This window comes from Acinetobacter sp. NigerLNRRAM0016 (genome assembly GCF_054112845.1).
In genome coordinates, this window is sequence record NZ_JBSYVT010000006.1 from 1 (window position 1) to 57,671 (window position 57,671).

The following is a 57,671-nucleotide window of genomic DNA, read 5'->3' on the forward strand; positions in this document are numbered from 1 at the left end:
GAATAGTTGTTATGCGAATTGACTATAAAGCCAGAGATGAGTTTCTGAAACCCAAAACATGTATCAAATTATCATTCCTTGTAGTTTGATGTGTTAAGACTATAGCGTGAAAGCTTAAGAATTGTGAATGATTGAAAAATATTGAGTTTTTTCTTTAATTTTAAGCATCAAGGCGCACCTTCTTGGCATATGATAGAACAAGTACAGAATGACAATGAGAACGAGATGATGATGTTAATTTGGGGATTTATTTTGCTGTTGGCGGTTGCTGTGATTTTTCTGGTGTGGTTTCAGTTTAAGCAACAGGGAGAAGGTAGTAATCAGGATGTTGAGTATCAGCAGCATCTAGAACAAAAAGTTGCGCATCTTGAAGAAAATTTAAAGAAAACACTGGAAATCATGCAAGATCTTGCCAAGAAAATGCATGTGCAGCAGGAAGCCATTGATAAAACTGTGAAAAGAACGCATCAATTGGAATTGCAGAATGCGGAATTGGTCAGCTTGCTCAGCAAGTCGGTTGGGCAAACGGATCGTCCGTTTTAACCTTTTGCGCCAAATTTTAAATTAGGATTTGGCGCAGTACCGCTGCACTGAGCATGCTAATGATTACTGTTGAGAGTAACGGTAGTCTTGATGCTGCTAATAATGTGATACCAATTGCGATTAAGTCTGCTGGATGATCCTTAACAAAATAAGGCGCAATCACTGAAATAAGTACACAACCTGGCACGACTTCTAAGATTTTTCTGTGCTTATTGGACAAGGTTTTATTCTTTAATAAGACATAGCCCAATAAGCGAGTTAGATAGGTGGTGATTGCGACCAAAAGAATTGCAATCAAAGTGCTGCTATGAATCATTCGTCATCTCCAATGAGGAAAAATGCAGAAACAATTCCTGTGAGCGCACCCAAAGGTACATGCCAGCCCGCAGGCAAGTATAAATAAGCAAGCGCAGCGACCACCAAGCTTACTAACCAAGGACGTGCCGCAGCAAATCCTGTCCACATCCCGCGTAATAGCACCAAAATAATGGCGGGAAAAGCCATATCAAAACCATAGGGACGAATATCGCCCAAGACGGGACCCAGCACAGAACCGAAGGTCGTAACAGAGACCCACATGATATATAAGGCTAAACAGACCCCTGCATAATAAGGCATGTTGAAGGCATGTCTTAAACCAACTTGATGAATCCGCTTTTGTGCATTGGATAATCCTAATGCCCAACTTTCATCACAGAGGAAAAATAGTGCAGGGTACACTTGGCGGTCGGGCAAGTGTCTTAAGTATGGCACCAGACTCGCTCCCATCAATAGATGCCGACTATTGATTAAAAAGGTAATAAACATGAGCAGAAGGAACTGCGGTGGATTGGTCCACATTTCCAAAATGGCAAATTCTGAGCCGCCTGCAAAGTTCAATCCAGTTAACAGCGAAACTTCGACAATAGAAAAACCTTTTTGAGAGGCTTGAGTCCCGAGTACCAATGCCAGAGGGACAAAACCCAGCAGCATGGGGAGTGTGGTTTTAATGCCACGCAAAAATTCAGCTTGATCCTGACTTTTCAAGATCAATGAAAGTGTAGAGCTGCTTTTTAATGTGGACATGGGAGATACCTCACAAAGTGGGTAGTCATTGTAAAAACTTTGTGCTGATATTTGACGCTAAAATAAGCAATATTTGCAGTAGAATGGGCATAAAATTGCTCTAAAATTAAAATAAAGAGTATTTAATGCTAAGAGGCTGAGTATGGATAAAATTGATAGACGAATCTTGCAGACGTTACAACAAGATGGAAAGCTGGCGAACAATGAATTGGCTCAGCGTGTTGGACTATCGGCGTCGCCGTGTTTACGTCGTGTAAAACAGCTTGAAGAAACTGGCATTATTGAAAAGTATGTGGCTTTGGTGAATCCGCAGAAAGTTAATTTAGGGCTGACTGTTTTTGCACGCATTTGGCTAAAAGGGCAAGATGCGAAAACGGTCAATCACTTTATAGATTCCGTCAGGGAGATTCCTGAAATTGTGGAATGCCAACTGATGGCAGGGGATTGTGACTTCTTTTTAAGGATTGTGGTGACTGATCTGGATGCTTATCGTAAATTTCAAATTCAGCATTTAAATAAAATTACCGGCATTCAGAATGTAAAAACTGAAATTCCCTTACAGAGTATTAAGCAGACAACTGAACTACCTTTATAAAAGCACGTGGTGGCTGAAAAGATAAATTATTGATAACAATCTTTAACTTAGTACGATAAATCACAGCAATAAAATTGTGGCAAGATTGGGATTAAATGTAAAAATCTCAGTGCATGGTGTGAACTATCGTGCTAAACTAGGAGAAATCGGGTGTGCTCCCGATTTTTTTATGCGGATTACTTCCGCGCTGACAAGAATTTAGGTTTACAACATGCCCATTTCAGAGACATGGTTATTACCTGATGGTGTAGCTGATGTATTACCAGAGCAAGCGCAAGTAATTGAAAACTTGCGCCGTGACGCCTTGGATTTCCTCGCATCTCGAGGTTATCAATTGGTGTACACGCCGTTTATTGAATACATAGAATCCCTTTCTTCTTTATCCGAATCGAATCACGATTTAGACCTTGCGACATTTAAAGTCATCGACCAGTTATCAGGTCGTTTACTCGGGGTGCGTGCGGATATGACGCCACAAGTGGCACGTATTGATGCACATGTTCATCCTGTAGATGGTGTGGCACGTTATTGCTATGCAGGTACCGTACTGCATACCAAGCCGCAAGGCTTTAATACCACGCGCGCGCCATTACAATTGGGTGCGGAGTTGTTCGGTTCGGACAGTATTGATGCTGACGTCGAAATGGTCGATGTGATGCTCGGTCTGATTGAGAAAGCTGGATTGGTAGACGGGATCCATCTGGATTTAGGGCATGTCGGTTTGTTCCGTAGCTTGGTGAAGCGTGCGGCACTGAATAAAAATACTGAACGTGAACTATCAGATCTCTATCAACGTAAAGCATTGCCTGAACTGGCTGAATTTACGCAAGATTTGAACTTCGGTGCCGACTTCTATGCATTGGGTCGTTATGCAAGTGACTTAGATGCCTTGCAAACACACCTCAGTGCAGAAATTCTGGCAGATGAAGCATTCAAACATGCTTTAGATGAGTTAAAAACCACACAGTCTGCGATTCAGGCACGTTGGCCAAGCTTATTTATTGGTGTTGATGTCGTTGAATTACGTTCATACCACTATCACACAGGTTTAATGTACGCCGTTTATGCACCGAACCGTGCTGCCTCTTTAGCGCAGGGTGGTCGTTATGACGGTATTGGCGAGCATTTTGGTCGTGCGCGTCCTGCGACAGGTTTTAGTTGTGACTTATATGCATTAAGTGCAGGTCAGTTTAAAGCTGCCTCTGTAGTTGTTGCACCTAAGGGCACAAATGCTGACTTACTCCAAGCGATTGCTGCCGTTCGAGCACAAGGCTTAAGTGTAATTCAGTTATTGGGTAATGATGATTTAAACTCTATTCCAAATGCGACACATCAACTTGTTGATGTTGCTGGTGAGTGGCAAGTTAAACAAATTTAATCACTGCGAGTGGTGTTCATGTCACTACTCGGAGTTTTAATTTTAACAGCATGATGTAATGAGGCTATTATGGGCAAGAATGTTGTGGTACTTGGTACCCAATGGGGCGACGAAGGTAAAGGTAAGATCGTCGACCTGCTCACAGATCAAGCGGCTGCGGTAGTACGTTATCAAGGCGGACATAACGCAGGTCATACTCTCGTGGTTGGTGGTAAGAAAACTGTATTACACCTCATTCCATCTGGTATTTTACGTGAAAACGTACTTTGCTTAATTGGTAACGGTGTTGTGCTTTCTCCAGAAGCGTTAATCAAAGAGATGACTATTCTTGAAGAGCAAGGCGTACCTGTTAAAGAGCGTTTACGTATTTCTCCAAACTGTCCATTGATTCTTCCGAACCATATTGCACTTGACCAAGCACGTGAGAAAAAGCGTGGCAATGCAAAAATTGGTACAACAGGTCGTGGTATCGGTCCTGCGTATGAAGACAAAGTTGCGCGTCGTGCAGTACGTGTTGCGGACTTGGTTCGTGGTGGCGAAGCGTTAAAAGCACAATTGGCTGAAGTGTTGGATTACCATAACTTCCAGTTGACTCAATACTACGGTGTTGAAGCGGTTAAGTTAGAAGACGTACTTGCACTTTGCGACCAATGGCGTGAAGTGATTGCTCCGTTAGTGGTTGATGTAACAACTGAATTGCACAACTACCGTAAAAACGGTGACAACATCATGTTTGAAGGTGCTCAAGGTTCTTTACTTGACGTTGACCATGGTACATATCCGTTTGTAACATCTTCAAACACGACTGCGGGTGGTGTAAGCTCAGGTTCAGGTTTGGGTCCATTACATTTAGATTATGTTTTGGGTATTACTAAAGCGTATACAACACGTGTTGGTGCTGGTCCTTTCCCAACTGAATTGCATTACGATGCAGCGACAGATACAGGTGATGCAATTGGTCGTCATTTAGGCACTGTGGGTCACGAATTTGGTGCGTCTACAGGTCGTCAGCGCCGTTGTGGTTGGTTCGATGCAGAAATTTTACGTCGCTCTGTTGATGTAAACTCACTTTCTGGTATTTGCTTAACTAAACTTGACGTTTTAGATGGTTTAGAAGAAGTAAAAATCTGTGTAGGTTACGAAAATACAGATTCAGGTTGTGTCGGTTCTTCTGATGCGCTTGCATATGAAAACTTAAAGCCGATCTATGAAACCATGCCAGGTTGGACAGAGTCTACTGTTGGTGCGACAAGTGTAGAGCAACTCCCAGAAGCTGCGATGAACTACATCAAGCGTATTGAGCAGTTAATTGAGTGCCCAATTGATATTATTTCAACGGGTCCAGATCGTGCAGAAACTATCGTATTACGTCATCCATTTGATGCTTAATCGATATATGTGCTAAAAAAGCCTCGCAATAGCGGGGCTTTTTTACGTATTTGCATCGCTAAACTGGATATAAATGAAATCCAGACTAAAGTTGCATTTGCTTGTACGCTTTTTCAAAATAGCCTTGTTACAATAACTTAACAGTAAATCTGGATTTTGGCAGGATGCAAAAAAATATTTCAAGCACCATTTTACATTCATTGATTTTTGCTATGGGTGGTGCACCTACAATTGCCATTCTTATTATTCAGGCTCAAACCCAAGACCCGAATATTGTATTTTCCGCTTTCGTAGGGCTTAGTGTCATTCTTGCCTGTATTTTAGTGCCTATAATTTTGATTCAGAACGCCTATTTATGGTTGAAGCGCAATGATGAGAAATTAGAAGAAAAAATTAAACCTGTTGGTCAAGTTTATATGGTGTTGAATATTCTGTGTTTGATTTATTGGTTAAGTTACCAGTTTATGCACTAGGTCAATTACATAAATACTATGTTTATGAAGCTGTTATTCATTCAAAGCTCCACATTGATTGCATATAATGCGCATATATTGATGTGATCCAAGAATGGTGGAGATTAAAATAATGAAGAACAAACTGATGTTAAGTTTGTGTGTGGCAGGAGCTGTCACTATTTCTGGTTGTACCACAGTTGCTGACATGGCAGGTGCAGATACGGCATCTTTGAATGTTGCGGCAACTCAAGGTTTTAATAAAACCGTTCAGGAAGCTCGTGGGAACAATACGCTTGATACGTCTTCTTCGACCTATAAACGCATTTATGCTGTCTTTAATCGCTTGAAACCCTATGCGGATCAAATGAACCAGACGGGGACTAAGTTTGATTGGCAGTTGGCGGTATTGAAATCTGATCAAGTCAATGCCTATGTAGCACCTGGTGGTAAAGTGGTGTTCTATACGGGTATTGTCAACAAGCTTAATCTAACCGATGCTGAAATTGCAGCCGTGATGGGACATGAGATGATCCATGCTTTAGAAGAGCATGCAAAAAACAAAATTGGTGCGCAAGCTCTAACTGATTTGGCTTTAGGTATTGGTTTAAGCTACGCAGGTGATAGCGTCGGACAGATGGGTGCAGCCGCTGCACAATTGGGTACACAAGTTGGCGTTGGCTTACCATATTCACGTAGTCTAGAAAGCCGTGCTGACCAAGGTGGTTTACTACTGATGGCAAAAGCAGGCTATAACCCACAAGCTGCTATTACGCTGTGGGAAAAAATGAATAAGTTGGATGGTGCAGGTGGCTCATCATTCCTGTCTACGCATCCATCGAACAGTCAGCGTATTGAAGCTATGCGTAAAAACTTACCTGCAGCACAAGCAGTGTATAACAAGCGTTAATCATTTTGTTTGAATCGAAAAAAGGATGCTGCGGCATCCTTTTTTATTTTATTTAGACCTTAATAATCTGTAGTCGTGAATACGCTGTTTAATCTGTATAGATTACTGAGCATATCTTAGGGTGCAGGATTCGGTTGCTGACGGTGAATCGCTTCTATGCCTTGAAGCACTTCGGTTGATAGTGTGAGGTCAAAAGCTTCAATATTCTCTTTCAGTTGATCGAGATTGGTCGACCCAATGATGGTACTGGTCACGAAAAACTGTTGCTTAATATAGGCGAGTGCCATTTGAGTCAGGCTTAAGCCATGTTGCTCTGCCAGTTGCGCATATTGTTCAGTTGCCCATTCACTTTCAGGGTTGCTGTAACGACTAAAACGCGAGAATAAGGTAATACGAGCATTGGCAGGACGTGCGCCGTGACGGAATTTACCCGTTAGGTAACCAAAGGCAAGGGGTGAATAAGCCAGTAGCCCGACGCCTTCATATTTTGCGATTTCAGCCATGCCAATTTCATAACTGCGATTGAGTAAGTTATACGGGTTCTGAACACTGACAATTTTATCTATACCTAATTGTTCTGCAAGTTGTAAAAACTTCATGGTTCCCCATGGTGTTTCGTTGGATAGTCCAATATGGCGGATGCGTCCTTTTTCAACCTCCTCAGCAAGTGCGACTAAGGTTTCCGCCAGAGCGGTCACGGGTTTTTCATCTAAGGCTTCGTTATTGCCATAGCCAAGTTTGCCAAAGAAATTGGTATTCCGTTGTGGCCAATGTAATTGATAAAGATCAATATAATCTGTTTGCAAGCGTTTAAGAGAATCATCGAGGGCTGAGGAGATTTCAGCAGCGGTAAAGCGGGTTTGTCCATCCCGAATGTGACTGCCTCCCTGAGAAGGACCAGCAATCTTGGAGGCAATAAATAATTGATCACGACCGCCATGTTGTGCAATCCAGTTACCAATAATGCTTTCCGTGCGACCTTGAGTTTCAGGCTTAGGTGGGACAGGGTACATTTCTGCGGTATCCCAAAAGTTGAGACCGCGTTCCAAGGCATAATTTAATTGATCAAAGGCTTCTTGCTGCGTGTTTTGTTCGCCAAAAGTCATGGTGCCTAAGCAAATTTCTGGAACGAGAATACCGCTGTTACCTAATGGTTTGAATTGCATAACATCTATCCTGAAACTAATAATGGATTCAGGCTATCGTAAATATGCTGCTTTGTTAACGAATAGTTGTGTATAGTTTTGTGAAAAAAATGAATTATTTAGCATAAAAAAAGCAAATCGAAAGATTTGCTTTTTTTTAGAATGCGAGTTGAAGATTTATTCTTCGTCATCCTCATAGTCATCCTCAGTATTTGACTGTTCCAAAGAAGCATCAAAAATAAGAATGGCTTTACCATCAGTTTGAATCATGCCTTGATCTTCAAGTGTTTTCAGTACACGACCAACCATTTCACGTGAGCAACCCACGATACGACCAATTTCTTGACGGGTGATACGGATTTGACGACCGTTTGGTAGAATCATTGCTTCAGGTTGAGCAGAAAGATCAATCAAGCAGCGTGCAATACGACCAGACACATCAATGAAAGCAAGGTCAGTCACTTTGCGTGTCGTATTTTTTAAACGACGAACCAGTTGTGCAAATACTGCGTAGCTTAAGTCTGGGTATTGTTTGCTTAATTCACGGAAGTTTTCGTAGGTTACTTCAGCGATTTCACAAACGTCACGTGTGCGAACTTCGGCAGTACGTTGAGGGTTTGCTTCAAACAGACCCATTTCCCCAAAGAAGTCGCCTGGATTTAAATATGCCACTACAATTTCACGCTCATCATCTTCACGTAAAATAATAGAAACTGACCCTTTTAAAATCAAATAAAGTGATTTTGATTCTGTACCCGCATCGACAATAGTTGTACGTTTTGGGTAACGGTTTATATATGCTCGTTTTAATAGTGCCTTCACTGATTCAGGTAATTGACCTGGCGATAGCGCATCAGTACTCAGCTGTGAAAAGTTTGAAGTCATGCTTTTGGTTTCCGAAAATGGATAAATAATAGATCGCACAAGACCTAAAATGAACTTGTCACACAGAAGAGGTGAAATTCCTTATCAACTCAAATTATGTTAGTGTACAGGTACACGGTAAATTTATAGCTTTTTTTAGGTAGTTGCAATGCAAACAAGTGTACATTGGCTAGAGAATGTTGCTTTTGAAGCGAAATCAGAAAGTGGCCATAGTGTAGTGATGGATGGTTCCCCAGAGTATGGTGGTGAAAACCGTGGACCACGTCCCATGGAACTTATATTAATGGGACTTGGTGGGTGTGCATCCTTCGATATTGTGACAATTTTAAAGAAATCTCGTCAAGATGTGACAAATGTTGTCTGTCAGCTCAAAGCTGATCGTGCTGATAGCATTCCAGCAGTGTTCACTAAAATCCACCTACACTTCGTGGTAACGGGTAAAGCTGTGAAAGAAAAACAGGTTGCAAAAGCGGTTGAACTGTCTGCAGAGAAGTATTGTTCAGCAAGCAAAATGCTGTCTGATGGTGGTGTCGAAATCACTCATGATTTTGAAATTATCGAAGCTGAATAAGCGTGAAAAAAAGGCTGGTAATGAACCAGCCTTTTTTGTATTTAGGACTCAAATTTTATTATGGTTTTATCGACTGTAAATGGAAGAAAAACTGCTTGAATTATGATTTGAAACGAGTGAACCAATCATTCTGTGAGACGGCTAGAAAAAATTACATCAACACTCTTGAAAATAAAAATAGCCAGACCAATATTATAACTGAGATATCACATATTTATTAATTTAAGATATTGAAAAATATGTGAAAAATAATTTGAAATCGAAAAATAAGTTCCCATATATCTTACAAGTTAAAAATTTGTTGTGAGGAATAACAAGAATGCGTTTTGAGAAATTTACAAACCGCCTGCAGCAAGCGCTCTCCGATGCACAATCTTTGGCAATGGGTAAAGATCATACCTCTATTGAGCCAATTCATGTGCTTTCTACTCTACTGGAAGAGGCTTCCAATATCAGTCTGCTGCAACAGGCAGGTGCCAATTTACGTGATTTGCAGAACAAATTGCAGCAGGCATTGAAAGATGCGCCGACTTTGGCGAATCCGACAGGAGATATCAATCTCAGCCCAGAAGCGGTTAAAGCGCTGAATCTGGCAGATAGCTATGCACAAAAAGCTGGAGATGAGTTTCTTTCTACGGATTGGGTGCTGTTAGCGCTTGCTGAAGTTGGGGCAACCAAGTCTTTATTAAATAGCGTAGGTGTCACTAACGACAGTTTACGTAAAGTAATTGATAAAATTCGAGGGGATGAGAAGGTCATGAGTAATAATCATGAAGATCAACGTGATTCACTGAATAAATATACGATAGACCTGACTGAGCGTGCCTTGGCGGGCAAGCTTGACCCTGTGATTGGGCGTGATGATGAAATCCGCCGCACAATTCAAGTACTCTCACGTCGTACCAAAAATAACCCTGTGTTGATTGGTGAACCCGGGGTGGGTAAAACCGCGATTGTTGAAGGCTTGGCACAACGAATCGTGAATGGTGAAGTGCCTGAAAGCTTAAAAGGCAAACGTGTCCTATCTTTAGATTTGGGTTCATTGCTTGCAGGTGCGAAATATCGCGGTGAATTTGAAGAGCGCCTAAAAGCGGTGCTGAAAGATTTAGCCAAACATGAAGGCGAAATCATTCTGTTCATTGATGAGCTGCATACGCTAGTAGGTGCAGGTAAGGGCGATGGCGCGATGGATGCTGGCAATATGCTTAAACCTGCTCTCGCACGTGGTGAATTACGTTGTGTGGGTGCAACGACTCTAGACGAATATCGTCAATACATTGAGAAAGATGCAGCCTTAGAACGCCGTTTTCAAAAAGTGTTGGTGGATGAACCGAGTGTAGAAGATACCATTGCCATTCTACGTGGACTCAAAGAGAAGTATGCAACTCACCATGGCGTACAAATTCTGGATTCGGCGATTATTGCGGCTGCGAAAATGTCGCATCGTTACATCACCGATCGTCAATTGCCAGACAAAGCGATTGATCTGATTGATGAAGCGGCATCGCGCATTAAAATGGAGTTGGATTCGAAACCTGAAGCACTGGATAAGCTAGATCGTCGCTTGATTCAGTTGAAGATGCAGCTTGAAGCGGTCAAGAAAGATGAAGATGCAGGGGCTAAAGGCGAGATCAAACATCTAGAAGAGCAGATTGCAACGGTTGAGAAAGAATATAACGATCTTGAGGAAATCTGGCGTGCCGATAAAGCTTTGGTCGAAGGCAACAAAGATATTCAAGTGAAGCTGGATCAAGCGCGGATTGCTTTAGAAAAAGCACAGCGTGAAGGTGATTTGGCTGAAGCTGGGCGTTTGCAATATGGCGTGATTCCAGAATTGCAAAAGCAATTGGAACGTATTGAAGTTGCCGAAGAAAATGAAGCACCAAAACTATTGCGTAACAAAGTCACAGACAATGAAATTGCAGAAGTGGTTAGTGCGGCTACAGGCATTCCAGTAGCGAAAATGCTGCAAGGCGAGCGTGAAAAACTGTTGCAGATGGAAGATTTCTTGCATAACCGTGTGGTTGGACAAGATGAAGCTGTTGTGGCGGTGTCGAATGCTGTGCGTCGTTCACGTGCAGGACTGTCAGATCCAAATCGTCCAAGTGGTTCATTCTTGTTCCTTGGTCCAACAGGTGTGGGTAAAACTGAATTGACCAAAGCCTTGGCAAATTTCCTGTTCGACAGTGATGACGCCATGATTCGTATCGATATGAGTGAATTCATGGAGAAACACTCTGTGAGTCGTTTGGTTGGTGCACCTCCGGGTTATGTAGGTTATGAAGAAGGCGGCGTGTTGACTGAAGCTGTACGCCGTAAACCGTATAGTGTGGTGCTGTTCGATGAAGTTGAGAAGGCACATCCAGACGTATTCAATATCTTGCTACAAGTCTTGGATGATGGTCGTCTGACCGATTCACAAGGTCGCGTGGTGGACTTTAAAAATACCGTGATTGTTATGACGTCCAACCTTGGTTCACAAGATGTGCGTGAATTGGGTGAGGGAGCGACGGAGGATGAAGTTCGTGCAGTGGTGATGAGTGCTGTATCGCAACACTTCCGCCCAGAGTTCATTAACCGTATCGATGAGTTGGTGATTTTCCATTCATTGAAGAAAGCCCAAATTCGTGGCATTGCCGATATTCAATTGGATCGTTTACGCAGTCGTTTGGTTGAGCGTGATTTGAGCTTGTCTGTAGAAGATACTGCATTTGATTTATTGATTGATGCTGGTTTTGACCCAATTTATGGTGCGCGTCCTTTAAAACGTGCCATTCAACAACAGGTCGAAAACCCATTAGCACAAAAAATCCTTGCAGGTGAATTCCAGCCAGGCGATACCATTTTAATCAAAGCGGATCAGGGTCATCTGGTCTTTGATAAAATGAAATTGAGTTAAGACCTTCTTCCTAAAAAAACCAGCTTCGGCTGGTTTTTTATGTGACAAGCTTGGGAATGAAACTTATATTCTGAGTCAGAAAGTGACAGAAATAAGCTAAATGTTGTGATATGAATCACTCATAAGCTAATTATATGTAAAACAATTATCATTATTTTTGCTTTTTGATTATACTGCATGCACATAATAAGCACACAATATGAGTCATATAAATGTCAAAAATAAAATGGGGTGTTGGAGGGGTTGTTGCGGTTGCCACATTGGCTGTTGGTGGAAATATATATGCAGATAAAAGTCTGCAAACTTATTATCAACAAGAAGCGAAACAACCCAGCAAAAATCTAAGCTTGAACTATCAAAACTTTCAGATGGGCGCTTTGCAAGGCAGTGCCGACTGGACAGCAGAGCTGATTCTTGATCCATGCAAGCCGAAAGATGTGATTAAACTGGCTGGGCGCGACCATATTCAGCGCAGTTGGAATGGCTATCAAATTCAATCGGACATTAAAATTGTTCAAACAGATAGTGCATTCAAACCTTTGTTGAATCAACCTTTAAAGCTCCAAACTCGCGTCAATTGGTTGGGAGCAATGAAATCGACCCTGACCACGCCAGAAATTGTGCGTAACGAAGAAAAAATGCAGACGCGTTTAGACCCTGTAACTTTAGAATATCGAACCAAGTCAGTGGACGATCAGCTTCAGGTGCAGGATTTAACCTTAAAAATTCCAAACTTAACGGTAACAGATGCGGAAACACATTTCCAAATGACAGGCTTAACCTTGGAAACCAATCAAGGTTTAAGTGGCAATTATCTGGAAGCTGGAAAAACCAAAATCCATATGGATTTGCTGAAAATGTCGGATCGTAGTTTGAATAATCCGATGAGTGCAGAGTTAAAGAATTACCGTATTGAAGCTGAAAGTGACTTGACAGAACGGGTGTTGAATACCAAGTTTTCGATTCAAGCGGATGAAATGAAAGTGCCATATTCACCCGTTATGCAAAACATTCAGTTCAATTTCAATTTACAGGATGTGAATCGTGCCAAACTTCAAGCCTTCTTTGATGTTGTGGAAAAGAGTGAAAATAGTTGTTTAGCGAAGGAGAAATTGCTGGAAGATCTTGAACCTGCCTTACTTGCAGTCATCAATGAAGGATTTAAATTTGAGTCCAAGGATAATCAGCTTAAAGTCGGTACAGGTGAAGCAAAAGCCAGTATGACGGGTCGTTTTATGCCTAGTCATCAAAAAACTTTAAAAAGCATGGTGAGTATGGTGCCGAGTTTGGTGGAATATAAAGCCGACATGCAGTTTGATAAAAACATGGTTGCATCCATCATGAAGAGTTTGCCGGGTCAGAAGCAGCAGTCGATGTCTGATCAAGAGTTGGAAAGTATATTAAGCAGTATGCAACAGTCAGGTCAGCTGAAACGTGATGGGGATGTGATGAAAATGTCGATGGAATATAAATATGGTGACAAGAAATTTCTCACGGAATAAACGTTCTAATTGATATTCATATTATAAAAAAGACCGCAGAAGCGGCCTTTTTTATGTCTGAATTAAATAGGGTGGTGTTGAATTTTCCACGCGCGGTGAATTTTTTGATTACGCTTGAAGTCTGGCCCAATGGTTTCTTGGGTGATTTCTTGCACATCAAACATCGCTTCAATTTCTTCATCCAGCTCGAAACCACGGTAGTTGTTCGAGAAGTATAAAGTACCTTCAGTGGTCAAACGGTTCATCGCACGTTTTAATAGAGAAACATGGTCACGTTGTACATCGAAAGTGCCGTAGAACTTTTTAGAGTTCGAGAAGGTTGGTGGATCAATGAAAATCAGGTCATATTGCTCATGGCCTTCTTTTAGCCATTCAAAACAGTCGCTGGCAAAGAATTGATGCTGTTCATCGGCATGATCAACCGTTAAACCATTCAAGACGAAGTTTTCTTTAGACCAGTTCAGGTAAGTGTTGGACAAATCCACACTGGTGGTACTTGCCGCGCCACCTAAAGCCGCATGTAAGCTTGCTGTTGAGGTGTAGCTGTACAAGTTTAAGAAATGTTTACCGCGTGCTTCTTTGGCAATACGCAAACGAATTTGACGGTGATCGAGGAACAGACCAGTATCCAAATAGTCGGTCATATTCACCAAAATTTTGGCTTGACCTTCTTGTACGATAAAACGTTTTGAAGCTGTACTTTGTTTGGTGTACTGATTCTTGCCTTCTTGACGTGCACGGGTCTTAATAAAGATTGCATCACGCCCCAGACCCGTTACAGCACGAATCGCAGCTAAAGCCAAGTTAAAACGCTTTTTGGCTTTTTCTGGATCAATGCTTTTTGGTGGTGCGTATTCTTGCACGTGCAGACGATCACCATATAAGTCAACGGCTACATTAAAATCAGGTAAGTCGGCATCATACAAACGTAAACAGAAAACGCCTTCTTTGACTGCCCATTTTTTCAGGGTCTGCATGTTTTTCTGCAAACGATTGGTAAAATCTTCTGCACCTTCAATCGGTTCAAATTGCAGGGGTTGCCACGTTTCAAGGAAGGGCTTCACCACGGTAGCAGGTTTGATCTTGCCTAAGCGGATGTAGATTGGCAATTTACCGTTCATCAAACGCATGGTTTGCGGATCACTAAACGCCATGACGTCGGCTTGTTCAACCGCTGCAGCGATGACTGCTGCAGTTTGATTTGGGAAGTTCTTTTGTAAGAGCGCAGACAAACCCAAATACAAGGCACGGTTAGAGGCTTTATCACCTAAACGCTCACCATAAGGTGGGTTGGTGACAATAAAGGCGGTTTTGTTGCCGACTTCAAAGTCAGGCCAGTCAGAAAGCGTACGTTCTTCAATCTGAATTTGGTCAAGCAGGCTTTCAAAACCCGCAGCCATAATATTTTGTTTGGTTGCTTTGACTGCTTCCCAATCCGCATCAAAGGCATAAAACTTCGGTAGCGGCTGAGCCAATGCTTGTTGATGACGTTCAGCGGCTTCGGCTTTAATTGACATCCACAATTCATTGTTGTGACCATTCCAGCCATTGAAACCAAAACGACGCACCAAACCAGGGGCACGATCGGTCAGCAACATGAGTGATTCAATAATGAAAGTACCCGAACCACACATTGGGTCCAAGATAATGTCTGGACGTAATTGTTGCAGGTTGGCTTTTTGCAAAATTGCAGCTGCAAGGTTTTCTTTGATTGGGGCATCGGTCATATAACGACGATAACCACGTTTATGTAAAGAATCGCCAGATAAGTCTAAGCAGTAAGTGTGCTCCGTTTTACCCGCAAGCACGTACAGGGTAATTTCAGGTTGCTTGGTATCGATACTTGGACGACGACCCACCGCTTCCATGAACGAGTCCACCACACCATCTTTGACACGTAAGGTTGCGAATTGGCTGTTCACCATAATTTCACGTTCAACGTGTAAACGAATGGCAAATGTACTTTGTGGTGCAAAAATAAGTGACCAGTCAAAGCTGATTGCACCTTCATACAGTTCTTCTGCAACATCACGTGCATCATGACTGCGTTCAAGTTCATGGGTATGAATAGGCAGCAGAACACGTGAAGCCAAACGTGACCACATGCAAATACGATAGGCCTGTTCTAGTGTGCCTTTAAAAACTAAACGCCCTGGAAAGCGTTCAATTTGTTGGATGCCTAGACCTTGTAATTCTTCTTGGAGTAAGGTTTCTAGCCCATCTGCACATGTGACCCAATAGTTGCTTAAACGTGAAGAGCTATTCATAAATTAGATAGACCAAGATTTAAAAAAATACTTCGCAAAGTTTAACTGATTTTGGCTTTGAAAGCTTTTTTAATTGCGAGTTTGCATATGCAGATCATAAAAAAATATACTTTTAACTACATGGTTCTCAGAAACTGGTATGTATTTTGCTAACTCAACAGCATTAAATGGCGATGTGCGTTGAAGCTCCACTTCGTTTGCACAATTTGCGTAAATCATTATTCGTATTAAATTCAATAAAACTGGGGGATCGAAAGAGATGTCTAATCACGGATTTGTTGCTCATCCTGAGGCTTTTTCTGCTGCAACTTTGATTTATACACGTTTGCGCCGTGTCTCTGGGCGTGTCATTGATGCGATGTACCTTGCTGAAAATAAGGCCTATGCCCGACATGTCGTGGATTTGGCTTTGGCCACTGGAGATGCCGAGTTGGTTCGTCAGGCGGAACGTTTACGCAGTTTTATGGATTTAGATGCAGTAATTGAACCCGAGGTGGTGGCGGAAACCGTAGTTGAACCGACTCGTTATCGTGAAGATGAAGTGACCGAAGAAGAAATTTATCGTGCGCAGGTACACCATCACTATATTGGTGCATTGCGCTAAATCTTGTTGCAGATTGGTTGACTTATCACTTTATTTAAACCAATCATCCTAAATCTCAAATTTATGGTGATTGGTAGACTTCGCATTGAATGATAAATTTTGTTTAAATTATCTTATTGAAATAACGCATAGGAAAATAAGAAATCATTTTAAATATCGTCCTATTTTCTTTTGAGTGCCGAAAACTTCAACTGCCAAATCTGGGGAATCTCTGTATAATACGTTAACTTAACGTATAAGGAATCTCTCATGCACTTGGCGGCATTGCATACTCCGAGTCAGATTCAACTCAATAAAGATGGAAATTTAAAGCATTTCCTGACCATCGAAGGGCTATCGAAAGCCACACTCACGAAAATATTGGACACTGCGCAGTCCTTTTTTAATGACCAAAATCAGCTGATTACCAACAATCTGTTGGAAGGTCGTACGGTTATGAATTTGTTCTTTGAAAATTCGACCCGTACCCGTACCACTTTTGAAGCGGCTGCAAAGCGTTTATCTGCAAATGTACTGAATATTGATATTGCACGTTCAAGTACCTCGAAGGGTGAAACCCTCCGTGACACGCTGTGGAATTTAGAAGCAATGGCGGCGGATATCTTTGTCGTACGTCATTCATCTTCAGGCGCAGCGCATTTTATTGCGCAGACAGTTTGCCCACATGTCGCAATCATCAATGCGGGAGATGGGCGTCATGCACATCCAACGCAAGCGATGCTGGATATGTTGACTATTCGCCGTGAAACCAAGAAACCCTTTGAAGAACTGAGTGTCGCTATCATTGGTGATATTAAACATTCACGTGTTGCGCGTTCAGATGTTGCTGCTTTGCAAACTTTAGGGTGCCAAGATATTCGTGTGATTGCACCGAATACTTTATTGCCCCATGGTTTTGAAGAATATGGTGCAGGCGTGCGTCTATTTAACAAAATGGATGAAGGCGTAAAAGACTGCGATGTGATTATCACACTACGTATTCAAAATGAACGTATTGATTCTCCAGCACTGTCTTCGCAATCAGAATTCTACAAAATGTTTGGTTTAAATAAAGAGCGTTTAGCTTTAGCCAAACCTGACTGTATCGTGATGCATCCAGGTCCAATGAACCGAGGGGTCGAAATTGATTCCAGCATTGCGGATGGTCCACAATCGGTGATTTTAAATCAGGTGACCAATGGTATTGCAGTACGTATGGCTGTTCTGGCCTTATCAATGCAAGGTCAATTACAAGAACAAGGTCTATTAGAAGCGATTGCGGGATAAGGGAAAGTCATGAGTATTGTAAAAATTGAAAATGTCCGTGTCTTAGATCCAATTCAGCAAACAGATTCGGTGCAAACAGTTTATTTAGAACAGGGTAAATTGGTTGCTGCCACAGATGCGGTAGAAACGACACTGGATGGTCAGGGTAAATGGTTAATGCCGACCATGGTCGATTTGTGTGCACGCTTACGTGAACCGGGTCAGCAGCAGCATGGTACGTTGAAGTCAGAAGGTGAGGCTGCACGTGAGAATGGTATTTTGCACGTATTTACCCCACCAGATTCAAAACCAATTGTGCAAGACAATGGCGCTTTAATCCACGGTCTAGTCGAAAAGGCGATGTTGGATGGTGGTATTTATCTACAAGTCATTGGTGCGCAAACTCAAGGTCTAAAAGGGCAACAACCTGCGAACATGGCAGGCTTGAAAAAAGGCGGTTGTACCGCTGTTTCAAATGCCAATGCGCCTTTTGCCAATGATGATGTGGTGATTCGTACTTTGGAATATGCAGCAGGTTTGGGTCTTACAGTGGTGTTCTATGCTGAAGAACCGCAAATTGCCAAAGATGGCTGTGTGCACGAAGGTTTCATTGCATCCCGTCAAGGTTTGCCAATGATTCCAGCTTTGGCTGAAACGGTAGCGATTGCTAAATATTTACTCATGATTGAAGCAACGGGCGTCAATGCGCACTTTAGCTTGTTGTCATGTGGGTCTTCGGTTGAACTGATTAAGATTGCCAAAGAGAAAGGTTTGCCTGTAACGGCAGATGTGGCAATGCATCAATTGCACTTAACCGATAGTCTGATTGATGGTTTTAATGCTTTGGCACATGTGCGTCCACCGCTTCGTTCTGAAAAGGACCAAGAGCGTTTACGCCAAGGGGTGAAAGATGGTGTGATTGATGCGATCTGTACCCATCATGAACCATTGAGCAGCTCGGCTAAAATGGCACCATTTGCTGAAACTGAGCCAGGTTTCACCGCATTTGATACCTATGTATCTTTAGGGGTGCAGTTGGTCAAAGAAGGTCTATTTACACCATTAGAGTGGGTAGAAAAAGTGACTTTAGCGCCTGCCAAAGTGGCGAATATGCAAGATCGTTGGGTACAAGAAGCAGGTTGGGTCTTAGTTGATCCTGAGCTTGAATGGACGTTGACCAAGGAAAGCATTTTGTCCCAAGGTAAAAATACACCGTTAATTAATCAGACGTTGACAGGGAAAGTATTACAAACTTTTCATGCTTAATTTTTGACAGAAAAAAGCCAGCAAATGCTGGCTTTTTTTATGACTTGCTTTTCAGTAATGATGAAAGAGGTTCTGAAAATACAATAATTTACACTGTTTAAAAAATGAGCATATACACTATTTCAATAATGCTTCAAAAGAATAAGAGGGCAGAAAATGCTGACAAATATTATTGAATTACTGCAGCAACAAGTAACACCCATGGTTTTACAGTCGGAGACTGAACATTTACTTGAAAAGAAACATGCGCTAGATAATTTTTATCCAATTCTGTTAAGTTTGTTGAAAGACAAGCCTGAGTATATTTCAGAGTTACAAAACCATTTAAACCCGCGCTTAACTGATATTTTTACCTCACATACCTCGCTTAAAGAAAAATTTATTGAAGCGATTGGGGCAACAGCGCCACCATCAGAAATAGAAGAAACTCTGAATCATGCCATTGCACCGACCATAGGGGTACTGGAAACACAAGCAGGATCAAGTAATCAGCATAGCATTGAGCATTTTTTACAGCAGCATGCCACCGATATTGCAGTAGCTTTACCTTTGTGGGCGAAACCCTTATTGGCGGCATTAGGGGTGAATACCTTAGTTGGACAAACCGTACATCAAAGTCCAAGTTCGACTTCTTATATTGGGGCTAAGAAATCTACGCGTTGGTGGGTGCCAGTATTATTTATCGTGATACTGGGGTTAATTTGTGCATTGCTATTCAAAATGTGCAGTCGTGAAGAACAGCCGAGTACGGTAGCGAATACCAGTGTTTCGAGCATACCTGCTAAATTTCAGCTGACAACGGGGCAAGATGGCTTACTTGTGACCTGTCAAATTTTGACTGCAAATAAATCCTATATTGATATTTTGCAAAACGAAGTGAAGCAGATATTTGCTCATCCTTTGGGGTGTGGGGCTGATGATAATATTAATTTACATACGGCATTTATTGATCAGGATGCCATTCCGAGTGTATTGAAAATCATAAAAGGTGCTCCAAATGTATCCATCACGTGGATGGGGGATCAATTGTCTATTCAGGCTGAAAGTAATGTGGTTGCGAATGATTTTGCTCAGAAAATACAACCTTTAGTACCGAATATGCACATTGTGACCCAGCAACCATTAGATGTGAGCAAGGTAGTGGATACCAGTGTCAGTGATGCCGAAAAAGCGCTTTCCAGCTTGAATCCAGAGCATATCAAAGCATTGGATGTCGCAACGGCACTGAATTTACAGATTATTAATTTTGAACCCTATTCGAGTGACATTCCTGAAATCAATAAGTCTATTCTGGATCAGGCAGCGGCATTGATTAAACGCGCTCCGCAAGTAGAACTGGTGATTGAGGGGCATACAGATAATGTCGGTACAGCCCAAGAAAATAAAGAGCTTTCAGTAAAAAGAGCACAAGCGGTGATGGCGTATTTGGTTAAACAAGGGGTTGATCCTGCCAAATTACAGGCTGTAGGTCTCGGAGCAGAGCAACCGATTGCCGAAAATGGGACACCTGAAGGTCAATTTAAAAACCGCCGTATTGAGTTTAAAGTGCTGAATACTGAAACTGGTAAAGTCCGTCAAGTGAATGAGGAAGGGATCAATTCTGGCAGCGGATATTAAATCGCTGATTTGGCATTAAACTTAGACAATGATTCGAGACAAGGGCTTTACTGTGATGCAGTAAAGCCCTTTTGTTATTTCAGCTTGAAAACATGTTGAAGCCATGAAAACTTTAGAGTTATGTCTAGACAAATTTGGGAAGTGTGCAGGTATTGGCTTAAAATAGAATGGATGAACAGCAACAATAAACTTAGACGAGCATATAGATGAGAAGATCGATTCATAAAGAGAAGCATAATTTAGAAAAAACAGGTTGGTTGCGTGCTGCGGTATTGGGGGCAAATGATGGCATTATCTCTGTCACCAGTCTGGTGATTGGGGTGGTTGCCAGTGGCGCAGGGCAGCAGACGATTTTTATTACATGCCTAGCGGGTTTAATTTCTGGTGCAATTTCAATGGCTGCGGGGGAATATATCTCGGTCAAGTCTCAGTCTGATATTGAAGAGGCCGATTTGGCACTGGAACGCCGAGAACTGGAAATTAATCCAGAACAGGAATTAAAAGAGTTAACCCAAATCTATATTCATCGAGGATTGGATGAACAGTTGGCACATGAAGTTGCAGTTCAATTAACAGCACATGATTCTTTGGCTGCACATGCACGTGATGAAATCGGTATTAATGAAATGACGGTTGCCAAGCCTATACAGGCAGCCTTGTCATCTGCCTTGTCGTTTTCAGTAGGTGCGGTGATTCCTTTGTTGGCCGTACTATTTGCTCCCGCACACTATCTCGCAAATTCAATTGTGATTGTTTCAATTTTTGCATTATTAGGACTTGGCGCACTGGCAAGCTATACCGCAGGCTCGCCAGTCTGGAAAGGGGCGCTCAGAGTCTTATTCTGGGGTTGTTTTGCAATGTTAATTACCAGTGCAATTGGTTCTTTATTCGATGTAAATGTGGCTTAAGACTCAAGTCTAAAGCCCTTCATGACTTTCCGATGAAATGCAGTTGAAGCGCTTAAATTTTATTTTCCATTTGATAAAAATGTGATAATTATAACGTAATGTATCTGATAGTTTGGATACATAGAGGTTTCAGGACAGAAACTGGTAAGCGACAAAAAAATTAAACAAGGAGTTTAAGATGCTTCAATTACTCAGAAAGTTACTTTGTTTCCACATTTATGAATATGAGCAAATGCAGGAAATAGGTGAACATCTGGAATGCAGGAAATGCGGGGATAATAAAGCGACGTAGTTGTTGAATTGTTCTAGCTAAATCCGAAGTGAGTCAATCATTTCGGATTTTGTACATTTAGCATCTGTGAAAAACGATGAGTTTATTTTTCATCAAGTTGGTTATCTGATTCGCTAAAGCCGTTACAATGATTTCACCCTGTTTTTATCAATTCAAAATGTCTAAAGATTTTAAAAAAGAAACTTATATTGTGGATGATCGGCTTGCGGATACACTGACATGGCTGTGTCAGCATCAAGATTGCTATGAACGTTTTGAGTATGATGCCATCGCGGAGCAATTAACGGTTTATCATGCCAATGGTGCGGATATTATTCGAAAAGGGGATTATCTGAATGCTCAATACGGCATTTTGATTACCGCTCATAATTTTGCGGGTTAAGCTGCTGATTGATTCAGTGAATATAAAAATCTTAAATTAAATACAAATAAAAAAGCCAATTCATAGAACTGGCTTTTTTATTGCGCTTAAGAACTAGAAGTTCTATTAGCCTGCCATTGCATCTACTGAAAGTTCAGCAACAGTCGGTTTTGCTTTTTCAGCAACTAAACCTAATTTATTGAAGAGTTTTTTGTCGCGACCTTCACCTGCGTTTGGAGTCGTCAGCAATTTCTCACCTGAGAACAGCGAGTTTGCACCAGCCATGAACGCGAGTGCTTGGTCTGAATCAGAAAGAGACTCACGACCCGCAGAAAGGCGAATATAGCTTTCAGGCATAATGATACGCGCAACCGCGATGGTACGAATCCACTCAGTGACTTCTAGTTTTTCAACATCTGCCAAAGGTGTACCTTCAATTGGAACGAGCATGTTGATTGGCACAGACTCAGGGTGAATTGGTAAGGTTGCAAGTTCAAGCAATAGACCAATACGATCCGCGGTGTCTTCACCAAGACCAACAATACCGCCACTACATACTTTCATGCCTGCACCGCGTACATACTCGAGTGTATTTAAGCGATCATCAAAAGTACGCGTACTGATGATGTTTGAATAGTATTCGCGTGAAGTATCGAGGTTGTGGTTGTAGTAATCTAGACCAGCATCTTTTAAACGTTCAGCTTGAGACTGGTTTAACATACCCAAGGTCATGCAAGTTTCTAAGCCTAAAGCTTTTACTTCACGAACCATTTCAAGAACATAAGGCATATCGCGCTCATGCGGGTTACGCCATGCAGCGCCCATACAAAAACGAGATGAACCAGATTCTAATGCTTCTTTTGCTTCGCTAATCACTTTTTCTACGGCAATGCGTTTTTCTGCTTCTAGCTTTGAATCGTAGCGTGCAGACTGAGAGCAGTATTTGCAATCTTCAGGGCATTTACCTGTTTTAATAGATAATAACGTGCTGACTTGAATGGTATTGGCATCGAAATGCTCACGATGAACTTTTTGAGCTTGGAAAACCAAGTCTAAAAAAGGTTGTTCATATAAAGCTTGAATTTCTTCACGCGTCCAATCATTACGTACAGTCATTCTAGGAAGTCCATCATCTGTATTCTTTATTGGCTTTAATAATACAGATTTCGTGCCAAAACCAAAGGCAAAAAAAACCAAAACTTATGGTATCTGACGATTAATTTTGGTGGAAAGAATGAGTGATTAGATATAAGACTTAGTCACAAAGTCAGCTATTTTTACTGAATATTCCATGCAAAGTTTTTAATTGCAGCAATAAATATTGTGGCAAACACGCAACTATCCTTTTTATAAAACAATAACTTTGCAAAGATCTGTAAAAGCTCGCACTATAAATTCACAATAGAATCTTGATTTTAAACTGTTTGAGATTTAATCAGCTGCTCTTGAATTGCCCAGTCGATATGGACTTGCACAATATCATCATGCAAGTGACGCGTTTCATGCAAAGTTTGTAGAATTAAGCTAGAAAATGGGGCATTTCCTAAGCCAATTGCGATATTTCGCATAAAGCTTTGATAGCCTGTGCGCCGTATTGGGCTGCCTTCGGTGTTGGCTAAAAATGTTGCCTCATCCCAGTGCCATAAATCGAGTAAAGTGACTCGATCTAGGTCATGGCGTGGGTTGAAATCTTCAATACTGGCTTTTTGCGCAAAACTGTTCCAAGGGCAGATCAGTTGGCAGTCATCACAGCCAAACACCCGATTGCCAATCCCGCGTCTCAGTTCTTCAGGAATAATGCCTTTGTATTCAATGGTCAAATAAGCAATACATTTACGCGCATCAAGCATATAGGGTTCGACAATGGCCTGCGTCGGGCAAATATCGATACAGGCTGTACAAGAACCACAATGCTTGGTGGTCGGTTCATCAAAGGGTAAATCGAGCGAAGTAAATAATTCCCCTAAGACAAAGAATGACCCTGATTTTTTATGAATCAATAAGGTATGTTTACCTGTCCAGCCCATGCCTGCATTTTCAGCCAAAGACTTCTCGAAAATGGGGGCTGAATCGGCAAAAGGGCGGGATTCAAAATCACCTACACGTTCCCGAATACGTGTTGCCAAAGTTTTAAGACGTCCACGCATGATTTTGTGATAGTCACGTCCCCGTGCATAACGGGCAATAATTGCGGCATTGGGTTCATTGGGAACATAGCGCGGCTTTGGTGTTTCTACCAAATAGTTCATCCGTACACAGATAATGCTGCGTGTCCCTGGAACCAGTAGGGTCGGATCGGCACGCTTGTCCAAGTTTTCCTCAAGATAGGTCATATCTGCATGATAACCGCGTTTTAAATATTCTTTAAAACGTTCTAATTCTGCTTGAGCATCTGGTTTGGCAATGACACAATCAGCAAAACCCAAGTCTAAAGCCTGAGCTTTGATCCATGCTTTGAGTTCTTGAGGATCAAGCTGTTGCAGTGAGATTTTTGAGGAAGAAGAGGTCGAAGCCATAAACCAATAATAGGGGAAAACATGCAACGTTCAGTTTACCATAGCAGTGAAATTCAAGCATGGGAGCAACGTTGGTTTGCTCAGCAAAATTCATCATTGGGCTTAATGCAGCAAGCAGCTTGGACAATTGTGCAACAGGTGTTACCGCAATTCGAACAAAAGCAGATTAAAAAAATAGCAGTGTGGTGTGGTCAAGGCAATAATGCAGGCGATGGTTATTTCATTGCAGGCTATTTAAAGCAGGTAGGTTTGGACGTCACTGTTTTCACCACAGAACGTGGTCCTTCTGCTGATTTACAGCAGGCATACTTATTTGCGCAGTCGCAGCATGTTTCTTTTATTTCACTTGAAGTGCTTATTACACAGTCAGAATTACAACAACAATTAGCGCAATTTGAATGCCATATTGATGCCTTATTTGGCATAGGTTTGAATCGTGAATTAAATCAGTATTGGCAAAGCATTATTCAACTGTTTAACGTTCAAACGGGATTAAAAATTGCAGTTGATATTCCAAGCGGTTTACAGGCAAATACGGGTCGGGCTTTGCCTTGTGCCATTCAAGCAGATCACACATTTACTTTACTGGGCTATAAAGCAGGCTTATTTACTGGTCAAGGCAAGGAATATGTGGGGCAACTACATTTACTCAGCCTTATCCCACGTGATGAAAAATTACATCCCGTCGCTCAATTATCACCAAAGCGTATTATGTTGCCTCAACGACAAGCTTTTGGGCATAAAGGCAGTTATGGGCATGTTCTGGTGGTCGGTGGTCATGCCGATATGGGCGGTGCTGTGATGATGGCAGCAGAAGCTGCCTTTCATGCAGGTGCAGGCAAAGTCAGTGTGGTCTGTCATGCCAAGCATCATCAGGCAATTTTGTCGCGCGCACCAAATATTATGGTGAGTGATATTAATGCTTTCGATAAAGAAGGCATTCAACAGCTACTTTCACATATTGATGCTGTTTGTTTTGGCATGGGACTTGGGCGGGATGAGTGGGCTGCACAGATCTTTCAGTTGTGGTTCGAGTTACTCAATCAAAATGCACATTTAGAAGTGGTCTTAGATGCAGATGGTCTCTGGTTTTTGGCGAAAAACAAGCAAAAACTGAATGGGCATATTTATGCAACGCCGCATTCGGGTGAAGCAGCGACGTTATTGGGCTGTACGGCAGCGGAAATTGAACAAGATCGGATTGCTACGATACATCGCCTCAAAGAGACCTTTGCTGGGCAATGGGTGCTGAAAGGAGCTGGCAGTTTAATCTTAGAGGATGAGCTGTATATTTGTACCCAAGGTAATGCAGGCATGGGCACAGGAGGCATGGGAGATGTGCTTGCAGGCATGGTAGCGAGTTTAAAGGCGCAATTCCATGAAGATATTACCTTACATGAAATTGTAACTTTGCACGCCCAAGCGGGTGATCTGTTAGCACAGCAAGGTATGCGTGGTTTACAGGCACATGCGATGGGTGAGGCGATCTATCAAGTGGTAAATGGAAAGCAGCGATGAACAAGAGCTATAAACTCACCATTTCAGGCAAAGTACAGGGTGTGGGCTACCGTCGCTGGTTTCAGCGTCAAGCTCTACAATTGCAAGTTCAAGGCTGGGTCAGAAATTTAACCACAGGGGAAGTAGAAGCCCTAGTTATCTCAGACATTGAAACACTTGGATTAATAGTTGAACGTGCTTATCAGGGACCACCGCTTTCACAGGTAAGCGAAGTGGTCTGGATTGAAGTGGAAAGCATTACGTCAGCGAATGATTTTCAGATCCTGAAGTAAATTAATGTTAGACCACTCACTTTGATCTTCTTAAGTTATCGTCTACGGCTGCTGGAGCGACTGCGTCCGCGCGCCATGCCTCCTAGCGCATTCAGTACAGCCAATTTACTCATACTGCCTGACGCATGTGCATGACAAATGGCAGCGGCCAGTGCATCGGCAGCATCGGCTTGTGGGGTTACACTGAGATTAAGTAGTTTGACCACCATCATTTGGACTTGTTCTTTATCCGCCGCACCATATCCCACAACGGATTGTTTGATCTGACGAGCCGTATACTCTGCGACTTGCAGGTCTAAATTCACCAAAGCGGCAATGGCGGCACCACGTGCTTGTCCGAGTTTAAGTGCAGAGTCAGGGTTTTGTGCCATAAAGACTTGTTCAACCGCAGCTTCAGTCGGTCCGTGGAATTTTACAATGCGCTCAACCCCCGCAAAGATACGTTTCAAACGCTCAGGCATATCCTGACTTTCGGTGCGAATCGTGCCAGCATCCACAAAGCGTAATTTTTGACCATCTTTTTCTATAATTCCGTAGCCAGTGAGGCGTGAACCGGGGTCAATCCCAATGATTAGTGACATAACTTCGCTTAATAAAAGTTGAAAGATTGATGCAGTTTTGCACGTGATGTTGGAATTATATGTTTATCAGCACAATGAAGAACAGCTATTTCGTTTTAATCATGGATACAGCTGACTATTCGCCTATATTTTTCTCAATCACATCTTCTTGGATTTTATTTTTAAAAGGAATTGATGATCATGATGCAGATAAAACCCGTGAATTGAATCATTCACGGGCTGTAAAACCATTTAGAATTTCCACTGTAAAGCCAACGAAGCATTTAAAGGATCGCCGGGCTGAATCCAAAGTTCGTTATAACTTGCAACGTAGTAGGTTTTGTCTAGTAGGTTATTGATATTCAGTTGATAACGTAATTGTTCCGATGGCGCGTAATAGGCGTTTAAATTTACTAAAGTGTACTCAGGGAGATTAAATCCATTGTCGGTACTGTGCCCGCTACGTTTTCCGACATAAATCGCAGTTACGCCAAGCCCCATTTTGTTTGCATTTGCCAATACCCATTCGTAATTGCCACTGATCGAACCACTGTGTTTTGGCACATTACTTAGGCGAGCACCTTTGCTTAGAGTTTGGTCTTTTTCAACCTGAGCATCGGTATAGCTATAATTGGCACGTAAGGAAAATTGATCATTCAGTTGAGACGCTAAATCAATCTCAATGCCTTTGCTTGAAACTTCACCTGCAGTAACCTGATAGTTGCTGTCTGTAGGATCTGTCGTCAATACATTCTCTTTGAGCATTTTAAACAGGGCAACACTCAATACACTTTGTGGGTGAATCTGATATTTGCTTCCAATTTCATAACTTTTGCCTTTTTCAGGATCGAAGACTTTACCATAACGATCCATACCACTATTGAGTGCGAAGGAATGTCCATAATTTGCATACCATGACCAGACATCATTGATGCGATAATTTAAACCCAAGCGTGGGCTAGTCTGGTTGAAGTCTTTTTTACTGGTGGTATGGGTTAATTTGTTCTGAAAATCTTGTGTGACATGGTCAAAGCGAGCACCCATCAGCACACTCCATTGATCATTCAGAAAAATCTGATTCTGAAGATTCAATGCAAAATAACCTTGTTTTTCCTCGGTATTAATGAATAAGGGAAGAGCAGGGAGATATTGTCCATATACAGGGGTGTAGATGTCGATCGTATTTGGAACGCTGCTACTGTGATTACGACGAAGTTGAAGTTGCCGATAATCTAAACGTCCAACTTCAGAGCTCACGAGAATCTCATGTTTTGCCCAGTCTTGCAGCACAGTGCCGAGAAATTCTGTTTGAAATAAAGCATCATCACTTTTATTGTCACGATAACGACGCTGACGTTCTAAGGTTTGAGCATCACTTTGAATTTTATGAGGCTCACTGGAAAAACCTTTTAACTGAGCATCTTTAAAACTCAGGGCATTGGTCATTTTCCAAGAGTCATTCAATTCGTGTGCGAGACGAAACTGATAGAAATAGTCTTTTTGAATATGGTCTCCATCGTCAGGTTCTCCCGTAAATGTTTCTGGATTCATAACGAACTGTTTTTGATAACTGCTCACACCGCGGTCAAAAGTGCCACGCTGCTGGGTAAATTCACTGTCAAAATCGAATTGGGTTTGATCCGATATTTTCCAAGTCAATTGTGGTGAGAAAAACCAGCGACTACTGCTGACATGGTCACGAAAACTTTGATTGTCTTCATGTGCAATTGCAATTCGATATGCAAATTCGTTATTCACTGGCGCAGTATGTTCAAAACTCGCACGATATTTTTCTAGGCTATTGGCGCGTAGATTCACTTCACTTTGGTTTTCCCATTTGGGCTGTTTAGTGTTGATATTTAATAGTCCACCCGCTTCACCACGCCCATAAAGTGCTGCCATAGGTCCTTTTAAAAAGTCAAGTGATTCAATATTCACCATATCGCGTGGGGCACTTAAGCCGCGATTGACGCTCAGTCCATTGCGGATGATTTGTGCACCGATATTTGGATCGGTACTAAAGCCGCGGAAGGAATAGTTGTCCCAAAAGCCACCCCCATAATTGGTTTGATGATAGACACCGCTCACTTGAGCTAATGCATCATCAATACGTTGCACATCTTGTTGCTGAATTTGTGCTTTAGATACGAGACTCCGATTGAAAGGCACATCAAGAATATCGTGGGAAAATTTGGTTAACGCCGTAGTTTGTTTCTGGCTTTCAGATTCTGATTCGGCTTGTAGTTGAATAGTCTTGAGTAATTCAGGGGTTGCTTCTGCCCAAGTCAGGGGGGCGAGGAGAGACAAGCCAAGGCTAGAATACAAGATGTAAAAAGGATGATTCATGCGTATAAAACAGTATTAATGTAATGTTATAACATTTTATATTTTTGTGATTGGAATGCTAGTGTAATTTTCATTTGAAATTTAAATAATAAAAATGAGTAATTCTAATAGTTTATTTAAGTGCATTATGTATTTTGAAGAGTGATCTTCCTGCTGTGATATTGGAAAAAATAGCGTATCAATACGATAAACAAGGTATGTTTCATAAAAAGTGAGTATGAAATAGGGGCAATAGGTTTAGATTGTTTATACAATTTTTTGAGTCAGCACTTTAAAAAATCAAAAAAGCCCTTATAGATATTCTTAGTCATCAAAAAATGAAGTCTTATAAGCTTTGGGATGATGACCTTTATTTTTATTTTAGAGATTTGATTAGTTTTCATGAAATTATTTCTGATTGTTCTTGCTGGCTTAATTCTGGAAGTATTCGTCTGGATCGGCGTAGGTGATCTCGTCGGCAGTATGTGGTACGTGTTTTTCTGGTTTGTCGCTGCGTTCTTTATCGGACTAAATATTGTACGTAAATATTCGGCTGGTATTATGCCGCAAATGCAACAAATGCAAACTGGACAAATGAGTGGCGACCCAGCTTTTACGGGGAACTTACCGAAGATCTTTGCAGGTTTTCTATTGTTAATTCCTGGTTTAATTAGTGATGTACTGGCTGTATTACTGCTTATTCCTGCAGTACAAACCGCATTACAAGCAGCGTTCATGAAAACCATGATGAAACGTCAGCAAGCCATGATGGATAAAATGATGGGTGGCATGATGGGAGATATGAATGGTGGCATGGGCGGAGCACAAGGACAAAACCCTTTTGCGGATTTGATGCGCCAAATGCAAGACATGCAAAATCAGCAGACTGGCGGTCAATATCGTGATTCTAGCGTAATTGATGGTGAAGCACGTGAAGTGACACCAGAAGCAAAGAAAATTGAAATGAAAGATATTAATAAATAATCAAATTCATTCAAGCAATCATTAAACCGAAGCATCGTCGAAGATCCTTCGGTTTTTTTATATGTGATAAATACAGTAAAAAATTGAACAAGCGTTATAATCAGGCACTCATGCAATTTAACTGCTTTATAACAATATGTCTTTACTTCTTACCATCTGCGCTTTGCACTTTGTTGCTCAATTGACCCCTGGTCCCGATGTACTACTGATTGCCAAAAGTTCGGCTTCCACAACACGTTTAAATACCTTGAAAATCATTCTTGGCATTTCCGCGGGGATTGTGGTTTGGGTGGTCCTCACCTTGTTAGGCTTTACCGTGCTGATTGAACAGTTCCCGTGGATTCAGCAAGTTTTGATGCTGATAGGGGGATTTTTTCTTGCCCGTATGGGATGGGGAATGCTGAAGGAAGGTCTCAACACTGCGCAGAGTCCTCAGTTGGAGGGAACATTGAGCATGTCAGAAGGGAAGCAGAAGTATTTTCTTTTGGGCTTATTCACCAATTTATCCAATCCAAAGACGCTGATTTATTTTAGTAGCGTATTTTCTTTGGCTTTGGGTTCATCTGCGAATGCCAATTTAAAATCCCAATTGGCTGTCATTATTCCGATTCAAACTTTTTTGGTGTTTAGTCTCTTCATGTTCATCATGTCGACACCAAAAATCAAAGCCTTATATCAACGTGCAGGACACTATATCGACATATTATCAGGCGCATTGTTTCTGGTGTTTGCCATTTGGCTATGGTTCGACGCTATTCAGATGTTTTAGGAGTCACGTCATCTGATGTTGCAAGTGGAGCTGAAGCAGTATTGTCGGTTTCAGTCTTTTTTGCAACATCGGCATAACTGTTTGGTTTGAGCGTTGTTTCGGTGTTTTCGGAACCCTGAAATTTACGACTGCGGTTTGCACGCTCGCGGAGTCCTCCTTTTTTGATGAGTTGTACCATTGATAAGTCCTCAAATGAATTTGCCTGTAGTTTACTCGAATAATTGGCATAGTGACATTTACTCTAAGCTTATAAACCTCGTTACATCTTCAAAATCATCACGTTTAAATAAAAGGAAAAGTAAAACAGAAAGCTAGAGACAGCTTTATCAAATTTGAACGTTACAGTCGACTTTTCTGCATGACATTGCTTGTACATTTACAAATAGTCACATAACATGAAGGAAGATTACATTTCCTTATGCCAGGGAATGTGAAAATAAAAACAACGACTACAGTCAAATAGGAGAATACCTATGCTGTACCAATACCATTGCGCTTGCTGCGACTTAGTGGTCGATTCAGATGTGAAAGAGTGTCCGAATTGCGGCTCCCATAATATTCGTAGTCCATTTGGGTTCTGGATCTTTTGTATCGCGACCTGCTTAGCCGTGGTGATTGTATTTAAAGTTGTACAAGTTTACCTGCATGATCAAGGAGGAACCCCAGTCCAGCCAACCTTATTGGAAACTTTACATCTAAGTAATGATAAGTCCCGATAATACCAAGGCTTATATTCTAAATTGGCGCATAATTGGGTTATGAAAGCAGTGTAGGACCTGAAATAGTTTGCTGAGAATATTGGCAATAGCAAATCATTCGAGGCGTGTTTTATATATGGTCATGTTTACTGACGCATTTTCAATGATGTTGAATCAATAGATGCTTTTAGCTTCTCGGGTCTCAGGATTTTCAAAATCACACCTGCTTCTGGATGAATATATTCCGAAAGTGAAGCCAATTCTCGTGCTATTTCCTTGGAAAAAGGCTAGTACATGGAATACTCATTTGTCATAAAGTCGGGATAGGGAAATATTCTTGTTTTTTTATTTTGTATTGCTCGGTTGAGTAGAACACAAATAAAAAGGAGATCAATTTAGATCTCCTTTTTTATCATTTACCCGTTTTGTCTGGGGTCATCAGTACCTGATTAATATATAGCTGAATCAAACGATCACGGGAACCAATCGATTTTTGGTAATGGGTCGAATTCAGCAGTAAGCACGCGCCGTAAGTAACCGTCCAAACATAAGATTGATAGTCACGGATCGACATCGCACTGTTGCTTTCTTTTAAATATTTTTCAGTAATTTCTTTAATACTTAAAATGCGGGCTTCACGAATTTTATAAAGCTCTTCAAATAAGTTATTGAGTTTACGTTCATTGTTGGTCAGACGCTCTTCAATCACATGCAACAAAATCGTACGGTTCGAATTGAGCATGTTGTAGAGCATGTATTCAGAAACGTAAGTATGAATGTCGGTATTGAATTTATGAGAAATATCAAGCAAGCGTTGTTCGTTTAGAATGATGAGCTCTAAATACAGTTGATTTTTACTGTCGAAATGCTTGTAAATCGTGCCTTTCGCAATATCTAGCTCTGATGCAAGCTCTTCGAGAGTAATATCTTGATTATTATCAAGTAATAGCTTCTCGGCCATTGCTAAGATTTTTTCTTTACGTAAAAGAAAATTTTGTTGGCGTTCTGAATTCATGCATATGTTCCGTATAAGATCACTATAAAAGAACTTGTGAGAAGACTATAGCAATTTTTTCTTTAACAGAATTAAACTATTGTAGAAGATGTGCCGATAAAAACAACAAATAATCCAATTTAATCATCAGTAAAACAAGATTGCTAAAGCCTTGGGAGAGATATCTAAATTTCGATACCCATCTATAACTCGGTCAAAATAATGATTTTAAAAGGCTTTGTAAAGTTAAAGTAATGCCCAAATTGCAAGCAATTATGATAACTCTCCAGTGATTTATGCAACGTATGAACAAATAGGATGATCAGTCTTTGAACCAAGACACTTGATATAGAAAATGACAAATTACGTGATTAATCTTGAATAGCATTCTCAGGTTTCATCCAGATCGTTAAATCTAAATAAATGGTATGTGCGATTTCATATTGAATTCTTTTTTAATGCCTTGAAGCTACATCGTGGTGATTTGAATAAATAGAAAAAATCAAGCTTTATAACGAAAACCATAAGGACACGAGAAATGTCTGCTATGCACAAATCCTGCATTTTAGATGTCATACAATGACTGTCCCAAGAAGGCTGGGATGATGTAAAGACTAGATGCGACAGTATTTATCTGTTTGTAAATAGCCTAAGCTATTTATGCTTACTGGTTTAATAATATTGCATTTGTATATAACCAAATGCTGTTTAAGAATGAAATTCTTTGTCTGGCTAGATACTCCCGAAGGATTGCTCATGCCTGATCTGGTGTATCTAGCTTGAATTTTAAAGTAACGGTTTGAAGCAAAAGAATAAGTTTAGATAGAACTTAAACTCACAAGGAGAAAGTGAATGATTGTCATCGCGACGGATATCCCCGCTATTGAGAATATTGTATGGGATGCATTTAAAAAATATGCACCACCAGATAGTTATTGCGGCATGGATGATATCAGGGCACAGGATGCAACTACAGCAGCGTGCTGGTTTCCGAATGTAGATAAATTATTGGATTTACCTAATTTGGAATTAGTGCATTCCATGGCAGCAGGGGTTGAGCATTTGAACATTCAGGCACTGGATGGCAAATATAAAGTCTGCCGTATTGTCGACAGTAGCCACAAGTCAGCCATGCTGAACTATTTGCTTTGGGGGATTTTGTATTTCCAACGCTATTTCGATCGTTATTTGAAAAAAAATCAACAGATGATTTGGCAACAACTTCCGCAGCGACCTTCATCAGAATTCTGTGTGGGCATTATGGGGCTAGGGGAACTGGGTCATCATATTGCACTAAAACTCCGCGATATGGGTTATCCCGTGGTGGGGTGGTCGAATTCAGCCAAGAATTTAGAGGGTGTACAGACTTTTGCAGGTAAAGATGAATTTGCAGCGTTTATTCAACATCCACAAGTGCTCATTAATTTGCTGCCGCTCACTGCAGAAACCAAAAATATCCTTTCGGCTAAAACGTTTGAGTTACTCCCTCAAGGCGCGGCAATTATCAATACTGGACGGGGTGGGCATCTCAATACGGCAGATTTATTGGCTACGCTCGATTCGGGCCATTTACGAGGGGCAATTTTAGATGTGTTTGAACAAGAACCCTTAAGCCCAGAGAATCCATTGTGGCATCATCCCAATATTGTGGTGACACCACATATTGCTTCACATGCCGACTTAAATGTGGTGGTGCAGCAGATCGTTCAAAACGATCAGCATGTTATGGCGGGTAAGCAATTATTGAATGAAGTGGATATTGTGCGTGGTTACTAGGTTTTAGCTTGATATCAATCAAGCAGGTAATTGCTTACACACTCAGCTTTTATTCTATATAAATCCTAGACTTGGCCCATTGAGCTGAGTCTAGTTTTTTTTGATTACTATAGTGCAAGCTAAGAGTCGTATGATTCAATAGATGGTTTAGGATTTGATGAGCTGTTTCACTTTAGCGGTGATGGTTGGATTGCAACCTAAAATGGCCATTAAAATAATCGAAATGCCTAAAATACTGTACAGGTCTGGAATTTCGTGCCAGAAAACAAAGCCCCAAATGCCTGCAAAAATTATCGCGATGTAATTCATGGGTCCAATTTGCCCAGCAGGTGCAAGGCTATAGGCATAGGACATAAAAAGTTGGCTGATGTTGGCTAACAGCCCAGCCGTAATCAGTAGCGCTAGTTCTTTAATGGTGAATACACGCCAGTGCCAGTACATGGGAATCGAAGAAATTAGTGTGCCAAAAATACAGAAATAAAACACAATCCGTTCAGGAGGTTCAGTATTGGTTAAAGCGCGTACGGTCACAAATGCCATTGCAGAGAGGAAACATGCGCCTAAACCAATGAATGAGATGGCATTGAATACCCCTTGATCGGGTTTCGCCACCAGCAGAACCCCTATTAAGCCAACCACCGCAGCGATAATCATGCCTTTGCTAATGCGTTCTTTTAGAAAGAAATAAGCGATTAAGGGAATGAAAATAGGAGAGGAATAACTAAATACCATCGCATTGGATAATTTAAGATGGGCAATCGCATAAAAAAAGCCATACATGGCTGCCAGCCCGACGATACTGCGCCAAGTATGCATCCATAATTTATCGGTTTTAATAAAACTAAACCCATGCTTCAACAGCATGGGTATAAATATAAATAGTCCAACGGCATTTCTAAAGAACACCACCGTTGGGTTATCGACCGTTTCTGAAGCAAAACGAATGCATACCCCCATAATGGAAAACAGCAAAGCCGAGGTCATGAGACAGAGCAATGCTTTAGCCACTGCATTTGTGCTACTCAGCGTGTTTTGCAACATAAACAGATCGATCCTATTTCTGAGGTGGATGGGTTAAAAGCAAGATCTCAGCAAAAGATGCTTTTAACCCCATAAAGTTTAGGTCACAGGCGCAGGGTTGAACACCGCGAGCGAGTTGTGAATGCCCCAGTGATCTGACCAAGTTTTCTTCTCACCACTCGCCACTTGAAGAATGAGTTCAAACAGTTCCCAACCCACTTGTTCAATACTGCGTTTACCAATGGCGATATCACCCGCACTAATATCAATCAGGTCATACCAACGATTGGCAATGGTATTACGACTCGCCATTTTAATCACAGGCACAGCGGCTAAACCATACGGTGTACCACGACCCGTGGTGAAGACTTGTACAGTAATACCTGAAGCCATTTGCTGAGTACCGCAAATGAAGTCGCTGGATGGTGTTGCTGCAAAAATCAGACCTTCACATTTTAAAGCAGATTGATAACACTGTAAGCTATAACGCGCAAACTGAAATCAGTCTGCATCAGAACAATCAAGCAGCTTCTAAAACCCCAGTGAAAGATTTGTTTAGTGAAAATCGTGGACCGATTACGCTCTTGTTTTAGGGTAGTGTATTTATGGCACTGGTTTTGGTGTACGCCTTAGGCAACTGGCTACCAAAATTAATGGTTGAAGCAGGTTATGATTTATCGACCAGTTTGGTCTTCTTACTGGCACTGAATATTGGTGGAATGTTGAGTGCAATTTGTGGCGGCTTTTTGGCAGACCGTTTCAATTTAGCGAAGGTATTGTGTACCTTATTTTTCAGTGGAGCCGTTGCCTTATTTTTACTCAGCTACAGCTTGCCAATGGTGGTCCTGTATCTTTGTATTGCGGTTGCGGGTGCAGCTTCGATTGGTGGGCAAATCTTGTTATTGGCGTATATGTCGCAATTTTATTCCTCCAATATTCGTGCAACGGGTTTAGGCATGGCATTGGGTGTAGGACGACTGGGTGCAATTTTAGGACCAATCTTATGTGGTTGGTTGCTTAGCCTGAGTTTGCCGATTAATTATAATTTCATTGCCTTGGCAATCCCTTGTATGATTGCAGTGATGAGTGTGACCACCATTCACCTACGATTGAAAAAAACAAGATTAGAAGCAAAAGCAGTACAAGCCTAAAGGGACATAGGGAGGCGAATCAGTCTCCCTAATTTTATGGAAGAGATAAATTGATTGATCTGAGTCTGATTAAAGTCTTTATTATTATTTATGAAACCAAGAATATTAGTCATGCTGCGGAACGTTTGAACCTCAGCCAACCTTCAGTAACCTATAATTTAAATCGGTTACGTAAATTTTTAAATGATCCTTTATTTGAGCGCGATAAGTTTGGGGTCAAGCCAACCAAATTGGCGCAAAGCTTATATCCAAGTTTTAGACAATCGATTTCCGAGATTGAAAAAGCAATTACCGCTTCGCAAGAATTTAACCCAAAAACTTCGAAACGCGTCTTTCGCTTGGGTTTATCGGATTTGGGCGAAATCTGTTTGTTGCCATTTCTGATTCAGTTTCTTGCGAAAGAAGCTCCCTTTATGAAGATTGAAATTGAGGAAATTCAATCCAATAAAGTTGAGGAGTGGTTGGTTGAGGGCTTTTTAGATGTTGCAGTATTTAACAGTAGTTACACCGTAATGCCGAAAATTGAATCGCGTAATTTATTCGAAGAACGCTATATGTGTATTGCGCATAAACAGCATCCACGGGTGCAACATCAGTTAAGTCTGGAACAATACCTGCAAGAAAAACATGCCGCAATTAAGTCCTCTACAGGGCATATTGAAATTGATCAGAAACTGAAAGAATTGGGCTTGAAGCGAAATATTATGCTCGAACTGCCACATTTCAGTGTACTGCAAGATGTGGTCACTAGCTCCGAATTGTTGGTAACGCTGCCTTCGCGTGCGGCAAAAGTTTATGCACGCAATAGTGAGGTAAATGTGTTTGAACTGCCATTTGCGCTAAAACCATTTAATGTCAGTGCCAATTGGTATAACCATCGCGATGACTTGGAAGCGCGCACGTGGTTTATTCAAAGTATTCAAAACATTTTCCAACGTTTGTAGGATGATACAAAATAATCTTAAACCCAGTTTTGAGCGTTATGCTTGAGTCGAATTTAGTGCGCAGCAACGCACTGCAAAAGCATGCAGAAAAAACCTGAAATATGTCGCAGAAAAGCATTGTTCAATGCTTAAAAATTGTGAATACTCATGCCCGCAAATTTTGACTGTACGATTATCTTTTGGGGTTAGGCATCTACTGTGAATACGTATCCATTTTCATTTTCTCGATTACAAAAAGCATTGCTGGCTGTAGGTTCATTTTCATGTTTGGGACTCAGTTCAGCAGCTACGCATGCGGCAGATGAAAATGATACACAGCAACTGGCGACCATTACCGTAACTGCGGAAACTGCACAGACGGCATATTATCAACCGAAGGTGAATTTATCAGGTTTTACCCAGCAAACCATTGCGGAAATTCCAGCCTCGATTAGTAGCGTGACCGCAGAGCGTATTGCGGATCAGCATGCCAAAACCTTAGCGGATGTGGTGAAGAATGATGCGGCAGTTGGCGATGGTTACGCTCCGATTGGTTATTATCAGAACTTCGTGATGCGTGGTTTTTCCTTAAATGCAGGCTCAAGTTATCTCATGAACGGGAACTTGTTGCGCGGTGAGCAAAACGTTGCCCTTGAAAACAAAGCGCAGGTCGAAATTTTAAAGGGCATCAGTGCGGTGCAAAGTGGCATGTCGACGCCAGCAGGGGTTGTCAACTACGTTACCAAACGTCCTCAAGATATTCGTTCTATTACTGTAGAAGGGGATAGTCATGGCGGTAATCGTGTAGCCACTGATCTGGGTGGTTTATTCGGAGATAAACAACAGTTCGGTTATCGCCTTAATGTTGCAAAAGAAGAAATCCATCCTTATGTAGACCATGCGGATGGTCAGCGACTGTTTGGCTCTTTGGCTTTGGACTGGAAAGTTTCAGATCGTTCAAAACTTGAATTTGATATTGAATCACAACGTCAGCGTCAACGTTCTGTACCAGGTTATCAGTTACTTGATGGCACGACAGTGCCGACAGGTGTGGATTCGGACCGTTTGCTGGGTTATCAAAGCTGGGGCAAACCAGTCACCAATGAAAGCTTTAATACAGGTTTGAAATACAGCTACCAGTTGAATGATAACTGGGCAGCAAATTTGGCAGCATCACATAGCCGTGTGGTGGTGGATGACTATTCAGCATTTCCATGGGGGTGTTCTTATGGAAGCATTTGTGAATATTCAACAGTATTAGGCAATACCTTTGACCAAAATGGCAATTACGATATTTATGATTTCCAGAGTCCTAATGACACCTATTTGACCAATCAAGTGAAAACAGGTTTAAACGGTCAGTTTAATACGGGAACTTGGCTACATCATCTGAGTTTAGAATTGTCTCAAACCTATAAACGCCATGCCCAATATGATGCGATTTTTGATCGTGTAAGTGAAGATTTTGAAGCCACTGGAAATATTAATAGTGACCCTATTGAATATATTCCGAGTAAAAAAATCTTAGGCAATCATTACAAATCATTAAATAGTGAACAAACTGCTTTAAACCTGTTGGATCAAATTGACTTTAATACGCAATGGTCAGTGCTGTTAGGCGGTAAGTTGCTGCATTTAAATGAACAAGCTTATGCAGCGGATGGTAGTCAAATTCGCGATACCAACTTTAACCGTTTCTTGCCGCAAATGGCAGTGATGTATCAACCGTGGGAACGTACCCATGTTTATGCATCTTATGCCAAAGGCTTAAGTGATGGTGGGCAGGCACCGTGGACAGCGTTTGGTAATGAGGCTAAAGGTATCGTAGGTAATGCAGGTGAGATTCTAGCCCCAGTGCATTCAACCCAATATGAATTGGGAATCAAACAACAATGGCAGGCGTTGTTGTTTACCGCAGCCGTGTTTGATTTAAAACAAGATAATCAATATGTTAATTCGGATAATTATTATCTGTCCGAAGGTGAACAACATAATTTAGGTTTGGAATTAGGTTTGCAAGGTCGTTTGGCGAAAAATTTAGATATGACGTCAACTTTGGCTTTGACTCGTTCGCGTCTAACTGGAATTGATGTTGCAGAATATCAAGGGCATCAAACTCAGAATGTACCGACTGTCCGTTTCGCAAGCCATCTTTCCTATAGCTTGCCACAAGTTGAAGGTTTACGCCTATTGGCGGGTATGCAGTACAGCAGCAGCAAATATGCCAATAAGGCAGGAACGGTCAAAGTTCCGAGTTATACCGTATTTTATGTGGGTTCGGCTTATAACTTCCGTGCCTATGGTTATGACAATACCTTGCGTCTAAATGTGGATAATTTGTTCAATAAAAAATACTGGCGTGATGTAGGTAGCTTCGCTGGAGATGATTATTTATTCCTTGGTGCGCCGCGTTCAGCACAATTCTCATGGACTGTGAATTTCTAAATCTAGATTTTTAGGTTTACTCAGACTGCTTGAGTGTTCAGCTTAAGCGGGCTTTTTATTTGGGGGAATAGAAGATGCTATTTGCTCAAATAACGTATGACAGTGTGATTTTTTAGAATAGATATATGCAGGTGTGCTAGGCGAGTCTATAAATGTTGAATCAGCAAATATATTGTTTGGCAGTATCTGTTATATTTTTTCTTCCGAAACTGTACCTACACTTCCTTAATCTGACGCTTAAAATAATAATAAATATGAGTTATGAGCAAGAATCGATGGATTTTTTATTTAAAAAAAATAAGGCATGGTTTGTATTTTTTATCATCACCATATATTCATTTCTAGGTTTTTTTATTGGCTTTGTAATTTGGGAATACGTTTTACAGTAAACCACAAGGCTTAAGAATCCTTAGGATCTAACCCAATAAAGTTCGTTGCAATTGGAAGTTGCTTTTGGAAATTACTTTGCCTTAAAAGAGTCCGCCTAACTGAACTTTAGCGACTCCCTAAATTGCACTTGATTCAAGGATGCAGTTCAGGACTGCATCTCTGTAATCTGTTCAATTAAGAGATTGAGCGCTTGAATGATGGTTGCATTCATTTCAAAGGAACAGTTGATACGGATGTGGTTCTGCTTTTTATTTTTGCGATAAAACAGAAGACTTGGGGCTATACCCACATCGTTCTGAATCATTTTTTCATAAATGCGGCTGCTGTCTACATTTTCAGGTAGTGTTAGCCACAGAAAATAACCTGAAGGATAATAATGCGCGGTACAATTTTCAGGTAAGTGCTTGCTGAGATACTGATAATATTGATTTTTAAGTCGTTTTAAGGTTGTACGTAATCCTTTTAAATGTTTCTCATAATGACGATGCGAGAGATAATCCACCAGTGCATTTTGAATGAAGGAGTTAACCGAAATGGTGCTCATCAATTGTAAATGCTGGACATGCTCCGAAAACTTCCCCGCATAGACCCAACCAATACGAAAGCCTGCGCCCAAGGTTTTGGAAAAGGAAGAGCAGTGCAACACCAGATTTTGCTGGTCATAATATTTCATAGATAGTGGTTTTTTCTGATCATAATAAAGCTCTTCATAGACATCATCTTCAATCAGATAAATTTCATGTTGATGCAGCAGCTTCGCCAGTTCAAATTTGATTTCATCACTGACGGTAAAGCCAATAGGGTTCTGGCTGTTTAGCATCAGCAAACAAACTTTAATGGGATAAGTGCTAATGGCTTTTTGAAAGGCGTCCAGATCTAAGCCATGTTCAGGATGTTCTGGAATGGTAATGACTTTTAAACCCAGATTTTCCGCTGCTTGCCATGCACCGTAAAACACGGTTTCTTGTAGCAGAATATAGTCACCTGCTTGGGTCATGGCTCTTAAGGATAGATTTAACGCATCCAGTCCACCTGAAGTAATCACAATATCCGAAGGATCGGTGGGAATGCCTTGCATGCAGTAACGCTGTGCAATCAGCTTGCGCAGCTCGTAGTTACCCGGTGGTAGGCTTGGCATTTGCTCATAACCAATGCGGTATTTTGCCTGTTGCGCCAAAGTCTGCATCAGTTTAGGAGAATAAAGTAGTTGGCTATTCGGGAACGCACTGCCCAAAGGCACAATTTTTTCCGATTGAATCGATTTTAAATAACGAAACACCAGTGAGTTAATTTCAATTTTGTCATTCACAACCACTTTTTTAGCGAGAGCCGCTTGCACAGGATTTTCAGCAATAAAGTAGCCTAGTTTTTCTTTGGAATAGATCAGCCCTTGTGCTTCCAGTTCCTGATAGGCATTCATCACGGTAATTAAGCTAAAGCCCGAAATTTCGACTTGCTGCCTTAAAGAGGGCAGTTTCTCATGTGCTTGCCATGTCCCTGTTTCAATCAGATGTTTGAGGCTTAAGGCAAGTTGTTCTGATTTATACATAAAGTGTCATGCTCATATGAGAAAGGGATAGCCGTGATTGCACCGCTATCCAAAGTTTTATTCAGTACGTTTTTAATAGGCTAGGCTCAGCAGCAGTCTAAAAAATCCTGCAATTAAGCCTAGGGACAAAAAGCCAAAACACCATAATAATATGAACCATGCTATGGGGCTTAAACGATTTTGCATTTTTTTCATCAGCTTCACCTTGCTTAATGATAGCCTTCATCACCAATACGCACTTTGTCACGGAATACCCAGTAGGACATAAAGGTGTAAGTCAGGATAATCGGAATCAGAATCACAGCACCGACCAATGCAAACTTCATGCTGGATTCAGGTGCTGCTGCTTGCCAGATGGAAACCGAAGGCGGAATGATGTAGGGCCATAAACTAATTACAAATCCTGTAAAGGCCACAAATACCAGTCCCAGCGTTAAGACAAAGGGTTGCTTATCTTTGCGCTGCGTACATGCTTTCAAAATAAATCCAGAGCAGACCAGCACCAAAACAGGTACAGGGCTGAAATAGATTAGATTTGGCAGGCTAAACCAGCGCTGTGCAATTTCAGGATGGCTGATGGGGGTGTAGATACTGACTGCGCCAAATACAATCAATAAAATCATAATGAGCTTCGGCATCAGCGCGTACATTTTGGTTTGTAAATCGGCCTCAGTTTTCATGATGAGCCATGCGCAACCTAATGCGCTATACATGATGACCACTCCTAAGCCCACAAACAAAGCGAAAGGGGTCAGCCAGTCGAGTGGACCACCACTGTAAATGCCATTTTGGGTTTCAATCCCTTGAATATATGCACCCAGAATGACCCCTTGAAAAAAGCTGGAGAAGAATGAACCCCAAATAAAGGCTTGATCCCACAAGGGTTTACTGCGATGAGCTTTAAAACGGAATTCAAATGCTACACCACGGAAAATCAAAGCCATAAGCATAAAAATGATCGGTAAATATAAGGCGGATAGCACGGTGGAATAGACCAGTGGGAAGGCAGCATATAAACCTGCGCCACCCAACACCATCCACGTTTCATTGCCATCCCAGACTGGGGCAACAGTATTCATCATCACATCTCGTTCGGGTTGTCCTGAAATAAATGGAAACAAGATGCCAATCCCTAGATCAAAGCCATCCATCACCACGTAAATTAAGACGCCCAAGCCAATAATCCCGACCCAGATTAATGCAAGATCAATCATGATGTTTCTCCTGATTCGAAGGTGTTTGGCTTGCTGAGCCATCAATTGCTTCATCGACAGCGCTTAAGGGACGCATAGGGGTTTTAAAATGTCCTGGACCTGCAAGTTGCGAATCGACACTGTCAATATGCACGGGACCTGATTTGATTAATTTCAGCATGTAGTAGATGCCTGTACCGAAAACCACGGTATAGACCAGTACAAAAATGATCAGACTCAGACCGACTTGTTCAGCGGTGACGGTATGCGACAGACCATGTTGGGTACGAATCACGCCATAGACTACCCAAGGCTGTCTGCCGACTTCAGTCGTGACCCAGCCTGCGAGTAAGGCGATATAACCTGTAGGCCCCATAAAGGTTGCAAAGCGATGAAACCAGCGGCTTTCATATAAGCGGTTTTGTTTACGTAGCCATAAAGCAGTCAGTGACATCAATACCATCAGCATGCCGAGTCCCACCATGACGCGGAAACTCCAAAACACTACGGGTACAGGGGGACGATCTTCAGGAGCGAAGTCTTTTAAGCCTGTGACTTTGCCATCCATGGAGTGAGTTAGAATTAAGCTGCCTAAATTCGGGATGCCCACCTCTAGGTTATTGCGTTCATTTTCCATATCCGGTAAAGCAAATAGCAGTAACGGCATGCCATGGTCATGATTGGTGTCCCAATGACCTTCAATCGCAGCCAATTTAGTTGGCTGATGCTCTAGGGTATTTAAACCATGCTGATCACCAATGACCACTTGCAGGCAAGACGTTACGAGCACCATCCACAGTCCCATCGAGAAGGATTTTTTCACCAGCACATCACGACGCCCTTTGAATAAGTGCCATGCGGCTGTCCCAACCACCAATAAGGAAGAAACGAGAAATGCTGCGGTTGCCATATGCGCGAAGCGATAAGGGAAGGAGGGGTTAAACACAATTGCCCACCAGTCAGAGGGCACGATAATGCCGTTCTCGATGGCAAAGCCTTGCGGAGTTTGCATCCAGCTGTTGGACGATAAAATCCAGAACATGGAAATACAGGTCCCAATCGCGACCATTAGAGTAGCAAAAAAATGGGCTTTCGGACCGACACGTCCCCAGCCAAAGAGCATAATGCCGAGAAAGCCAGCCTCTAAGAAAAAGGCACTCAACACTTCATAGGTCAGTAATGGACCCGTGACCGAACCGGCAATACGGGAAAATTCACTCCAGTTGGTTCCGAACTGATAGGCCATGACAATGCCTGAGACCACACCCATGGCAAAGGCGACTGCAAAAATTTTGATCCAGTATTTAAACAGATCTTTATAAATCGGGTTTTGCGTACGCAGCCATTTCCATTCCAGCAGCGCCAGAAAACAGGCTAAGCCAATGGACGTCGCAGGGAAGATAATGTGAAAAGAAACGGTAAAGGCAAATTGAATGCGAGCGAGTTCGAGTGCGGTTAAACCGAGGCTCATAGGAACCCCCTTTGCAGAGATAGAGTTCTGAGATTGACTAAACCAACACTGTTGATTTCAGTGTTAAGTAAAATTATAGATCGTTTCATCAAAACTACCTACTTTGAATAATTATCCAGATTTTGCAGGACGTACCATTCAAGATGTAGGTACAAGAACACGTCATAAAAAATATAACAGAGAGAAGGTATAAAATAACTCTGTTATATTCAGACAGTACGATTCTGTAGCTACAGTTCATTGCTAAAAGAATCAAAATAACAAACAAGAATGAATCTGGATGATACGGAAATGTTTGTTACAGAGAATCTGAATAGAATTCCTGAGCTGATCGAGCTAGGTGTATTTTCAGAAAAACTGCAAAAGAAATTGGCGCAGAAATTTGTGAATCTAGAAGCAACGCTGCTGCGTGCGAAAGTGCTCCGTGAACTTTCCAAGGCGAAAGTTGATTATATCGTGCAGTCGGCCATTCAGCCTGAGCAGTCGAGTTTGGCTTACTTGTTTGCGCCTTTTATTCAGGGGAATTTAAATCAAATCACCATCTATCATAGCCAAGCGACTGCACCTGTACTCAATGTATTAAACCGCTATTATCAGGCAGAGAAAAAGCTGCACATCAAAATGGATGATGTGCTACAAGCCCTGAATATCTATCTCGATTTGCATAATACCGACTTGGATGAGGTTGAATTTTTCTATTACGCTTTACTGACTGCTTTGTGCCGAGCAGATGTGACTCAGATTTATGCAATTACTGACTTAAAGCTAGATGCCGAAAAGATTGCGGCTGTTGAACAGTTTTTTAAGATCAAGATTCATCTTATTTCCACTGATCCATCGGACAAAATCATGAACTGTGCTGAATTAAACATGCGTCAGTTATTATTTAAAAACAAAGATCAAGACTATATCGAATTGTGTGAAAAGTTCTCCAGACTTAATGCACAGTTGCTATCTGTCAGTGGTCGTTATAGTCCAACGCAAGCCAAGCAACTGGTCGAAGATATGTTTTATGCCGAGCATATTTATGAAAAGTTATCGGTCTATGCTGAGTATATGCAAACCTGTATTCAGAATGGGGTTGCAGGACAGCAGGTGACTTTATTTGCCTGATTTCTATTTTTCTATTTCACATAGGTGATGCTTTTTGCAGGGAATCAATGGAGATGTGTTGTCATTAAATCGCTTATAATTCCAAGAGCAAAGTCGAAGAAAAAGACCGTGCATTGAATGATAATTGACATGTTTTAAGGAGAAAGGTTTTGGCGCAACTACAGGCTGAGGTTGATGTCGTCATTATTGGCGGTGGACAAGCAGCACTATCAACAGCTTACTTCTTAAAACGCAAAAAGATTTCATTCATTATTTTAGATAATCAGCAACGTGCAGGCGGGGCATGGTTACATGCTTGGCAGTCGCTTCGTTTATTTTCCCCGAATACATGGAGTTCATTGTCGGGCTGGATGATGCCCACAACAGCAGACACTTACCCAACCCGTGATGAAGTGATTGCCTATTTGACCGCATATGAGCAGCGCTATCAATTTCCTGTCGTGCGCCCAGTACAAGTCGATCATCTTGAACAGCAGCAGGGTAACTTGAATGTTTATGCGGGCGATCGCTATTGGAGAGCAAAGGCGGTCGTGAGTGCAACGGGGACTTGGGGACAGCCCTATATTCCTAAGTATCAGGGTGTTGAAAGTTTTGAAGGGTTACAATTGCATTCTGCTGATTATGTGAATGCGGAACCCTTTAAAAATAAACGTGTTTTAGTGATCGGTGGTGGAAATTCAGGTGCGCAAATTCTTGCCGAGGTTTCTAAAGTCGCGGAAACCACTTGGGTAACTATGACACCTCCGCAGTTTCTTGCAGACGATGTCGATGGTCGGGTGCTGTTCCTTCGCGCAACCGAGCGTTTAAAAGCACAACAAGAAGGTCGCAGCATTGATCAGCCTGTTGGAGGTCTGGGAGATATTGTCATGATTGACACGGTTAAAGATGCAAGAGCACGAGGTGTATTACATAGCAGGGAACCCTTTTTGTCTTTTGAGCAAAATGGCGTGATTTGGTCCGATACTTCGAAGCAAGCCGTTGACGCCGTGATCTGGTGTACAGGGTTCAAGCCCGCACTCAACCATCTGAAAAGTCTTGATATTGTAGAACCCAATCAGACTGTCGTTGTGGAAAATGGTCGCTCGATGAAAGTACCTAACTTGTGGTTAGTCGGTTATGGTGAATGGACGGGGATGGCATCTGCGACTTTAATTGGCGTGTCTCGAACAGCGAGACAAACGGCAGATGAAATAGCCGCTTATTTAGCTGAGCCAGTATAATTCTGCATTTATCATGACCATGGATGAGCTAACGAATGCTGGGAAATAAAGTCGGTTCGCCCAAATGCGATTACTTAGATCATGAGTTTCATTTCGTATCGCACTCTAAATTCATGGGTCTGCACCCGAATTAGACACACCATTTTGCATTTAATCAAAGCATGGTTTCTAAAAGTTATGAACTATCAATAAGTGACAAATTCTTAAGCATGATGTGAAAATTGCTTAAATCGTGTAATAAAAATAAATCATTTCATTCATCTCCTTGGTTTGAATGAGATGAAATTTACATCTAAAGCAGTAATTTTTAGTCGCTTTTTTTAGTTGATTTTATATTCAATAATTAATGATTTAATAATATAAATTGTTGTTTTATATAAATTAAGTAATTATTAATATAATAGGTTCTTTCATGCAAACCCTATCCAATCGGGAAGGATTGTAATATTAAACATGAATTTTACTCACTTTTGACTGAGACAAAATCATTTTTATTCATGTAGTGGTTGCGGTATAAATTACACCATTCAAGCAATTTAGATTTAATCTCAAAAATTAGGATGACAATCACCATGAGTAAAGAGTTTGCATGTTCAATCAAACGCATTCGTTTTGATGAAAACTATCAACCAGCAGATAGCACACGTTTAACAACTAACTTTGCTAACTTAGCGCGTGGTGAAAGCCGTGAGCAGAATCTACGTAACACGCTTCGAATGATCAATAATCGTTTCAATGCTTTAGCGCAAGCAGACAATCCAAACGGTGATCGTTACTCATTGGACATTGATATTATTTCTGCGGATTTAGATATTGAAGGCAATGGTCAAACTTTCCCGATTATCGAAATGCTGAAAAGCACCATTACCGATCATCATACCAATCAGCGTATTGAAGGTATGATTGGCAATAGCTTCTCATCTTATGTGCGTGACTATGATTTCAGCGTGGTATTGAAAGAACATAATAAAGAGAACTCACCCTCTTATGCACCTGAAGGTTTTGGAGATTTACACGGCAAGCTTTATCAGTACCTTGTGAACTCTGAGACGTTTAAAGCTGAGTTTAATCAAAAACCTGTAATTTGTTTGAGTGTTTCAACCGCACGTAAATATTACCGTACCACCAATGAGCATCCTATTTTGGGTGTTGAATATAAGCAAGATCAGTACTCACGTACCGATGAGTATTTCCACAAAATGGGCTTACAGGTTCGCTTCTTTATGCCTAAAGGCAGTGTTGCACCTTTAGCATTCTATTTTGCGGGTGATTTACTGCGTGATTACACAGATTTTGAACTGATCAGCGCGATTAGCACCATGGAAACCTTCCAAAAGATTTATCGCCCTGAAATTTACAATGCAAATTCATCAGCAGCGCAAGTTTATCAGGCAAGTCTAGAGTACCCAGATTACTCATTGACGCGTATTGTCTATGACCGTGTTGAGCGTGGTCAGCTTGCAGTCAAACAAGGTAAATGGACGGAAGAGAACTTTATTAAGCCGTATCAAGACATTCTTGAGCAATGGGCTAAGAACTACAACGTAGAGCGTAACGCTGCTTAATTAACCCGAAACAGAATTTAGAGATAGAAGATTTAAAATGGCAATTTTATTACCAACATCAACAGCTGGCAGCTTACCGAAACCCTCTTGGCTTGCAGAACCTGAAAAACTGTGGTCCGCTTGGAAACTTGAAGGTGAAGAACTGCTTCAAGCCAAGCGCGATGCTTTAAGCTTATCGTTACATGAACAGTTGCAAGCAGGTATTGATATTGTTTCTGATGGTGAGCAAACGCGTCAGCACTTTGTGACCACGTTTATTGAACATCTTGAGGGTGTCGATTTCGAAAAACGTGAAACAATGCGAATTCGTAATCGTTACGATGCCAGTGTGCCATCTGTTGTGGGTGAAGTATCTCGTAAGCAACCTGTATTTGTTGATGATGCCAAGTTTTTACGTAGCCAGACCACACAGCCAATTAAATGGGCACTACCTGGTCCAATGACTATGATCGATACCCTGTACGATGGTCACTACAAAAGCCGTGAAAAACTGGCTTGGGAATTTGCCAAAATCCTTAACCAAGAAGCTTTAGAGTTAGAAGCCGCAGGCGTTGACATTATCCAGTTTGATGAACCCGCATTTAATGTATTCTTTGATGAAGTGAATGACTGGGGTATTGCAACTTTAGAACGTGCACTTGAAGGTTTGAAATGTGAAACTGCGGTACACATTTGCTACGGTTATGGTATTAAAGCCAATACTGATTGGAAACAAACTTTAGGCAATGAATGGCGTCAATACGAAGAATCATTCCCTAAACTGCAAAAATCTAAGCTTGATATTATTTCACTCGAATGCCAAAACTCACGTGTGCCGATGGATTTGATTGAATTGATTCGTGGTAAAAAAGTCATGGTTGGTGCGATTGACGTTGCAACCAACAGCATTGAAACACCTGAAGAAGTGGCAAATACATTGCGTAAAGCACTTCAGTTTGTTGATGCAGATAAGCTTTATCCTTCAACTAACTGCGGTATGGCACCTTTGGCACGCGAAGTAGCGCGTGGCAAACTGAATGCCTTAAGTGCAGGTGCTGAAATTATTCGTAAAGAACTTGCGACATCATACGCATCTATCGCCTAAGGTTAAAGAGCTACCCATGAGATGAATTGGGTAGCTCACTTTCAAGTTCAACAGTACCTGTTTTATTCAGTACACATTTTAAGTCCGTGGTTATATGATGCGAATCGCATGGTATAGCCAAATCTAAACACAATGTACGGTTCAATTTAGGAACAAAAAGATGATTGAAGCAACAGACTTTAGAAATGCAATGTCTTCGTTAACCAGCGCAGTGAGTGTTGTGACTACGGCAGGCATGTCTGATCGTCATGGTTTCACTGCATCTGCGGTGTGTAGTGTTACGGATACACCACCGACTTTGTTGGTCTGCATGAATAAAGCTTCTCGCTCACATACACATTTTGTTGAAAATAAGATTTTAACGGTGAATGTTTTAGGTGCACAGCATGAGCATATTTCTAATGTGTTTGCATCCAAACTGAGCTCTGAAGAACGCTTTCAACATGGTGTTTGGACAGAGCTGGAAACAGGAGCACCTGTATTAAAAGATGCTTTGGTGAATTTTGATTGTGAAATTGATCAAGTTCAAGAAGTAGGTACGCATACCATTTTTATCTGTCGCATTGTTGCGATTCAACAAAGTGAGCAAGATCAGAGCTTGGTTTATTTTAATCGTGCTTATCATCAGGTAGGCCAAACGGAAGTTGTTTAAAGTAGAGTTTGATTTATTGCTCTTAAAGTGTGCACAGGGATTTGGTGTACCAAAGTTCAAAGTTCTAACGAATCGCTCAGATTTAAGGCATCACTTCGATAAAAGTTTTGCCTAATAACAGGTTAGTCTTTCAATAAGTTAAGGCACCTTGTTTGGGTTACTAACCAGATTCTTAGATGAAACTTTAGAAACCCAATCTCAAGTTGTGAAAAATAAGCTGTTTCTAACAGCACATCCAACTGATTTCCGTCCCAAACTTTTTAAATAAATTTTGAAAAACGTTCATGATAGATACTGTCTTGGGGCAGTAACTCAAACAAACGCAGGACAGCATCACTTCGCTCTGGCAAGTAACCAATAATTTTTAATAGCTGATCAATGTCTTGCAATTGATAAATCAAGTGGCTTAAGCGAGCATCAAAACTTTCTCTCCAAGCGCAGAGAAAAGGACTCTCCGTTTTAACTAAAAAACTGCCTTTATACAAAGAAAAAGTGCTCGCTAAAAATCCAGCATTTAATGAATGTTCAGCTTTTAAGAAATCACATTCAACTTCACACGTTAATTTGTATATTCGTGAATCGATGCAGTTGGGCAGTAAATTACGAAGTTGAGATAACTCTGCTTTCAGGGTTTTTACACTCACATCGCGGTCGCCATACAAGGCGTAATGCAGTTCATCTAAACTAATCCCATTCGGGCGTAATGCCAAAATACATAAGATCTCTATTTGGCGGTGCGTTAACACCAAGGGTGTTCGGTTGAATACTACTTTTGGTGTACCTAATGCACTAATATACAATATATTTTTTTGTTCGATTAAAAGCGATTGGCGGACCAGATCGGCACAGCGCTCAACCGCTAAAATGCCTAAAGGCGTATGTTTTTTATATTTCGTCGAAAGGTTGATGACACCATGAAATTGGTTAGACGTTGGATCAATGATTGGAGCTGCATAACAGACCCAGTCCCGTACGCTATTCATCTGATTTTCATGAGAGTGAACACAGCTAGAACGGTGGCTATTGAGTGCCATGCCTATAGCATTCTTGCCCACAGCTTGGGTCGACCAATGCCCACCTTCAACAAAATGGACTTGTTCCGCAGACGATAACATGGTCCGACTACTCCAAGTCCATAGCAAAGTTCCTTGATGGTCAGTGAGTCCAATTGCCATATCCGAATCATGTGCAATTCTTAATAATTCATCATAACTATGATGTATGGACCGTTTGAATAGAGAAAACGGCTCTTCATTTGCTAGACGAAGAAGTGGAGCTGCAGTTACATCGACTTGATTGACTAAATGCGTTGTTTGTAAGTCTGGATTTATTCTTTCCATATTATTCATTCCATATTCCTTCATGGTTGAGCAACAGATCTATTCGTGTGCAATCGCATTGTCATTCTGTCACGTTGCTCGTTAATAGCATTATTCATTCTGCCTATGGAGCTATATTTTGTCGGCGGATGTTATCTACCTCTGCAAGAAAAATTTAATAGGAAACACTCCTTTTTTCTATCAAATTTTAGTAATCATTTAGTCTGTAGATTCTGCGAAACATTAAATTGAATCTAATAAATCAATTTTATTAAAGGGTTTAGGCGACTTCTCTCCATAATATTGTTTTTCTGCAAAATAACTGGATCGAACCATTGGTGCACTCCAGATATTCTTGAACTGCAAGAATTGACCATGTAGTTGGTAGTGCTCGAATTCTTCCAAAGAAACAAACCGATGAATCGGCGCATGTGCTCTAGATGGCTGTAAATACTGACCAATTGTGACGTAATCAACTTCATGGTCTCTTAGATCATTTAATAGAACAATCACCTCTGCCTCAACTTCTCCTAAGCCGACCATAAGACCGCATTTTGTGGGGATATCAGGGCAGTAGTGTTTAAATTTCTTGAGTAAAGCCAATGAATGCTGGTAATCAGAGCCTGGTCGCATTGCTTTGTAGAGACGAGGCACTGTTTCAATATTGTGATTAAAGACATCTGGTGGCGTCTTACTCAATATTTTAAGCGCAACATCCATACGGCCTCGAAAATCGGGAACCAAAATTTCAATCAATGTATCAGGGCTAGATTTACGTATTTCTCGGATGCAATCCGCAAAATGTTGTGCACCTCCATCTGTTAAGTCATCACGGTCAACGGACGTAATCACAACATACTTGAGGGCTAAGTTTTTCACAGTTTCGGCCAAATGTTGTGGTTCATTTACATTTAATACATTCGGTCGACCATGCGCGACATCACAGAAGGGGCAGCGTCGTGTACAAATATCGCCCATAATCATGAAGGTGGCTGTCCCACTGCCGAAGCATTGCGGTAAATTAGGGCAAGCTGCTTCTTCACAAACTGTATGCAATTTTTGCTGACGTAGTAAATCTTTGATGACTTGTACTTCTTCAGGTTGACTAATTTTGCTACGAATCCATTCTGGTTTCTTTGGCGTCGTTTCGGTTGGAAGTACTTTAATGGGAATGCGTGCCATTTTTTCAGCACCACGCATTTTTTTTCCCTTTGCTATTGAATTATTTAAATCCATTTTAAAAATTCCTTGTTTTTTAATTTACACTTTATTTTCAGTTCAATCCTGATTTGAAAATAATATTTTATAAAATAGTCCAAAAATATAATCATATTAAATAAAGGTTGGTTAAAGGTTTGTTTATATGATTTTTTAAATGCTTTAAAATATTTTTATTTTTTTAAAAATTATAAATTAATGATTTATAAAGGTAAGTGTTGTTTTTAATATAATATTTTTTTTAGTCTAATAGGAAAATAATTAAAAATATTCTTATATAAATATACGGTTTAAAAATTCAAATGCTAATAGTTTTATTGCTTTGGATTTAATTTTAGCGTTATTGATAAGGATTAAGGATATGCAATTAACGGAAGAACAATTGCTGGCAGCATATAAAAGAATGCGCGATATTCGTGAATTTGAAGATCGGCTTCACGATGAGAATAATACAGGTGATATCCCAGGTTTCATTCATCTTTATAGCGGTGAAGAAGCGGTCGCAGTAGGTATTTGCGAAAACTTAAGCGATAAGGACTTTATTACTTCGACCCACCGTGGTCATGGGCATTGTATTGCCAAAGGCTGTGACATTCACGCCATGATGTTAGAGATTTTTGGCAAAGATGATGGCTTGTGTCGTGGTAAGGGCGGCTCAATGCACATTGCAGATTTAGATAAAGGCATGCTCGGAGCAAACGGGATTGTCGGCGGTGGTCCTCCTTTAGCAATTGGTGCTGCATTAACCGCGAAAACTTTAAAAACAGGCGGTATTGGCCTTTCCTTTACGGGAGATGGTGGCTCGAATCAGGGTTTGACTTTTGAAGCGATCAATATGGCGGTAGTGCTTAATCTTCCTGTTATTTTTGTTTTTGAAAACAATGGTTTTGGTGAAGGTACTGCACATGATTATGCCGTAGGCAGTAAAGATATTGCAGGTCGGGCAGCAGGTTTTGGGTTACCCGCTGAAAAAGTAGATGGCACAGACTTTTTTGCTGTTTATGACGTTGCACAAAGAGCGATTCAAAGAGCCCGTCGTGGTGAGGGGCCTAGTGTCATTGAGACTGTGACCAACCGATTTTATGGACACTTTGAGGGGGATCCAGGGTTAATCCGTTCCAAAGAAGAACTCGATTATGTCAAAGAGCATAAAGATCCACTCAAAATCTTCCGTGAGAAAGTGAAGGACCACATTGATCCAGCCAAATTAGATGCGATTGATGCTCAGTCCAAAGCAAATGTGGATGATGCCGTTGCCAAAGCACGTGCAGCTAAATATCCAGAAGTTTCACAACTGCTCACAGACGTTTATGTCTCTTACTAAAGGAATAGAAGAACAATGCCAAATAAAAGTTATAGAAACGCGATTAAAGAAGCGATTGAATTAGAAATGCACCGTGATCCGAGTGTGATCGTTGTGGGTGAAGATGTTCGTGGTGGACATGGTGGTAAAAATACCGATGACAACAAACTTGAAGGTTTTGGAGGGGTGCTCGGTGTAACCAAAGGTTTATGGACTGAATTTGGTTCAGAGCGTGTCATTGATACCCCGATTACCGAATCCGCGATTATTGGTATGGCAGCAGGTGCTGCGGCAACAGGTTTAAGACCCGTCGCAGATTTAATGTTTATGGATTTTTATGGTGTGTGTTACGACATGCTCTATAACCAAGCGGCTAAATTTCGCTACATGTTTGGGGGTAAGGCCAAAGCTCCGATGGTGGTACGCGGCATGATTGGTGCAGGTTTTTCAGCTGCTGCACAACATTCACAATCACCCTACAACGTTTTTGCTTCAGTACCAGGCTTAAAAGTTGTGGTGCCATCCAGCGCCTATGATGTGAAAGGGCTACTAATTCAAGCGATTCGAGATGATGATCCCGTTGTCTTTTGTGAGCACAAGTTGTTGTACGACATTAAAGGTGAAGTACCCGATGAGGCTTATACCATTCCTTTTGGTGTCGCAAATTACACTCGTGAAGGCACAGATATTACGATTATTGCGCTTAGTCTGATGGTACATCGTGCCAATGAAGTTGCAGATAAGCTGGCCAAAGAAGGTATTTCGGTCGAAGTGGTGGATCCGCGGACCATTTCACCACTGGATGAAGAAGGTATTTTAGAGTCGGTTGCTTCCACAGGTCGTGTCGTCATTGTGGATGAGTCTGCAGCACGCTGCGGCTTTGGCCATGATGTGGCTGCACTGATTGCCCAAAAAGGCTTCCATTATCTGAAAGCACCGATTGAATTGGTTACACCGCCGCATTCTCCAGTGCCATTTTCACCCGTGCTAGAGAAGGAATGGTTGCCAAGTGTAGAACGTATTGAACAGGCTGTACGTAAGACGTTGGAGGCTTAGGATGAGCGAAATTAAAACCTTAGAAATCCCGAAATGGGGTCTGTCCATGGAAGAGGGCACGATTGCTCAATGGCTGATTCAGGAAGGCGAGCAATTTAGTAAAGGGCAGGAAATTTGTGAAATTGAAACCACAAAAATCGTCAATGTTCTGGAAGCGCCTTTCGATGGCTTGCTACGAAAAATTATTGCTAAAGATGGTGACACGCTGGTCGTAGGAGGAGTCATTGCAATTTGTGCAGACGCTCAAGTTTCCGATGCAGAAGTTGAAGCATTTGCACAGTCCTTAGGTGGAACACCTGCTGTAACTGAAAATAAAGCGGTAGCAGCGGTTCCTGAAAAAGTAGCTGTAGCTCAAGTTGAAACCAAAGTACAAGCTGCTCCTAAACAGAACAGTGTTGGTCATGTATCAAAAGCGGTGACTCAGGGCGGATATTCTATTCCTGCTGCGTTACAAGGCTATCAACAAAGCGATGATATTTTTGCAACGCCACATGCCTTGAAATTGGCTGAAAAGCATAATGTAAACTTGGCTCAGATTACGGGTTCTGGACGTGAAGGCCGTATCAGTGTTCAAGATATTCAGGCCGCAGTTCAAGCTGCTGGTGGTTCTTGGCCAGATGTACGTCATCAAGCCAGCACGAAAGTCGCGAAATCTAAAGCAGATGACAGTTATGTTCTAGCGACACCTGTTGCCCGCCGTTTGGCAAAACAATGGGGCATTAATTTGCATGATTGTCGCGCATCAGGTTCACGTGGACGAGTCTGTAAGGAAGATGTTGAAGCTGTATATCAACGGGAAAATCCTGTACAAGCTCAACATACTGAGTATGCGCATCCAACAGAGTCTGCAAAATTCACCACCGTAGCTATGAATGGTATGCGTAAAGCAATCGCTGCACGGCTACAAGCGGCAAAACGCAATGCACCACATTTTCGCTTAACGATAGACTTAAATGTTGAGTCGGTTCAGGTTTTGCGTCAGCAAATTAACAGTACTGTACCGCAAGTCAAACTGTCCATTAACGATATGCTGATTAAAGCTGCTGCTGCTGCACTGATTAAAGTTCCACAAGTTAATGTTCAGTTTGATGAAGAGAATCAGCAGATTTTACAGTTTGAACAGGCTGATATTTCGGTTGCTGTAGCCATCGAAAATGGACTGATCACGCCAATTATTAAAGCAGCGAACCGTAAATCTTTGGCGCAAATTTCCAATGATATGCGTGATCTGGCGACACGTGCCAAAACTGGAAAATTGGCACCTGATGAGTTTCAAGGGGGCAGTTTCAGTATTTCCAATTTAGGCATGCTTGGTATTCAACAGTTTGATGCCATTATTAACCCGCCTCAAGGTGCAATTCTAGCCTTAGGTGCAGCAGAGAAACGTGCTGTCGTTGAAAATGATGAGATTGTTGTTCGTGAAATGGTGACCGCAACATTGTCTTGTGATCATCGTGTCATTGATGGTGCGTTGGGTGCTCAATTCTTATCGGCATTAAAGCAGTTTGTCGAAAATCCTGCATTAATTTTGGTGTAGGAGGAATAGTTATGTCAGATACACAATTTGATCTTGTGGTTATTGGTGCTGGTCCTGGAGGATATGTCGCTGCGATTCGCGCAGCGCAACTGGGATTAAAAACGGCAATCGTTGAAAAACAACACTTAGGCGGAGTATGTCTTAATTGGGGATGCATTCCAACCAAGGCATTATTGAGCGGGGCTGTGCTTGCGCAGCAGTTCAAACATGCAGGGCAGTTTGGCTTTACGCTTAACGCGATTGATTTTGATATTCAAAAACTGGTCCATCATAGCAGACAGGTTTCTGAGCAACTGGTGCAAGGTATCGGTCAACTATTGAAAAAAAATCAAATCACTGTTTTTAACGCAGCAGCCCAGTTTATTGCCAAAGAGCAATTAGAGCTTACAGATGCGAATGGTCAAAAACAGCAGATTTCTGCACCGCATATTATTGTCGCAACAGGCGCACGTGCGGCCAATTTGCCTCATATTCCTGTAGATGGCCATCAGGTCTGGAGTTATAAAGAGGCTTTAGTTCCAGAACAATTACCAAAATCTTTACTAGTCATTGGTTCGGGTGCTATAGGCAGTGAGTTTGCAAGCCTATACCAAGACTTAGGCTGCCAAGTCACCTTGGTTGATATTGCAAAGCAGATTCTTCCTAGCGAAGACATTGAGGTTGCGAAGTATGTACAAAAGCAATTTGAACAGCAGGGTATGCAGGTTTTAACCGAAGCGACTGTAAAAAAAATAGAAACTGATCAGGCTCAAGTACATTGTCATATTGAAACTGCCACAGGTGTACAAATCATTACTGTTGAAAAGGTGCTTTCAGCTATTGGCGTGAAACCAAATGCTGAAAATCTTGGCCTAGAAGCTTTGGGAATTGAATTTGAGAATGGTTTTATTAAAGTCGACTCATGGTGTAAAACCAATGTAGTGGGCATTTATGCAATTGGAGATGTTGCAGGTGCTCCGTGTTTAGCGCACAAAGCCAGTCATGAAGCCATGCTATGTGTAGAGAAAATAGCAGGACTGAGTCATGTACATGCCTTAGATCGTACACAAATTCCAGGCTGTATTTTTACCCATCCTCAAGTGGCCAGTATTGGTTGGACCGAGCAAAAAGCCAAAGAGGCTGGTTTTAAGCTGAATGTAGGCAAGTTTCCTTTACA

General features: G+C 41.4%; 50 protein-coding genes and 2 pseudogenes (1 of these 52 running past the window's edge). 34 read left to right on the forward strand and 18 right to left on the reverse strand.

The window, feature by feature from the left end; all coding sequences use genetic code 11:
* The first annotated feature begins 228 nt into the window (after positions 1-228).
* Positions 229-543 carry a hypothetical protein gene (locus tag ACWQ4X_RS05735; RefSeq protein ID WP_457903110.1) on the forward strand — a complete coding sequence of 105 codons (315 nt, stop codon included), beginning with the start codon at positions 229-231 and terminating at the stop codon, positions 541-543.
* Positions 544-559: 16 nt separating this feature from the next.
* On the opposite strand, the gene ACWQ4X_RS05740 is transcribed toward ACWQ4X_RS05735, so the two are convergent.
* Together ACWQ4X_RS05740 and ACWQ4X_RS05745 are read right to left on the reverse strand one after the other, a co-directional pair.
* Complete coding sequence (locus tag ACWQ4X_RS05740) at positions 560-859, reverse strand: AzlD family protein (protein ID WP_100241520.1); 300 nt, start codon at positions 857-859, stop codon at positions 560-562.
* The gene (locus ACWQ4X_RS05745; protein WP_457903032.1) at positions 856-1,608 is read right to left on the reverse strand and encodes an AzlC family ABC transporter permease; all 753 of its coding nucleotides are present in this window, start codon (positions 1,606-1,608) and stop codon (positions 856-858) included. The genes ACWQ4X_RS05740 and ACWQ4X_RS05745 overlap by 4 nt, the downstream gene beginning before the upstream one ends.
* A 142-nt stretch (positions 1,609-1,750) precedes the next feature.
* Here ACWQ4X_RS05745 and ACWQ4X_RS05750 point away from each other — a divergent pair, with 142 nt between their 5' ends.
* The 5 genes from ACWQ4X_RS05750 (at position 1,751) to ACWQ4X_RS05770 (ending at position 6,332) form a co-directional block, all read left to right on the forward strand.
* Positions 1,751-2,203, forward strand: coding sequence for an Lrp/AsnC family transcriptional regulator (locus ACWQ4X_RS05750; RefSeq protein WP_100241518.1), 453 nt, complete (start codon positions 1,751-1,753; stop codon positions 2,201-2,203).
* Between the two features lie 211 nt (positions 2,204-2,414).
* Positions 2,415-3,581, forward strand: coding sequence for an ATP phosphoribosyltransferase regulatory subunit (locus ACWQ4X_RS05755; protein ID WP_457903033.1), 1,167 nt, complete (start codon positions 2,415-2,417; stop codon positions 3,579-3,581).
* Positions 3,582-3,650: 69 nt separating this feature from the next.
* Positions 3,651-4,970, forward strand: coding sequence for an adenylosuccinate synthase (locus tag ACWQ4X_RS05760; RefSeq protein ID WP_142768350.1), 1,320 nt, complete (start codon positions 3,651-3,653; stop codon positions 4,968-4,970).
* A gap of 164 nt (positions 4,971-5,134) precedes the next feature.
* Positions 5,135-5,443 (forward strand): phosphoethanolamine transferase domain-containing protein, encoded by a 309-nt coding sequence (locus ACWQ4X_RS05765; protein WP_100241515.1) that lies wholly within the window; start codon positions 5,135-5,137, stop codon positions 5,441-5,443.
* A 112-nt stretch (positions 5,444-5,555) separates the two neighbouring features.
* Positions 5,556-6,332, forward strand: coding sequence for a M48 family metallopeptidase (locus ACWQ4X_RS05770; protein WP_100241514.1), 777 nt, complete (start codon positions 5,556-5,558; stop codon positions 6,330-6,332).
* 116 nt (positions 6,333-6,448) lie between these two features.
* Here ACWQ4X_RS05770 and ACWQ4X_RS05775 read toward each other — a convergent pair whose 3' ends face one another.
* Together ACWQ4X_RS05775 and crp are read right to left on the reverse strand one after the other, a co-directional pair.
* Entirely contained in the window at positions 6,449-7,498 is a 1,050-nt protein-coding gene (locus ACWQ4X_RS05775) for an NADP(H)-dependent aldo-keto reductase (RefSeq protein WP_457903034.1), read from the reverse strand.
* Positions 7,499-7,654: 156 nt separating this feature from the next.
* On the reverse strand, positions 7,655-8,362 hold the full coding sequence (gene crp / locus ACWQ4X_RS05780) for a cAMP-activated global transcriptional regulator CRP (protein WP_457903035.1): 708 nt from the start codon (positions 8,360-8,362) through the stop codon (positions 7,655-7,657).
* A 148-nt stretch (positions 8,363-8,510) separates the two neighbouring features.
* Between crp and ACWQ4X_RS05785 the strand changes: the two genes are divergently transcribed.
* The 3 genes from ACWQ4X_RS05785 (at position 8,511) to ACWQ4X_RS05795 (ending at position 13,334) form a co-directional block, all read left to right on the forward strand.
* Positions 8,511-8,933 (forward strand): OsmC family protein, encoded by a 423-nt coding sequence (locus ACWQ4X_RS05785; protein ID WP_142768353.1) that lies wholly within the window; start codon positions 8,511-8,513, stop codon positions 8,931-8,933.
* Positions 8,934-9,252: 319 nt separating this feature from the next.
* On the forward strand, positions 9,253-11,832 hold the full coding sequence (gene clpB, locus ACWQ4X_RS05790) for an ATP-dependent chaperone ClpB (protein WP_457903036.1): 2,580 nt from the start codon (positions 9,253-9,255) through the stop codon (positions 11,830-11,832).
* Between the two features lie 212 nt (positions 11,833-12,044).
* Positions 12,045-13,334 (forward strand): DUF945 family protein, encoded by a 1,290-nt coding sequence (locus ACWQ4X_RS05795; protein ID WP_457903037.1) that lies wholly within the window; start codon positions 12,045-12,047, stop codon positions 13,332-13,334.
* A 62-nt stretch (positions 13,335-13,396) separates the two neighbouring features.
* Here ACWQ4X_RS05795 and rlmKL read toward each other — a convergent pair whose 3' ends face one another.
* Entirely contained in the window at positions 13,397-15,601 is a 2,205-nt protein-coding gene (gene rlmKL, locus ACWQ4X_RS05800) for a bifunctional 23S rRNA (guanine(2069)-N(7))-methyltransferase RlmK/23S rRNA (guanine(2445)-N(2))-methyltransferase RlmL (RefSeq protein ID WP_457903038.1), read from the reverse strand.
* A gap of 259 nt (positions 15,602-15,860) precedes the next feature.
* Here rlmKL and ACWQ4X_RS05805 point away from each other — a divergent pair, with 259 nt between their 5' ends.
* From ACWQ4X_RS05805 to ACWQ4X_RS05830, 6 genes are all read left to right on the forward strand, one after another.
* Entirely contained in the window at positions 15,861-16,205 is a 345-nt protein-coding gene (locus tag ACWQ4X_RS05805) for a hypothetical protein (protein WP_161934258.1), read from the forward strand.
* A gap of 249 nt (positions 16,206-16,454) precedes the next feature.
* A complete protein-coding gene (locus ACWQ4X_RS05810; RefSeq protein WP_142768358.1) occupies positions 16,455-17,471 on the forward strand; it encodes an aspartate carbamoyltransferase catalytic subunit in 1,017 nt (338 codons plus the stop codon).
* A 9-nt stretch (positions 17,472-17,480) separates the two neighbouring features.
* On the forward strand, positions 17,481-18,716 hold the full coding sequence (locus tag ACWQ4X_RS05815; RefSeq protein ID WP_457903039.1) for a dihydroorotase: 1,236 nt from the start codon (positions 17,481-17,483) through the stop codon (positions 18,714-18,716).
* Between the two features lie 156 nt (positions 18,717-18,872).
* On the forward strand, positions 18,873-20,333 hold the full coding sequence (locus tag ACWQ4X_RS05820) for an OmpA family protein (RefSeq protein ID WP_457903040.1): 1,461 nt from the start codon (positions 18,873-18,875) through the stop codon (positions 20,331-20,333).
* Between the two features lie 206 nt (positions 20,334-20,539).
* Entirely contained in the window at positions 20,540-21,241 is a 702-nt protein-coding gene (locus ACWQ4X_RS05825; RefSeq protein WP_142768361.1) for a VIT1/CCC1 transporter family protein, read from the forward strand.
* A gap of 449 nt (positions 21,242-21,690) precedes the next feature.
* On the forward strand, positions 21,691-21,915 hold the full coding sequence (locus ACWQ4X_RS05830; RefSeq protein WP_457903041.1) for a hypothetical protein: 225 nt from the start codon (positions 21,691-21,693) through the stop codon (positions 21,913-21,915).
* 105 nt (positions 21,916-22,020) lie between these two features.
* Here the strand turns inward: ACWQ4X_RS05830 and bioB are convergent, their stop codons facing one another.
* Positions 22,021-23,010 carry a biotin synthase BioB gene (gene bioB / locus ACWQ4X_RS05835; protein WP_161934263.1) on the reverse strand — a complete coding sequence of 330 codons (990 nt, stop codon included), beginning with the start codon at positions 23,008-23,010 and terminating at the stop codon, positions 22,021-22,023.
* A gap of 299 nt (positions 23,011-23,309) precedes the next feature.
* Positions 23,310-24,410, reverse strand: coding sequence for a tRNA epoxyqueuosine(34) reductase QueG (gene queG, locus ACWQ4X_RS05840; RefSeq protein ID WP_216071782.1), 1,101 nt, complete (start codon positions 24,408-24,410; stop codon positions 23,310-23,312).
* A 21-nt stretch (positions 24,411-24,431) separates the two neighbouring features.
* On the opposite strand from queG, the gene ACWQ4X_RS05845 reads away from it, so the two are divergent.
* Both ACWQ4X_RS05845 and ACWQ4X_RS05850 read left to right on the forward strand, forming a co-directional pair.
* Positions 24,432-25,928 (forward strand): NAD(P)H-hydrate dehydratase, encoded by a 1,497-nt coding sequence (locus ACWQ4X_RS05845; RefSeq protein ID WP_457903042.1) that lies wholly within the window; start codon positions 24,432-24,434, stop codon positions 25,926-25,928.
* A complete protein-coding gene (locus ACWQ4X_RS05850; protein ID WP_457903043.1) occupies positions 25,925-26,200 on the forward strand; it encodes an acylphosphatase in 276 nt (91 codons plus the stop codon). The genes ACWQ4X_RS05845 and ACWQ4X_RS05850 overlap by 4 nt, the downstream gene beginning before the upstream one ends.
* Positions 26,201-26,235: 35 nt before the next feature.
* Here ACWQ4X_RS05850 and ruvC read toward each other — a convergent pair whose 3' ends face one another.
* Both ruvC and ACWQ4X_RS05860 read right to left on the reverse strand, forming a co-directional pair.
* A complete protein-coding gene (gene ruvC / locus ACWQ4X_RS05855) occupies positions 26,236-26,781 on the reverse strand; it encodes a crossover junction endodeoxyribonuclease RuvC (RefSeq protein ID WP_016166549.1) in 546 nt (181 codons plus the stop codon).
* A 231-nt stretch (positions 26,782-27,012) separates the two neighbouring features.
* The gene (locus tag ACWQ4X_RS05860; RefSeq protein WP_457903044.1) at positions 27,013-29,106 is read right to left on the reverse strand and encodes a TonB-dependent receptor; all 2,094 of its coding nucleotides are present in this window, start codon (positions 29,104-29,106) and stop codon (positions 27,013-27,015) included.
* Positions 29,107-29,487: 381 nt separating this feature from the next.
* Here ACWQ4X_RS05860 and ACWQ4X_RS05865 point away from each other — a divergent pair, with 381 nt between their 5' ends.
* Complete coding sequence (locus ACWQ4X_RS05865; protein WP_457903045.1) at positions 29,488-30,069, forward strand: FxsA family protein; 582 nt, start codon at positions 29,488-29,490, stop codon at positions 30,067-30,069.
* A 136-nt stretch (positions 30,070-30,205) separates the two neighbouring features.
* A complete protein-coding gene (locus ACWQ4X_RS05870) occupies positions 30,206-30,838 on the forward strand; it encodes a LysE family transporter (RefSeq protein WP_457903046.1) in 633 nt (210 codons plus the stop codon).
* Here the strand turns inward: ACWQ4X_RS05870 and ACWQ4X_RS05875 are convergent.
* Complete coding sequence (locus ACWQ4X_RS05875; RefSeq protein ID WP_142768369.1) at positions 30,822-31,016, reverse strand: hypothetical protein; 195 nt, start codon at positions 31,014-31,016, stop codon at positions 30,822-30,824. The genes ACWQ4X_RS05870 and ACWQ4X_RS05875 overlap by 17 nt on opposite strands.
* 295 nt (positions 31,017-31,311) lie before the next feature.
* Between ACWQ4X_RS05875 and ACWQ4X_RS05880 the strand changes: the two genes are divergently transcribed.
* Positions 31,312-31,557: a hypothetical protein gene (locus ACWQ4X_RS05880; protein WP_457903047.1), complete on the forward strand. Its 246-nt coding sequence runs from the start codon at positions 31,312-31,314 to the stop codon at positions 31,555-31,557.
* A gap of 391 nt (positions 31,558-31,948) precedes the next feature.
* Here the strand turns inward: ACWQ4X_RS05880 and ACWQ4X_RS05885 are convergent, their stop codons facing one another.
* Entirely contained in the window at positions 31,949-32,551 is a 603-nt protein-coding gene (locus tag ACWQ4X_RS05885; protein ID WP_100241492.1) for a TetR/AcrR family transcriptional regulator, read from the reverse strand.
* Positions 32,552-33,382: 831 nt separating this feature from the next.
* Here ACWQ4X_RS05885 and ACWQ4X_RS05890 point away from each other — a divergent pair.
* Positions 33,383-34,306, forward strand: a complete 924-nt coding sequence (locus ACWQ4X_RS05890) for a 2-hydroxyacid dehydrogenase (RefSeq protein WP_457903048.1) — start codon at positions 33,383-33,385, stop codon at positions 34,304-34,306.
* A 147-nt stretch (positions 34,307-34,453) separates the two neighbouring features.
* Here ACWQ4X_RS05890 and ACWQ4X_RS05895 read toward each other — a convergent pair whose 3' ends face one another.
* A complete protein-coding gene (locus tag ACWQ4X_RS05895) occupies positions 34,454-35,347 on the reverse strand; it encodes a DMT family transporter (protein ID WP_457903049.1) in 894 nt (297 codons plus the stop codon).
* A gap of 78 nt (positions 35,348-35,425) precedes the next feature.
* Positions 35,426-35,776, reverse strand: a pseudogene (locus ACWQ4X_RS05900) (galactarate dehydratase); the annotation flags it as partial.
* Positions 35,777-35,778: 2 nt separating this feature from the next.
* Here ACWQ4X_RS05900 and ACWQ4X_RS05905 point away from each other — a divergent pair.
* The 4 genes and pseudogenes from ACWQ4X_RS05905 to ACWQ4X_RS05920 all read left to right on the forward strand — a co-directional run.
* Positions 35,779-36,477: pseudogene (locus ACWQ4X_RS05905) on the forward strand (MFS transporter); the annotation flags it as partial.
* Between the two features lie 53 nt (positions 36,478-36,530).
* Complete coding sequence (locus tag ACWQ4X_RS05910) at positions 36,531-37,421, forward strand: LysR family transcriptional regulator (protein WP_457903111.1); 891 nt, start codon at positions 36,531-36,533, stop codon at positions 37,419-37,421.
* Between the two features lie 198 nt (positions 37,422-37,619).
* A complete protein-coding gene (locus ACWQ4X_RS05915; RefSeq protein ID WP_457903050.1) occupies positions 37,620-39,845 on the forward strand; it encodes a TonB-dependent siderophore receptor in 2,226 nt (741 codons plus the stop codon).
* Positions 39,846-40,120: 275 nt separating this feature from the next.
* Positions 40,121-40,234, forward strand: a complete 114-nt coding sequence (locus ACWQ4X_RS05920; RefSeq protein WP_228127892.1) for a hypothetical protein — start codon at positions 40,121-40,123, stop codon at positions 40,232-40,234.
* A 146-nt stretch (positions 40,235-40,380) separates the two neighbouring features.
* Here the strand turns inward: ACWQ4X_RS05920 and ACWQ4X_RS05925 are convergent, their stop codons facing one another.
* The 3 genes from ACWQ4X_RS05925 to ACWQ4X_RS05935 form a co-directional block, all read right to left on the reverse strand.
* The gene (locus ACWQ4X_RS05925) at positions 40,381-41,784 is read right to left on the reverse strand and encodes an aminotransferase-like domain-containing protein (protein ID WP_457903051.1); all 1,404 of its coding nucleotides are present in this window, start codon (positions 41,782-41,784) and stop codon (positions 40,381-40,383) included.
* Positions 41,785-41,993: 209 nt separating this feature from the next.
* On the reverse strand, positions 41,994-42,998 hold the full coding sequence (cydB, locus tag ACWQ4X_RS05930; protein ID WP_457903052.1) for a cytochrome d ubiquinol oxidase subunit II: 1,005 nt from the start codon (positions 42,996-42,998) through the stop codon (positions 41,994-41,996).
* Entirely contained in the window at positions 42,991-44,448 is a 1,458-nt protein-coding gene (locus ACWQ4X_RS05935) for a cytochrome ubiquinol oxidase subunit I (protein ID WP_457903053.1), read from the reverse strand. Before ACWQ4X_RS05935 ends, cydB begins: the two co-directional genes overlap by 8 nt.
* A gap of 291 nt (positions 44,449-44,739) precedes the next feature.
* Here ACWQ4X_RS05935 and ACWQ4X_RS05940 point away from each other — a divergent pair, with 291 nt between their 5' ends.
* From ACWQ4X_RS05940 to ACWQ4X_RS05960, 5 genes are all read left to right on the forward strand, one after another.
* Positions 44,740-45,561 (forward strand): hypothetical protein, encoded by an 822-nt coding sequence (locus ACWQ4X_RS05940; RefSeq protein WP_457903054.1) that lies wholly within the window; start codon positions 44,740-44,742, stop codon positions 45,559-45,561.
* Positions 45,562-45,710: 149 nt separating this feature from the next.
* Positions 45,711-46,781, forward strand: a complete 1,071-nt coding sequence (locus ACWQ4X_RS05945; RefSeq protein ID WP_457903055.1) for an ArsO family NAD(P)H-dependent flavin-containing monooxygenase — start codon at positions 45,711-45,713, stop codon at positions 46,779-46,781.
* 572 nt (positions 46,782-47,353) lie between these two features.
* Complete coding sequence (locus tag ACWQ4X_RS05950) at positions 47,354-48,346, forward strand: DUF1852 domain-containing protein (protein WP_457903056.1); 993 nt, start codon at positions 47,354-47,356, stop codon at positions 48,344-48,346.
* A 37-nt stretch (positions 48,347-48,383) separates the two neighbouring features.
* Positions 48,384-49,430, forward strand: a complete 1,047-nt coding sequence (locus ACWQ4X_RS05955) for a methionine synthase (protein WP_161934288.1) — start codon at positions 48,384-48,386, stop codon at positions 49,428-49,430.
* Positions 49,431-49,590: 160 nt separating this feature from the next.
* Positions 49,591-50,082: a flavin reductase gene (locus ACWQ4X_RS05960; RefSeq protein WP_457903057.1), complete on the forward strand. Its 492-nt coding sequence runs from the start codon at positions 49,591-49,593 to the stop codon at positions 50,080-50,082.
* Positions 50,083-50,342: 260 nt separating this feature from the next.
* On the opposite strand, the gene ACWQ4X_RS05965 is transcribed toward ACWQ4X_RS05960, so the two are convergent.
* Both ACWQ4X_RS05965 and lipA read right to left on the reverse strand, forming a co-directional pair.
* The gene (locus tag ACWQ4X_RS05965; protein WP_457903058.1) at positions 50,343-51,431 is read right to left on the reverse strand and encodes a transcriptional regulator; all 1,089 of its coding nucleotides are present in this window, start codon (positions 51,429-51,431) and stop codon (positions 50,343-50,345) included.
* A 213-nt stretch (positions 51,432-51,644) separates the two neighbouring features.
* A complete protein-coding gene (gene lipA / locus ACWQ4X_RS05970; RefSeq protein WP_457903059.1) occupies positions 51,645-52,637 on the reverse strand; it encodes a lipoyl synthase in 993 nt (330 codons plus the stop codon).
* 343 nt (positions 52,638-52,980) lie between these two features.
* Between lipA and ACWQ4X_RS05975 the strand changes: the two genes are divergently transcribed.
* The 4 genes in view from ACWQ4X_RS05975 to lpdA are tightly spaced (at most 15 nt apart) and all read left to right on the forward strand, a layout consistent with a single transcriptional unit that may run on beyond the window.
* Positions 52,981-53,943 (forward strand): thiamine pyrophosphate-dependent dehydrogenase E1 component subunit alpha, encoded by a 963-nt coding sequence (locus tag ACWQ4X_RS05975; RefSeq protein WP_374531241.1) that lies wholly within the window; start codon positions 52,981-52,983, stop codon positions 53,941-53,943.
* Between the two features lie 15 nt (positions 53,944-53,958).
* Complete coding sequence (locus ACWQ4X_RS05980; protein WP_142768396.1) at positions 53,959-54,978, forward strand: alpha-ketoacid dehydrogenase subunit beta; 1,020 nt, start codon at positions 53,959-53,961, stop codon at positions 54,976-54,978.
* Between the two features lies 1 nt (position 54,979).
* Positions 54,980-56,515, forward strand: coding sequence for a 2-oxo acid dehydrogenase subunit E2 (locus ACWQ4X_RS05985; protein WP_457903060.1), 1,536 nt, complete (start codon positions 54,980-54,982; stop codon positions 56,513-56,515).
* An 11-nt stretch (positions 56,516-56,526) separates the two neighbouring features.
* Positions 56,527-57,671 carry the 5' portion of a dihydrolipoyl dehydrogenase gene (gene lpdA / locus ACWQ4X_RS05990; RefSeq protein ID WP_457903061.1) on the forward strand. Its footprint extends 256 nt past the window's final position, so 1,145 of the gene's 1,401 nt are visible here — the first part of the coding sequence; it begins with the start codon at positions 56,527-56,529; the stop codon falls past the right edge of the window.

Bases quoted from the DNA above. Each gene is read 5' to 3' on its own strand.
- ACWQ4X_RS05735 (WP_457903110.1), top strand. From the start codon at position 229: ATGATGTTAATTTGGGGATTTATTTTGCTGTTGGCGGTTGCTGTGATT.
- ACWQ4X_RS05740 (WP_100241520.1), bottom strand. From the start codon at position 859: ATGATTCATAGCAGCACTTTGATTGCAATTCTTTTGGTCGCAATCACC.
- ACWQ4X_RS05745 (WP_457903032.1), bottom strand. From the start codon at position 1,608: ATGTCCACATTAAAAAGCAGCTCTACACTTTCATTGATCTTGAAAAGT.
- ACWQ4X_RS05750 (WP_100241518.1), top strand. From the start codon at position 1,751: ATGGATAAAATTGATAGACGAATCTTGCAGACGTTACAACAAGATGGA.
- ACWQ4X_RS05755 (WP_457903033.1), top strand. From the start codon at position 2,415: ATGCCCATTTCAGAGACATGGTTATTACCTGATGGTGTAGCTGATGTA.
- ACWQ4X_RS05760 (WP_142768350.1), top strand. From the start codon at position 3,651: ATGGGCAAGAATGTTGTGGTACTTGGTACCCAATGGGGCGACGAAGGT.
- ACWQ4X_RS05765 (WP_100241515.1), top strand. From the start codon at position 5,135: ATGCAAAAAAATATTTCAAGCACCATTTTACATTCATTGATTTTTGCT.
- ACWQ4X_RS05770 (WP_100241514.1), top strand. From the start codon at position 5,556: ATGAAGAACAAACTGATGTTAAGTTTGTGTGTGGCAGGAGCTGTCACT.
- ACWQ4X_RS05775 (WP_457903034.1), bottom strand. From the start codon at position 7,498: ATGCAATTCAAACCATTAGGTAACAGCGGTATTCTCGTTCCAGAAATT.
- crp (WP_457903035.1), bottom strand. From the start codon at position 8,362: ATGACTTCAAACTTTTCACAGCTGAGTACTGATGCGCTATCGCCAGGT.
- ACWQ4X_RS05785 (WP_142768353.1), top strand. From the start codon at position 8,511: ATGCAAACAAGTGTACATTGGCTAGAGAATGTTGCTTTTGAAGCGAAA.
- clpB (WP_457903036.1), top strand. From the start codon at position 9,253: ATGCGTTTTGAGAAATTTACAAACCGCCTGCAGCAAGCGCTCTCCGAT.
- ACWQ4X_RS05795 (WP_457903037.1), top strand. From the start codon at position 12,045: ATGTCAAAAATAAAATGGGGTGTTGGAGGGGTTGTTGCGGTTGCCACA.
- rlmKL (WP_457903038.1), bottom strand. From the start codon at position 15,601: ATGAATAGCTCTTCACGTTTAAGCAACTATTGGGTCACATGTGCAGAT.
- ACWQ4X_RS05805 (WP_161934258.1), top strand. From the start codon at position 15,861: ATGTCTAATCACGGATTTGTTGCTCATCCTGAGGCTTTTTCTGCTGCA.
- ACWQ4X_RS05810 (WP_142768358.1), top strand. From the start codon at position 16,455: ATGCACTTGGCGGCATTGCATACTCCGAGTCAGATTCAACTCAATAAA.
- ACWQ4X_RS05815 (WP_457903039.1), top strand. From the start codon at position 17,481: ATGAGTATTGTAAAAATTGAAAATGTCCGTGTCTTAGATCCAATTCAG.
- ACWQ4X_RS05820 (WP_457903040.1), top strand. From the start codon at position 18,873: ATGCTGACAAATATTATTGAATTACTGCAGCAACAAGTAACACCCATG.
- ACWQ4X_RS05825 (WP_142768361.1), top strand. From the start codon at position 20,540: ATGAGAAGATCGATTCATAAAGAGAAGCATAATTTAGAAAAAACAGGT.
- ACWQ4X_RS05830 (WP_457903041.1), top strand. From the start codon at position 21,691: ATGTCTAAAGATTTTAAAAAAGAAACTTATATTGTGGATGATCGGCTT.
- bioB (WP_161934263.1), bottom strand. From the start codon at position 23,010: ATGACTGTACGTAATGATTGGACGCGTGAAGAAATTCAAGCTTTATAT.
- queG (WP_216071782.1), bottom strand. From the start codon at position 24,410: ATGGCTTCGACCTCTTCTTCCTCAAAAATCTCACTGCAACAGCTTGAT.
- ACWQ4X_RS05845 (WP_457903042.1), top strand. From the start codon at position 24,432: ATGCAACGTTCAGTTTACCATAGCAGTGAAATTCAAGCATGGGAGCAA.
- ACWQ4X_RS05850 (WP_457903043.1), top strand. From the start codon at position 25,925: ATGAACAAGAGCTATAAACTCACCATTTCAGGCAAAGTACAGGGTGTG.
- ruvC (WP_016166549.1), bottom strand. From the start codon at position 26,781: ATGTCACTAATCATTGGGATTGACCCCGGTTCACGCCTCACTGGCTAC.
- ACWQ4X_RS05860 (WP_457903044.1), bottom strand. From the start codon at position 29,106: ATGAATCATCCTTTTTACATCTTGTATTCTAGCCTTGGCTTGTCTCTC.
- ACWQ4X_RS05865 (WP_457903045.1), top strand. From the start codon at position 29,488: ATGAAATTATTTCTGATTGTTCTTGCTGGCTTAATTCTGGAAGTATTC.
- ACWQ4X_RS05870 (WP_457903046.1), top strand. From the start codon at position 30,206: ATGTCTTTACTTCTTACCATCTGCGCTTTGCACTTTGTTGCTCAATTG.
- ACWQ4X_RS05875 (WP_142768369.1), bottom strand. From the start codon at position 31,016: ATGGTACAACTCATCAAAAAAGGAGGACTCCGCGAGCGTGCAAACCGC.
- ACWQ4X_RS05880 (WP_457903047.1), top strand. From the start codon at position 31,312: ATGCTGTACCAATACCATTGCGCTTGCTGCGACTTAGTGGTCGATTCA.
- ACWQ4X_RS05885 (WP_100241492.1), bottom strand. From the start codon at position 32,551: ATGAATTCAGAACGCCAACAAAATTTTCTTTTACGTAAAGAAAAAATC.
- ACWQ4X_RS05890 (WP_457903048.1), top strand. From the start codon at position 33,383: ATGATTGTCATCGCGACGGATATCCCCGCTATTGAGAATATTGTATGG.
- ACWQ4X_RS05895 (WP_457903049.1), bottom strand. From the start codon at position 35,347: ATGTTGCAAAACACGCTGAGTAGCACAAATGCAGTGGCTAAAGCATTG.
- ACWQ4X_RS05920 (WP_228127892.1), top strand. From the start codon at position 40,121: ATGGATTTTTTATTTAAAAAAAATAAGGCATGGTTTGTATTTTTTATC.
- ACWQ4X_RS05925 (WP_457903051.1), bottom strand. From the start codon at position 41,784: ATGTATAAATCAGAACAACTTGCCTTAAGCCTCAAACATCTGATTGAA.
- cydB (WP_457903052.1), bottom strand. From the start codon at position 42,998: ATGATTGATCTTGCATTAATCTGGGTCGGGATTATTGGCTTGGGCGTC.
- ACWQ4X_RS05935 (WP_457903053.1), bottom strand. From the start codon at position 44,448: ATGAGCCTCGGTTTAACCGCACTCGAACTCGCTCGCATTCAATTTGCC.
- ACWQ4X_RS05940 (WP_457903054.1), top strand. From the start codon at position 44,740: ATGTTTGTTACAGAGAATCTGAATAGAATTCCTGAGCTGATCGAGCTA.
- ACWQ4X_RS05950 (WP_457903056.1), top strand. From the start codon at position 47,354: ATGAGTAAAGAGTTTGCATGTTCAATCAAACGCATTCGTTTTGATGAA.
- ACWQ4X_RS05955 (WP_161934288.1), top strand. From the start codon at position 48,384: ATGGCAATTTTATTACCAACATCAACAGCTGGCAGCTTACCGAAACCC.
- ACWQ4X_RS05960 (WP_457903057.1), top strand. From the start codon at position 49,591: ATGATTGAAGCAACAGACTTTAGAAATGCAATGTCTTCGTTAACCAGC.
- ACWQ4X_RS05965 (WP_457903058.1), bottom strand. From the start codon at position 51,431: ATGAATAATATGGAAAGAATAAATCCAGACTTACAAACAACGCATTTA.
- lipA (WP_457903059.1), bottom strand. From the start codon at position 52,637: ATGGATTTAAATAATTCAATAGCAAAGGGAAAAAAAATGCGTGGTGCT.
- ACWQ4X_RS05975 (WP_374531241.1), top strand. From the start codon at position 52,981: ATGCAATTAACGGAAGAACAATTGCTGGCAGCATATAAAAGAATGCGC.
- ACWQ4X_RS05980 (WP_142768396.1), top strand. From the start codon at position 53,959: ATGCCAAATAAAAGTTATAGAAACGCGATTAAAGAAGCGATTGAATTA.
- ACWQ4X_RS05985 (WP_457903060.1), top strand. From the start codon at position 54,980: ATGAGCGAAATTAAAACCTTAGAAATCCCGAAATGGGGTCTGTCCATG.